The sequence below is a fragment of the Pseudomonas sp. FW305-96 genome, from assembly GCF_058783825.1.
This window is the reverse complement of record NZ_JBYSYW010000042.1, coordinates 1-42,001: the sequence shown is the minus strand read 5'-3', so window position 1 is coordinate 42,001 and position 42,001 is coordinate 1. Positions and strand designations below refer to the sequence as shown.

The 42,001-nt window shown below is 64.5% G+C and carries 38 protein-coding genes; 19 read left to right on the top strand and 19 right to left on the bottom strand.

Going from position 1 to position 42,001, the window contains the following annotated elements; all coding sequences use genetic code 11:
• Together AC3WL2_RS23615 and AC3WL2_RS23610 are read left to right on the top strand one after the other, a co-directional pair.
• The coding region (locus AC3WL2_RS23615) for a hypothetical protein (protein WP_218276047.1) at positions 1–190 on the top strand (190 nt) is incomplete at its 5' end.
• Positions 191–319: 129 nt separating this feature from the next.
• Positions 320–1,195: a formate/nitrite transporter family protein gene (locus AC3WL2_RS23610; protein ID WP_102684702.1), complete on the top strand. Its 876-nt coding sequence runs from the start codon at positions 320–322 to the stop codon at positions 1,193–1,195.
• Here AC3WL2_RS23610 and AC3WL2_RS23605 read toward each other — a convergent pair.
• On the bottom strand, positions 1,192–2,286 hold the full coding sequence (locus tag AC3WL2_RS23605) for an MBL fold metallo-hydrolase (RefSeq protein WP_102684701.1): 1,095 nt from the start codon (positions 2,284–2,286) through the stop codon (positions 1,192–1,194). The two genes, AC3WL2_RS23610 and AC3WL2_RS23605, sit on opposite strands and share 4 nt — an antisense overlap.
• Before the next feature lie 125 nt (positions 2,287–2,411).
• Between AC3WL2_RS23605 and AC3WL2_RS23600 the strand changes: the two genes are divergently transcribed.
• A complete protein-coding gene (locus AC3WL2_RS23600; protein ID WP_102684700.1) occupies positions 2,412–3,488 on the top strand; it encodes a diguanylate cyclase in 1,077 nt (358 codons plus the stop codon).
• A gap of 52 nt (positions 3,489–3,540) precedes the next feature.
• On the top strand, positions 3,541–6,123 hold the full coding sequence (locus AC3WL2_RS23595) for a bifunctional diguanylate cyclase/phosphodiesterase (protein WP_102684699.1): 2,583 nt from the start codon (positions 3,541–3,543) through the stop codon (positions 6,121–6,123).
• 17 nt (positions 6,124–6,140) lie between these two features.
• Here AC3WL2_RS23595 and AC3WL2_RS23590 read toward each other — a convergent pair whose 3' ends face one another.
• Positions 6,141–6,461, bottom strand: a complete 321-nt coding sequence (locus AC3WL2_RS23590; RefSeq protein ID WP_102684698.1) for a DUF2025 family protein — start codon at positions 6,459–6,461, stop codon at positions 6,141–6,143.
• Positions 6,462–6,644: 183 nt separating this feature from the next.
• On the opposite strand from AC3WL2_RS23590, the gene AC3WL2_RS23585 reads away from it, so the two are divergent.
• On the top strand, positions 6,645–7,859 hold the full coding sequence (locus AC3WL2_RS23585; RefSeq protein ID WP_102684697.1) for a GAF domain-containing sensor histidine kinase: 1,215 nt from the start codon (positions 6,645–6,647) through the stop codon (positions 7,857–7,859).
• Here the strand turns inward: AC3WL2_RS23585 and AC3WL2_RS23580 are convergent.
• On the bottom strand, positions 7,798–8,715 hold the full coding sequence (locus AC3WL2_RS23580) for a LysR family transcriptional regulator (protein ID WP_102684696.1): 918 nt from the start codon (positions 8,713–8,715) through the stop codon (positions 7,798–7,800). The genes AC3WL2_RS23585 and AC3WL2_RS23580 overlap by 62 nt on opposite strands.
• 113 nt (positions 8,716–8,828) lie before the next feature.
• Between AC3WL2_RS23580 and AC3WL2_RS23575 the strand changes: the two genes are divergently transcribed.
• Positions 8,829–9,587, top strand: coding sequence for an SDR family NAD(P)-dependent oxidoreductase (locus AC3WL2_RS23575; RefSeq protein WP_102684695.1), 759 nt, complete (start codon positions 8,829–8,831; stop codon positions 9,585–9,587).
• A gap of 21 nt (positions 9,588–9,608) precedes the next feature.
• Here AC3WL2_RS23575 and AC3WL2_RS23570 read toward each other — a convergent pair whose 3' ends face one another.
• Complete coding sequence (locus AC3WL2_RS23570; protein WP_102684694.1) at positions 9,609–10,388, bottom strand: LysR family transcriptional regulator; 780 nt, start codon at positions 10,386–10,388, stop codon at positions 9,609–9,611.
• Between the two features lie 101 nt (positions 10,389–10,489).
• Here AC3WL2_RS23570 and AC3WL2_RS23565 point away from each other — a divergent pair, with 101 nt between their 5' ends.
• Entirely contained in the window at positions 10,490–11,218 is a 729-nt protein-coding gene (locus AC3WL2_RS23565) for an SDR family oxidoreductase (RefSeq protein ID WP_102684693.1), read from the top strand.
• Between the two features lie 108 nt (positions 11,219–11,326).
• Here AC3WL2_RS23565 and AC3WL2_RS23560 read toward each other — a convergent pair whose 3' ends face one another.
• From AC3WL2_RS23560 to AC3WL2_RS23530, 7 genes are all read right to left on the bottom strand, one after another.
• A complete protein-coding gene (locus AC3WL2_RS23560) occupies positions 11,327–12,187 on the bottom strand; it encodes an efflux RND transporter periplasmic adaptor subunit (RefSeq protein WP_046854497.1) in 861 nt (286 codons plus the stop codon).
• Positions 12,188–12,198: 11 nt separating this feature from the next.
• Positions 12,199–12,405: a DUF1656 domain-containing protein gene (locus tag AC3WL2_RS23555; protein ID WP_102684692.1), complete on the bottom strand. Its 207-nt coding sequence runs from the start codon at positions 12,403–12,405 to the stop codon at positions 12,199–12,201.
• A complete protein-coding gene (locus AC3WL2_RS23550; RefSeq protein ID WP_102684691.1) occupies positions 12,392–14,380 on the bottom strand; it encodes an FUSC family protein in 1,989 nt (662 codons plus the stop codon). Before AC3WL2_RS23550 ends, AC3WL2_RS23555 begins: the two co-directional genes overlap by 14 nt.
• 184 nt (positions 14,381–14,564) lie before the next feature.
• The gene (ccoM, locus tag AC3WL2_RS23545; protein WP_023629476.1) at positions 14,565–14,681 is read right to left on the bottom strand and encodes a cytochrome c oxidase subunit CcoM; all 117 of its coding nucleotides are present in this window, start codon (positions 14,679–14,681) and stop codon (positions 14,565–14,567) included.
• A 135-nt stretch (positions 14,682–14,816) separates the two neighbouring features.
• Complete coding sequence (locus AC3WL2_RS23540; RefSeq protein WP_173862462.1) at positions 14,817–14,978, bottom strand: hypothetical protein; 162 nt, start codon at positions 14,976–14,978, stop codon at positions 14,817–14,819.
• A 59-nt stretch (positions 14,979–15,037) separates the two neighbouring features.
• Complete coding sequence (locus tag AC3WL2_RS23535) at positions 15,038–15,364, bottom strand: aspartate-semialdehyde dehydrogenase (protein ID WP_102684690.1); 327 nt, start codon at positions 15,362–15,364, stop codon at positions 15,038–15,040.
• A gap of 112 nt (positions 15,365–15,476) precedes the next feature.
• Entirely contained in the window at positions 15,477–16,169 is a 693-nt protein-coding gene (locus tag AC3WL2_RS23530) for a M949_RS01915 family surface polysaccharide biosynthesis protein (protein ID WP_102684689.1), read from the bottom strand.
• 124 nt (positions 16,170–16,293) lie between these two features.
• Here AC3WL2_RS23530 and rapA point away from each other — a divergent pair, with 124 nt between their 5' ends.
• Complete coding sequence (gene rapA, locus AC3WL2_RS23525) at positions 16,294–19,140, top strand: RNA polymerase-associated protein RapA (RefSeq protein WP_102684688.1); 2,847 nt, start codon at positions 16,294–16,296, stop codon at positions 19,138–19,140.
• 257 nt (positions 19,141–19,397) lie between these two features.
• Positions 19,398–21,662 (top strand): putative bifunctional diguanylate cyclase/phosphodiesterase, encoded by a 2,265-nt coding sequence (locus AC3WL2_RS23520; protein ID WP_102684687.1) that lies wholly within the window; start codon positions 19,398–19,400, stop codon positions 21,660–21,662.
• Here AC3WL2_RS23520 and AC3WL2_RS23515 read toward each other — a convergent pair.
• Positions 21,562–22,449, bottom strand: coding sequence for an NAD(P)-dependent oxidoreductase (locus AC3WL2_RS23515; protein WP_102684686.1), 888 nt, complete (start codon positions 22,447–22,449; stop codon positions 21,562–21,564). The two genes, AC3WL2_RS23520 and AC3WL2_RS23515, sit on opposite strands and share 101 nt — an antisense overlap.
• A gap of 295 nt (positions 22,450–22,744) precedes the next feature.
• On the opposite strand from AC3WL2_RS23515, the gene AC3WL2_RS23510 reads away from it, so the two are divergent.
• The gene (locus tag AC3WL2_RS23510) at positions 22,745–24,826 is read left to right on the top strand and encodes a hypothetical protein (RefSeq protein ID WP_371918144.1); all 2,082 of its coding nucleotides are present in this window, start codon (positions 22,745–22,747) and stop codon (positions 24,824–24,826) included.
• Positions 24,827–24,986: 160 nt separating this feature from the next.
• On the opposite strand, the gene AC3WL2_RS23505 is transcribed toward AC3WL2_RS23510, so the two are convergent.
• Positions 24,987–25,292, bottom strand: a complete 306-nt coding sequence (locus AC3WL2_RS23505; RefSeq protein WP_046854488.1) for a DUF2288 domain-containing protein — start codon at positions 25,290–25,292, stop codon at positions 24,987–24,989.
• A 359-nt stretch (positions 25,293–25,651) separates the two neighbouring features.
• Here AC3WL2_RS23505 and AC3WL2_RS23500 point away from each other — a divergent pair, with 359 nt between their 5' ends.
• The 7 genes from AC3WL2_RS23500 to AC3WL2_RS23470 all read left to right on the top strand — a co-directional run bounded on the left by AC3WL2_RS23500 (position 25,652) and on the right by AC3WL2_RS23470 (position 33,163).
• Positions 25,652–26,767, top strand: a complete 1,116-nt coding sequence (locus AC3WL2_RS23500; protein ID WP_102684684.1) for a branched-chain amino acid ABC transporter substrate-binding protein — start codon at positions 25,652–25,654, stop codon at positions 26,765–26,767.
• A gap of 237 nt (positions 26,768–27,004) precedes the next feature.
• Positions 27,005–27,928, top strand: coding sequence for a high-affinity branched-chain amino acid ABC transporter permease LivH (gene livH / locus AC3WL2_RS23495; protein WP_028692119.1), 924 nt, complete (start codon positions 27,005–27,007; stop codon positions 27,926–27,928).
• Positions 27,925–29,181 (top strand): high-affinity branched-chain amino acid ABC transporter permease LivM, encoded by a 1,257-nt coding sequence (locus tag AC3WL2_RS23490; RefSeq protein ID WP_102684683.1) that lies wholly within the window; start codon positions 27,925–27,927, stop codon positions 29,179–29,181. Before livH ends, AC3WL2_RS23490 begins: the two co-directional genes overlap by 4 nt.
• Positions 29,178–29,945, top strand: coding sequence for a high-affinity branched-chain amino acid ABC transporter ATP-binding protein LivG (livG, locus tag AC3WL2_RS23485; protein ID WP_023631159.1), 768 nt, complete (start codon positions 29,178–29,180; stop codon positions 29,943–29,945). Before AC3WL2_RS23490 ends, livG begins: the two co-directional genes overlap by 4 nt.
• Positions 29,946–30,647, top strand: coding sequence for an ABC transporter ATP-binding protein (locus tag AC3WL2_RS23480; RefSeq protein WP_102684682.1), 702 nt, complete (start codon positions 29,946–29,948; stop codon positions 30,645–30,647). It abuts the gene before it with no gap.
• A gap of 121 nt (positions 30,648–30,768) precedes the next feature.
• Positions 30,769–31,446, top strand: coding sequence for a COG3650 family protein (locus AC3WL2_RS23475; RefSeq protein WP_046854484.1), 678 nt, complete (start codon positions 30,769–30,771; stop codon positions 31,444–31,446).
• Positions 31,447–31,549: 103 nt separating this feature from the next.
• Positions 31,550–33,163: an NAD(P)/FAD-dependent oxidoreductase gene (locus tag AC3WL2_RS23470; RefSeq protein WP_102684681.1), complete on the top strand. Its 1,614-nt coding sequence runs from the start codon at positions 31,550–31,552 to the stop codon at positions 33,161–33,163.
• 75 nt (positions 33,164–33,238) lie between these two features.
• Here the strand turns inward: AC3WL2_RS23470 and AC3WL2_RS23465 are convergent, their stop codons facing one another.
• Entirely contained in the window at positions 33,239–33,703 is a 465-nt protein-coding gene (locus tag AC3WL2_RS23465) for an outer membrane lipoprotein (protein WP_023632818.1), read from the bottom strand.
• Between the two features lie 146 nt (positions 33,704–33,849).
• Here AC3WL2_RS23465 and AC3WL2_RS23460 point away from each other — a divergent pair, with 146 nt between their 5' ends.
• Positions 33,850–34,080 (top strand): hypothetical protein, encoded by a 231-nt coding sequence (locus AC3WL2_RS23460; protein WP_102684680.1) that lies wholly within the window; start codon positions 33,850–33,852, stop codon positions 34,078–34,080.
• Between the two features lie 30 nt (positions 34,081–34,110).
• Here AC3WL2_RS23460 and pdxH read toward each other — a convergent pair whose 3' ends face one another.
• The 5 genes from pdxH to dinG form a co-directional block, all read right to left on the bottom strand.
• Complete coding sequence (pdxH, locus tag AC3WL2_RS23455) at positions 34,111–34,758, bottom strand: pyridoxamine 5'-phosphate oxidase (RefSeq protein ID WP_102684679.1); 648 nt, start codon at positions 34,756–34,758, stop codon at positions 34,111–34,113.
• 18 nt (positions 34,759–34,776) lie between these two features.
• The gene (locus tag AC3WL2_RS23450) at positions 34,777–35,754 is read right to left on the bottom strand and encodes an OmpA family protein (RefSeq protein WP_102684678.1); all 978 of its coding nucleotides are present in this window, start codon (positions 35,752–35,754) and stop codon (positions 34,777–34,779) included.
• Positions 35,755–35,853: 99 nt separating this feature from the next.
• Positions 35,854–36,999, bottom strand: a complete 1,146-nt coding sequence (locus AC3WL2_RS23445; RefSeq protein WP_102684677.1) for a serine hydrolase domain-containing protein — start codon at positions 36,997–36,999, stop codon at positions 35,854–35,856.
• 97 nt (positions 37,000–37,096) lie between these two features.
• Positions 37,097–39,313, bottom strand: coding sequence for a beta-galactosidase (locus AC3WL2_RS23440; RefSeq protein WP_102684676.1), 2,217 nt, complete (start codon positions 39,311–39,313; stop codon positions 37,097–37,099).
• Positions 39,314–39,394: 81 nt separating this feature from the next.
• A complete protein-coding gene (dinG, locus tag AC3WL2_RS23435) occupies positions 39,395–41,539 on the bottom strand; it encodes an ATP-dependent DNA helicase DinG (RefSeq protein ID WP_102684675.1) in 2,145 nt (714 codons plus the stop codon).
• A gap of 98 nt (positions 41,540–41,637) precedes the next feature.
• Here dinG and AC3WL2_RS23430 point away from each other — a divergent pair.
• Positions 41,638–42,001, top strand: a 364-nt coding sequence (locus AC3WL2_RS23430; RefSeq protein ID WP_102690716.1) for a CopD family protein, incomplete at its 3' end; no start/stop codon positions are given.

Below are 42,001 nucleotides of genomic sequence, written 5' to 3'. Positions count from 1 at the left end.
GATTCAATTTGTTAAAGAGCGGTTGGCCAAGAGCTTTTCGTCTCAACCGAGGCGCGCATTCTACGCTTTCCTCATTTGCTGTCAAGCGTTTATTTTGAAGTTTTTCAGAAGTCGCTTTTTGCAAAACACCTTCTACCTCAACAACTTACCGCTTGCCTCGTGGCGTTCAACGCTGCGAGGAGGCGAATAATACGCGGTTTGATTTCAGAGTCAACACCTTGATCTGAAAAAACTTTCGATCACCATCCAGCGGCACGTCGGCAACTATTCGCCACGCTTGCCGCTCTGTAGAGAAACACGCAAGCGGAGCGGCTTTGCCATGAGCGATGCACAGAATGAGAAGACCCCGGGGCTGTCGGCGGACGAAGAGCAGGAAGTCAGCCACAACCAGCCGCCGCGGGCGGCAGTGTTGCACGAGATCATCCGCTACCAGGGTGACCAGGAACTGGAACGCACCCTCGCCGCCTTGTGGTGGTCGGCACTGGCGGCAGGCCTGACCATGGGCCTGTCATTGATGGCCATGGGGCTGTTCTATGCCCGCCTGCCGGAAGGCGACAGCGCCCAGGTGATCGCCAGCCTGGGCTACAGCGCGGGGTTCCTGGCAGTGATCCTCGCCCGCCAGCAACTGTTCACCGAGAACACCCTGACCGCCGTGCTACCGGTGATGACCGCGCCCACCCTGAGCAACCTCGGCCGGCTGTTGCGCCTGTGGAGCGTCGTGCTGCTCGGCAACCTGGCCGGTACGCTGCTGGTGGCCTGGGTGATGCTCGAACTGCCAATCTTCGACAGCAAGACCGACATCGCCTTCCTTGAGGTGGGCCGCAAGGTGATGACCAACGACATCAGCCAGATGTTCGCCAAAGGCATCGTCTCCGGATGGATGATCGCCACCATGGTCTGGATGATCCCCTCCATGGAGCACGCCAAGATCTGGATCATCCTGGTGATCACCTACCTGATGGCCCTGGGCGACTTCACCCACATTGTCGTGGGCTCGGTGGAAGTGTCGTACCTTGTCTGGGCCGGCGATGAAACCTGGCAGGCGTTCTGGCTGGACTTCGCACTACCCACCCTGGCGGGCAACATCATCGGCGGCAGCTTCATCTTTGCCCTGATCAGCCACGCCCAGGTTCGCAGCGACAGCGGCAAGCCCCCCTCGCAATTGCTCAAGGATGAAAAGCCGAAAAAGGACTAGCGCGCCGCAACCGCCCGCTCGGCTCCCCTGCCCCGCTGCGGCAATGGCCGTGGCCGCCACCAGTTCTGCCCGGGGTGTGGCGAGTCGAGGCTGACCCGCTCGCCCATCTGCGGCGTGCTCAATTGCACCTGGGCGGCGTTGGTCAGGGCCAGGATACGCTCGAAGGGCTCCTGCCAACCGTGGATGGACAGGTCGAAGGTGCCGTTATGAATCGGCAACAACCAGCGGCCTTGCAAGTCCAGATGCGCCTGCAGGGTCTGTTCCGGCTGCATGTGCACATTGGGCCAGGCAACATTATAGGCGCCAGTCTCCATCAGGGTCAGGTCGAACGGCCCATACTGCTCGCCGATTTCACGAAAACCGTCGAAATAGCCCGTATCGCCGCTGAAGAATAGCCGCAGCCCTTCGTCGATCATCACCCAGGACGCCCAGAGCCTGCGGTTGCTGTCGAACAGCCCGCGCCCGGAGAAGTGCTGGGCAGGCGTGGCGACGAAGCGCACGCCTTCGACTTCGGTTTCCTGCCACCAGTCCAGTTGCCGCACCTTGGCCGGCGGCACGCCCCACTCGACGAGCAGGTCCCCCACGCCCAACGGCGCGAGGAAATGCTCGGTGCGCGGTGCCAGCTGGCGGATGGCCTGCTCATCCAGATGGTCGAAATGGTCGTGGGAGAGAATCACCGCGGTCAGTGGCGGCAGGTCGCCCAGCGCCAGCGGCGGCGCATGGAAGCGCAACGGCCCGGCCCACTGCACCGGCGAGGCGCGCTCGGCGAACACCGGGTCGGTAATGAAGAAGCGCCCGCGCAACTTGAGCAGCACAGTGGAATGGCCGAGGCGCCACAAGCTGTGATCCGGTGCGTCAGCCACCTGCTGGCGCGTCATCGGCTGCAGGCTGAGCGCTGCGTCTGGCCGGGTCTTTGGTGGCTTGCGCAGCAGCAGGTACTTGACGCCGATGCGCAACTTCTTGAGCACACCGTCCTTGGGCAGTTCGACCTGGTTGTGAAAGCGCCCGTCCCGATACGGAGCCGGCTCGCCGGCGGGGGTAGCCATGGACACCATGAGCAACAGCACTCCGCAAAAGAGGAAAGCCTTCATATTACTCCACAGGGTCGGATCAACCGTGAAATGGCTTGTAAGGTCATTTTTCGCCGATGAACGATTGTTCAACAATATTCACATTACTTATGCGATAAACGGCGCTCCACAGAAGAACGACAACCATGATCGACAATCGCAGCGGCAAGGGGCTCTCTTTCGTCAGGCGCATCTACCTGCCGCGCATCATCGGCCTGGGAATCGGCCTGTTCAGCGTGATGGCTGCCATCGCCCCGCTGACCCCACCGCCCTGGGCCTGGGCCCTGCTGCTGTTCAATGGCCTGGTCTGGCCACACGTGGCCTACCAGTGGGCCCTGCGCTCGGCCTCCCCGTACCAGGCCGAGCAGCGCAACATCCTGCTGGATTCGCTGATGGGCGGTTTCTGGACCGCAGCTATCCACTTCAACCCGCTACCCAGCGTCACCATCCTGTCGATGATGACCATGAACAACGTCGCCGCCGGTGGCAAACGCGTGCTGCTGCGTGGCCTGTTGGCGCAGCTGTGCGGCATGCTCTTGGCCACCACGCTGCTCGGCACCGGCCTGCAGACACAGGCCACGCAGTTGCAGGTCCTCGCCTGCCTGCCGATGCTGACCCTCTACCCCCTGGCCCTGGGCTGGGTGTGCTACCAGTTGGCGATCAAGCTGACCGAACACAAGCGCCGCCTCAGCGCCCTGAGCCGTACCGACAGCCTCACCGGACTGCTCAACCATGGTTCGTGGAAAGACCTGCTGCTGCTCAAGTTCCAGATCTGCCAGCAGCAGCGGCTGCCAGCGGTCATCGCGCTGATCGACATCGACCACTTCAAGACCATCAATGATACCTACGGCCATGTGGTCGGCGACTGCGTGTTGCGCCAGCTCAGCCAGGAGCTCAAGCGCACCCTGCGCGAGGACGACCTGGCCGGGCGCTATGGCGGCGACGAGTTCTGCGTGATCCTCCCCGGCACCCACGAAGCCCAGGCCTGCCAGGCCATGGAGCGCCTGCGCGAACGCGTGGCCGCCTACCGCAACCCGCACTTGCCGGGCTTGCGCATCAGCCTGAGCATCGGCCTGGCGGACTTTCGACCCGACCTCGCCTCGCCCGAGCATTGGCTGGAACAGGCCGACAAGGCCCTGTATGCCGCCAAGCGCCAGGGTCGCGACCAGGTCAATTTCGCTCGCGGCGAGGCCGCCACGCTCAGGCTGGCCTATCCTGACTGAACCTTCGCCCAGGCCTCGGGCGCAAGACAGCAGTTGAAGGAGTCGCCCGTACATGGACAGGAACGTCGACCTTTCACCCTCCAGCCCCACCTCGCGCCTGCAGGTGCGCCGCCTGGTCGGCGGTTTCTGCGCGCTGTTCGGGCTCGCTTGCGTGTTCACCCTGGTGGCGCTGTTCAACATCGCCGCCACGCTGGACCGCCAGGCGCTGGAGCAAAGCACCTTCCAGGCCACCCAGGCGCTGGAGCAGCGGCTGGTGGCCTCGCGTCAGTTCCTCTCCAGCTACGCCGTCTGGGACGTCGCCTACGAACATCTGGTAGGCAAGGTCGACTGGCAGTGGGCGTATGACGAGAAGAACGTCGGTGAGTCGCTGTACAGCGCCAGCGGCTACGAAGGCGTGTTCGTGGTCGAGGATGGCCGCACCACCTACGCCCTGTTCAAGGGCAAACCCACCGATTCGCCGGCTAGCGCCCATATCGACAGCCCCCTGGCAGCGATCATCGCCGCCGCGCGCAGGGCGGCCCCGGCCCGCGAGCAGGTAACCCATTTCGTACGTTTCAACGGCTGGCCCGCAGTACTCAGCGCCGCGGCAGTACGCCCGGACAAGGAAGTGACCGAGGCTGATGTAAAACAGGCGCCGGTGATGGTGTTCGTCGACCAGCTGACCGAAGCCAAGCTCGCAGTGCTGGGCAAAGGCGCGGGTTTGACCGGCATGCGCCTGGAGAAAAACGCTGTTGCCCAGGCCGGGCAACCGCATATCGCCCTCGGCGAAACCGGTTATCACCTGGTCTGGAACACACCGTTGCCGGGCCGCCAACTGCTTCATGCCTTTCTGCCGCCGCTGCTGGCAGTACTGCTGGTACTTGGCCTGGTGCTGCTCTACCTGTTCCGCCACGCCCTGCGCAGTTCCCAGGCAATAGATGAAAGCCTGCTGCGATTGCAGCAGAGCAACCGCGCCCTGGAAGCCAGCGAGCAGCGCTTTCGCGCAGTGGCCGAAGCCGCCTCCGACTGGATCTGGGAAACAGACCGCCATCACCGCCTGACCTACCTGTCGCAGCGCTTCGTCAGCGTCACCGGCTATCGCATCGAGGAGTGGCTCGGCCAGCCGCTCAACCAGTTGCTGGCCTGCGACACCACGCCCCTGCTGCCGTGGCTCGACAGCCAGGCCGACGACAACCCGCAGCAACTGGCCAACCTGCGCTGCAACTACGATGACGCCAGCGGCCAGAACCGCTACTGCCGCGTCTCGGCGCGCTCGATCGTCTACGAGGGCAAGCTCGCCGGCTTTCGCGGCACCGCCAGCGACATCACCGACGAGGTCGCCGCCCATGCCCGCATCCAGCACTTGTCGATGCACGATGCCCTGACGGGCCTCGCCAACCGCAACAAACTGTCGCGCCACCTCGAGCAGGCGTTGTTGCGCGGCAGCGATTCACCACCGTTGACCCTGCTGCTGCTGGACCTGGACAGTTTCAAGCCCATCAACGATTCCCTCGGCCATCCGGCCGGCGACGCAGTACTGCAGGAGGTGGCCGGCCGTCTGCGCGACACCACCCGCGACAATGACCTGGTCGCTCGCCTGGGCGGCGACGAGTTCGTCCTGGTCTTGCACGGCCTGGACAACCGCAGTGAAATCGACCGTTTCTGCGCGCGCCTGCTCGACCTTTTGCAGCAGCCCATTGGCTTCGAGGAACACCAGTTGCACATCGGCGCCAGCATCGGCATCGCCCAGACCCGGGCCCAAGGCTACGACGCCGGCGAACTGATCCGTTGCGCCGACATTGCCCTATACCAGGCCAAGGCCGACGGCAAGAACACCTGGCGTTACTTCTCGCCGGAAATGAACCAGCAGATCCAGTACCGTCGCCAACTGGAAAACGACCTGCGCCGGGCGATCAAGCAGCACGAGTTCGTGCTGCACTACCAGCCACGCTATCGCCTGGACGACCTGCGCATCGTCTCGGTGGAAGCCCTGTTGCGCTGGGAGCATCCGCAAGAAGGGCTGATAGGGCCAGACACCTTCATCCCACTGGCCGAACAGAGCGACCTGATCGTCCCGCTGGGTCGCTGGGTACTCGAAGAAGCCTGCCGCAATGCCCGTGACTGGCCCGAAGAGTTGCTGGTCTCGGTCAACCTGTCGCCTGCGCAGTTCTCCCGCAGCGATGTGGTCGCCGATGTGCGCCAGGTGTTGCTGGACACCGGCTTCCCGGCCCAGCGCCTGGAGCTGGAAATCACCGAGAACGTGATGCTCAACGACATCGAAGGCGCCCTGGGCACCATGCTCGCGCTCAAGGAACTGGGCGTGCGCCTGAACATGGATGACTTCGGCACCGGCTACTCGTCACTGGGCTACCTGCGCACCTACCCCTTCGACAGCATCAAGATCGACAAGCGCTTCATCGCCGGGTTGAGCAGCCAGAGCGGCAACGACCGGGCCGTGGTCCAGGCGATCATCAACCTGGGCAAGGCCATGGGGCTGACGGTGACCGCAGAGGGCGTGGAGACCGAGCAGCAATTGAAGGCGCTGGACAAGGAGCAGTGCCACGAGGTGCAGGGCTACTACCTGAGCAAGCCCGTGGACCGGGCAGGGTTCGAGGCGCTGCTGGCGAACCGGGAAGTTCGCCAGGATGCGTCCTGAACGCGCTGCCACGGGATTCAGCGCAGGCTGCGCTCAGCCACGATTTCGGGCAGGTCGGTACGGTTGAGGTAGATGCGCAAGGGCTCGCCGATGTTCAAGCGATCGTCCACATGCTGCTCCAGCAGCAACGCCAGGCGCTCCCGGCACAGCGCCATGCGCGCATCTGCCTCGGGCCGCCAGACGAACTCGCTGCAGGGGGTGATGCTGTCGTCGGCCACGTCCATGCCGAACGCGTCCTCTGAAAACCGCACGATATGGGTGCCGCGCTTGCCGTGAAAGCCGACGAAGCCCTTGAGCTGGTCGGCGGCGATGCAGATGTCCTGGGATGTGATGGCCATGGCGTAACCTCGCAAAGAATTCGGAAGTGACGCACGCAGAGGGGGCGGTCGCCTCTGGCGGGCAACGCGCAAGTGCCAGCCTAACCCAAGTGCCAGACCGTTCGCCAAGGTTTTTCGCCCCTCGCGCCAAGGCCCGCTAGACTGGATTTTCGAGCCCCTTCGTTGTTATCGGATCCGCCCCTCATGACCCAGGCCGTCACCGCCGACATTGCCATCATTGGTCGCATCAACGCCGTGCCGGCCATCCTCCAGGTCATCTGCGAGACCACTGGCCTGCGCTTTGCCGCCGTGGCCCGGGTGACCGAGAGCAACTGGACGGCCTGCGCGGTGCTCGACACCCTGGGATTCGGCCTCGAGGTTGGCGGCGAACTCGAGGTCGCCACCACGCTGTGCCACGAAATCCGCAGCACACGCCGTACCATCGTGATCGACAAGGCCAGCGAGGACGAGCAGTACTGCCGTCACCACGCCCCGCGCCAGTACCGCTTCGAAAGCTACATTTCAGTTCCGGTGCTACGTACCGACGGCAGCTTCTTCGGTACCATCTGCGCCCTGGACGCCAAGCCAACGCCGCTCAAGGGCACGGCGATACAGCCAATGATGGAATCGTTCGCCCGCCTGCTGGCCATTCAGATCGAAAGCGAGGAAAACGCCCAGCGCACAGAACTCGCCCTGCACAAAGAGCGGGCCATGGCCGAGGTCCGCGAGCAGTTCATTGCCGTGCTCGGCCACGACCTGCGCAACCCGCTGTTCGCCATCACCGCCGGTGCCGAACTGCTCAGCCAGCGCCTGACGCACGACAAGCAACGGGCCATCGCCCTGCATATCCTCACCTGCGGCCAGCGGGCCACCGAGCTGGTGCGCGACATGCTGGATTTCGCCCGTGGCCGCCTTGGTGCCGGGATCCCCTTGAACCTGCAACCCTGCCACGATCTGCCGGACGCCCTCGGCCATGTGGCCTCCGAGCTGCAGCGTGTCCACCCGCAGCGGCGCATCATCCTCGACATTGGCCAGGTCGGCGGCCTGCTGTGTGACCGCGAGCGAATCATGCAACTGTTGTCCAACCTGATCGCCAATGCCCTCCTTCATGGCGACCCACAAGGCCCGGTGACCGTGCGCGCCAGCCTCAGCGACAGTACGTTCGACCTGAGCGTGCACAACCAGGGCACGCCGATCGCCCCGCAAACCCTGCCCTTGCTGTTCGAACCTTTCAGCCGGCCGATCTCTGGCGCGCCCCAGCCCGGCCTGGGCCTGGGGCTGTACATTGCCAAGCAGATCGCCCTCGCCCACGGCGGCCGCATGGAGGTGACCTCCAGTGCCGAGGGCGGCACCCTGTTCAGTTTTCGCCTACCGAAGGATCGACCTGGGACTCCAGGAGCACCGCCAACCAGTTCATGAACGCCTGGACCCGGCGCGGCACATGGCGCTGCCGCGCATACAACAGCGACACCGGCATGGCCCGCGCCTGCCAGGGCTCGAGCAGCGACACCAGTTCACCCGCGCGCAGGTGTTCATCGACACCTACCGCCGGCACCTGGATCAGGCCTAGCCCAGCCAGGCAGGCGGCGGAATAGGCCTCGGCGTTGTTCACCGTGACCACGCCGGCCATGGCCTGGAAGCGCAGTTCGCCGCCCTGCTCGTATTCAAACCCGGCACTGCGCGCGCCGAGGTTGCGCACGTAGTGGACCAGCCGGTGGCTATCCAGGTCCTCCAGGCGGCGCGGCACACCGTGGCGTTCGAGATAGGCGGGGCTGGCGCAATTGCGCATGCTCAGGCGCCCGACCGGGCGCGCCACCACGTCAAGGTCGCTGAGCGCGCCGATGCGCATCACGCAATCGAAGCCTTCGCGCAACAGGTCGACCTGGCGGTCGGTGCAGCTGATCTCTACATCCAGGCGCGGGAAACGCTCGAGAAAACGCGGCAGCGCCGGCACGATGACCCGCCGCGCCATCATGGTCGGCAGGTCGATGCGCAGACGCCCGGCCAGCTCGGCGTCGTCGGCGCTGAACAGGCTCTCGATCTCGTCCATGCCCGACAACAGGTCCTTGCTGCGCTCGTACAGCAAGGCGCCGTCCTGGGTCGTGCGCACCCGGCGCGTGGTGCGGTTGAGCAGGCGCGTGCCGAGCAGGTTTTCCAGCGCCCGCACCTGTTCGGAAACGGTCGAGCGCGGCAGGCCCAGGCTTTCGCCGGCCAGGGTGAAACTGCTCAGTTCGCTGACCCTGACAAAGGTACGCAGCAGCTCCAACTTGTTCATACGGCCCCTAATTGTCCAATTGGCGCGAACAGTATTTCCGGATCTCCTGGATTTAACAGCACCTGTCCGACCAATAACCTGTCAGCCACAGCCACCCACCAAAGGTAACCGACATGACTCGCAAGATCGCACTGATCACCGGCGCCAGCCGCGGCCTTGGCAGGAACACCGCCGAACACCTGGCCGCCCGTGGCATCGACATCATCGGCACCTACCATAGCAAGGCCGACGAAGCCCGCGCCGTGGCGGCCACGCTGGAGCAGGCCGGCGGGCGCGCCGCCATGTTGCAATTGGATGTCAGCGACAGCGCCAGCTTCGCAGGCTTCGCCGAACGCCTGGGCGACACGCTTGAACAGCAGTTCGGGCGCCATCAGCTGGACTTCCTTGTAAACAACGCCGGCATCGGCCTGAACGTGCCATTCAGCGAGACCAGCGAGGCGCAGTTCGACCAGTTGCTGAACATCCAGCTCAAAGGCCCGTTCTTCCTTACCCAGCGCCTTCTGCCGCTGCTGGCCGATGGCGGGCGCATCGTCAACATCTCCACCGGCCTGACCCGCTTCGCCCTGCCCGGCTATGCCGCCTATGCGGCCATGAAGGGCGCCATGGAAGTACTGACCCGCTACCAGGCCAAGGAGCTGGGCGCGCGCGGCATCCGTGTGAACATTCTCGCGCCGGGCGCCATCGAGACCGATTTCGGCGGGGGCGTGGTGCGTGACAACCAGCAGGTCAATGACTACATCGCCGGCAATACCGCGCTGGGCCGGGTCGGCCTGCCCGACGATATCGGCGCGGCCATCGCCTTGTTGCTGGAAGATGGCAATGGCTGGATCAACGGGCAGCGGCTGGAGGTGTCGGGGGGCATGTTCCTCTGAGGAGTACGCTGCGCAATGCGCTCAAGCTCGGTTCAAGGCCTGGTGCAGCGCAGCGACGGCAGGAAGTGACAAAGCCTCATGGGTGATGCACAGGCCGACCCGGCGCCGCAGTGCCAGGCCGCTGCCGGGCCGCCAGTAGACCCCGGGACAGCGCTCGGCCAGGGACTGTGGCAACCATGCCGCGCCCAGCCCGGCGGCGACCATGGCCAGCGCCAGTTGCAACGAACCGGCCTGGCCAACCTGCTCGCCTTCGCCGTACAACCCCATCAGGCGCTGGTGCGAAGGATGCTGCGGACAGGTGATCCAGCGCCCGTCCGGCTGGCTGCCGGTCGCCATTACCAGCACGAAGGCCTCCTCCCACAACGGCAGGAACAGTTCGTCCTCGCAGCGCTGGGCCTCGTCGGCCAGCCGCGCATCCCCGTCGCACCCCGCCAGCAAGGTCAATTGCAGGCCCGCAACCGCCTGGCTGGCCAGGCGCACGCAAGCCTCGACCTGGGCCGGCGCGATGTCCGCCTCGATGCCCAGGGCCAAAGGCACCCGCTCCTGCCCCTGGCGAAAGCGCAGGCGCAGCGCGTCGGCCTCGGCCACCATGCGGCAGGCCTGGGGATACAGCTCACGCGCCTGCTCGCTGACTTCGACCCCACGGGCCTGACGCAGGAACAGCTCGGCGCCCAGGTCGTCCTCCAACTGGCGGATGGTCACCGACAAGGTGGGTTGCGCCACGCACAGGCGCTGGGCGGCTACCGTGATGTTGCGCGCTTCGAAGACCGCGATAAATGCCTTGAGATGACGGATATCCATAGATAGAACCGATGCCAGCCAGAGAAATAAGCCGTTTTTCATGGCCGAAAGGGCTATCTAGAATCCTGGCCATCGAAAGCGATTATGCCTGGGAGGCAACCATGAACAAACCCCTGATCATCATCACCGGCGCCAGCTCCGGCATAGGCGCCGCCACCGCCCAACGCTTTTCCGCCGCGGGCCATCCGCTGTTGCTGGTCGCCCGCCGCCTGGATCGCCTGGAGGCGCTGGCGTTGCCCGATTGCCTGTGCCGCGCCGTGGACATCCGCGACCGCGCAGCACTGGTCGCCGCCGTGGCCGAGGCCGAAGCCGTGTACGGGCCCGCCGATGCCTTGGTGAACAATGCCGGGGTGATGCTGCTGGGGCAGATGCACGAACAGGACCCGGAACAATGGGAGCGCATGTTCGACATCAACGTCAAAGGCCTGCTCAACGGCGTGCACGCGTTGGTCGGCGGGATGGTCGAGCGGCGCCATGGCACCCTGATCAACGTCAGCTCGGTGGCCGGACGCAAGACCTTCCCCAACCATGTGGCCTACGTAGGCAGCAAGTTCGCCGTGCACGGATTGTCGGAGAACCTGCGCGAGGAGCTGGCGCCACACAATGTGCGAGTGGTGACCATCGCGCCGGGCGCAGTGGAGACCGAGCTGCTCGGGCATACCACCGACGCGGGCATCAAGCGCGACTACGAGGCCTGGAAGGCCAATGACATGGGCGGCGTGGTGCTGTCGGCGGAAGATGTCGCCGGGGCAATCGTCTGGGCCTACCAGCAGCCGCAGCAGGTGTGCATTCGCGAGATCGTGCTGGCGGCGACCGCCCAGCAGCCTTGAGGCTGAGTACCGGGGCGTGATGCGCCCCTTTCGCCGGCGAGCCGGCTCCCACACCGACCGCGCCGGCCTCAAGTCATGTGCAATCCCAGGGGGAGCTGGCCTGCCCCCTCAAGGCGCTTCGTGCACCTGCACGCTGGCCGTCATGCCGGCGCTCAGGGTCACGCCCTCCGGCACCTGGTCCAGGCGGATGCGCACGGGTATGCGCTGCGCCAGCCGCACCCAGTTGAACGTCGGCTCCACCTCTGGCAGCAACTGCCCATCCGGCGTCGAGTTGCGGTCGGTGATCCCCCGGCTGATGCTTTCTACCTGCCCTTGCATCGCGTCGCCGGCGCCCATGAGCCAGACCTTGACCGGGTCGCCGACGCGAATCCGCGGCAGCTTGGTTTCTTCGAAATACGCCTGGATATAGAAAGTGGCATCGTCCACCAGCGCCATCACCGACTGCCCGGTGTTGACGAAATTGCCCTCGGCCAGGCGCAGATTGGTGATATGCCCGCCCCGCGGGGCGCGTACTTCGCTGCGGGCCAGGTTGATCTTCGCCACTTGCAACTGAGCCTCGGCCTCGTGCAGTTCGCCACGGGCGACAGCGGCGTTGATCTGGGCGTTCTCGCGCAGTTCGGCACTGATCGCCTCCGGCCCCAGCGCGGTGCGCCGGGCGGCCTCGCGCTCGCGCAGGCGCAACTGCTGGGTACGCGTCTCGACCACGGCGGTGGCCTGGTCGAAGGCGGCCTGGAAGCGTTCGCGGTCGATGCTCATCAGCAGGTCGCCGGCCTTCACCTGCTGGTTGTCATGCACCTTCAACGCGCTGACCCAGCCCGACACGTCGGGGGCGATCACCACCACGTCGGCACGCACCCGGGCATCCCGGGTCCAAGGCGTGAGCATGTAGTACTGCCACAGTTGATAGCCAGCAAAAACAGCAAGGATCACCACACACAGGGTGACCAGGGTACGTACGACTGTACGCATGGACTTACTCCTTACAAAGGGCCTGACAGGCGCACCACCCCATACAGCACACAGACGAACAGCGCAGCGTCGAACAACGCCTCGTGCCAGATCCAGCGCCCCAGGGGGGTGGCCTGCACGATGAAACGCAACAGCCCGGTGAGCACCAGCGCCAGCAGCACATAGATCAGAAACGGGCTGAGCAGCACGCCGCCCAGTGCCCACTCACGCAACCCCATGGGTTTCCTCCTGCCAGCGGCACCACTTGCCCCAGCTCTTGCGCAATTGCAGCACCGCGCCGATGGCCAGGCGCAGCGGGTCACTGGGCGGCTGGCGGCGCAGGGCCTCGATGAACTGTTCACTGGCAGCGTCCAGGCGCTGGCCACGCCCCGGCGCCGGGCCGCTGGCAAGGACCGCCTGCAACTGCTGCAGGTACTGGCGCTCGGCATTGCCCAGCGGCGCCTTGGCCACGGCCAGGCACATGCGCAGGTGCACCAGTTCGTCACCGATATCCAGACCGTGCAGGCCGTCGTCCCAGCGCTTGCGCTCGGCCTCGGGCAATTCGCTGGCATGCCGCGCCAGTTGCATCAGGCGGTCGGCCATGCGCCCGCCAAACCAGCTGTCGGCGCCGCGCAGGTCGCGCCGGGTCAGGCGCACCAGATCGCCTTGCGTGGCGGCGCGCAAGCGCCGGCCAAGCCAGGCCGGGTGACGCAGCACCAGCAAGCGGAACGCCATTACCGCGGCGCCCACGCCCAGCAGCATGGCCTGGGCGCTGTTGAGCATGGTCGCCACATCGAAATGCATGGCATTGAGCGGCGCGACCAGGACGATGAAGTGCAGGCAATAGGACGTGGCGGTCGCCCCGGTACGCGGGTGGGCCATGCCCAGGGCGCCAAAGAACAACGGCACACCCATGCCCAGGCAGAGCATGGCGAAGCTGCTCCATTGCGGCAGCAGGATCTGCCCCACCAGAAACGCCACCGGGATGGCCAGGAGAATGCCGCGCAGGAAACTCAGGCCGATCTGCGCGCCATTCTCGCGGCTGGCGAACAGGCTGCAGACCACACAGGTGAGCACCAGGCCGCCTGGCGCCGATGGCCAGGCCGTGGCCAGCCAGAAACTGCTCATGGCCAGGAAGGCCAGGGCGCTGCGCGAACCGAACAGCAGGGCAAGGGACAAGTCGCGATGGGTTGCCAGGCTCTGCGTCGCCTGCCTCGGCGCCCGCCCCTGCTCGACGTCGTCGAGGGCCTGGGCGCAAGCCATCGTGTAGTCCAGCAGCAAGGTCAGGCGCGCCAGACAGTAATGCTCGGCGGGGCTGATCCGCTCGTCGTGGGCGGCGTCCCAGACACGCTGGCGCAACACCAGCAAGCTGGGCTGCTCGGGGCTGGCCAGGTGAGCGCGAACCTCGTCCAGCCATGGCGCCAGGTGCCTGGCTTCACCCTCGTCAAGCTGGCGCCACTGCCTGCGCACCGAGCGTGAGATGCGCAAAAGCACCATCAGTGTCTGGCTCAGGCCGCTGATCGCCCGGGCGCGCTGGCGGCCACGACTGCCTTCGAACCAGGCATGTTCGCGCTGGGCATCGATGGCGACGATGCGCCCGAGGCTGTCGAGCAGGCCGCCGCGTGCCTCGTCTTCGCCGCCAAGCATGGCGTTGGCCGCCTGCAGGCCGTTCTGCCAGGCCTGGCGGGCTTGGTCGGCCAGTTGCTGCTCCACGCGCATGGGCCAGAGCAGCGCGCTGGTGACGGTGGCGCAGACGATGCCCAGGCAGATCTCGGTGCAGCGCGCCACGGCCTGGTCGAAGACCTGCAGCGGGTGGTCGACCGCCGGCAGGGCGATGATCGCCACGGTGTAGCCGGCCAGCACGAACGCGTAGGCCCAGGCGCTGCGCAACTGGGTCGAGGCAGCGGTACACAGGGCCAGCCACAAGGCCAGGGTCAGCAGGAACAGCCATGGGGTCTGGGCGAACAGGCCGATGAACACCACCGACATGCAAGTGCCGACCAGGGTGCCGGCCAACCGCGCCAGGCCCTTCTGCACCACCATCCCCGACAACGGCTGGGCGACGATGAAGGCAGTCATCAGCGCCCACGCCGGTTGCTCCAGGCCCCAGCGCATCGCCAACCACAAAGCCAGGCCGCCACCAAGCAAGGTCTTGATGGCGAACTTGAGGGCGAGGCTGCTGGGGGCAAACAGGGCCTGGAAGGTGATGGGCACGAAACGGACCTTGGGCGCGCTGGGGTAATAGGAAGAAAGATAGACAACGGGAGGAAGGATAAAGCGGAAACGATTAATTAGCTAGCTAATCATCTAAGCAGTCGCAGGCAGATTTTCGCAGGCAAAAAAAAATGGGCGACCGAAGTCGCCCTAAATGCCTTGCGTGCTCGTGTATCGGGAAGGATCAGCGCTGGTTGCGCTTTTTCGAGTCCTTCCAGATGAAAATGCCCAGACCGGCGAAGAAGGCCAACATCAACCCGACTGTTACCACCCCGGCGATAACCACGTTGTCGAAGAACATGTCGGCTCCTCCCTTGATGTGCCGTCATCCGATGGGTGCAAGGTAACCAATGCGAGGAGGGGGAAAATTGACCGGAGTCAATGGCGCCCGGGGCCGGGCGCGGGAGGCGGGTGCAGGTTTGACCTGCATCAAGTTTCAGCGCTTCTTCGATTTGCCCTTGGGCTTTTTCTTCTTGCCCTGCCCCAGCGGCAAGGCCTGCTCGAAGGCCTGGCGCATGTCGTCCAGGCGCTTGTCATTGAGGTCGTGGATGCGTTTGGCGCGTTCGGCGCCGAAGTCGATCAGTTTGTCTTGGCTCATGGTGGGCTCGACGGACAGCAGAGGCCTTAATGATGAAGGCTTGCCTGGGCGCTGACTAGTCAGACTTCGATATCCACCAGCAGCCCCTGGCGCGTGCGCTCGCCCAGCGGCGCCACCGGCACGGTGTTGTCGGTATTGAGTTCCTCGCCGGGAACCGCCTCGTAACGATCGCCCTCAGCCTGCTTGCGCCTTTTTTGCTGGCGGCGTTGCTCGTCACGCAACAACAAGGCCTGCTCTTCGGGATCACGATGATTCTTCAGGTCGATGGTGCCATCGCTGGAGGTCGGCTGCGTGGGCACCACCGGTGGAATGGTCGGCGGCGGTTTGACCGGGTCGTGTTGCGAGGTCACGGGGGCGGCACTGAGCGGGATGATCGGCGGCAGCATGGGAGGTCTCCTGTAGCCTTGTTGTCGGCTGATGGCGCGCCGCCTTGAATGCCTGCGGTCGAAGGTGTGCGGCGTGTCACAACGCCGCATTGCGCTGGAGTATAGCGCGGGCCTACTCGACGTCTTCGTCCGGATCGTCGGGTGAAGGGCTCGACTCGCTCCATGGCCGCTTGTAGACCTGCTGCCAGACCGCATCCATATGTTCGCGCACCCCTGGCGGGGCGTTCTTCAACGAGGCGCTGTCTTCGCGCTCGCCGCCGAACGGGTCTTCACCGGGCGGGCTGATCAGCGACTGGCCGGTGATGGTGTAGATCGCCTGGCCTTCACGCATCTCGATGGCGATGTCGTGGGGGTCGATACCGCCACCGCAGAAGGCATGGCTGGCCACTGTCACTTCAGCGACACCGTCCTTGTTCAGGTCGCCGACATCACTGACATCGGTGTAGAAGTCGACGTCCAGGTCCAGGCCGGCGCAGGTGGTCTCCTGCTCGATCTGCCAGCGCGCCTTGAAGACATCGGCACTGGCGGCGCGGCCATACAGGGTGGCCTTGAGCACCACCTTGTCGACTTCCTCCTCGGTATCAGGGTCGGTGGCCTGGCCGTCGACCCGGCTCAGCACCAGCAGGCCCTCGCCCTCGCGGTCATGGAAATGCACGCTCTTGATCGGCGTCTGCACGCCGAGCACTTCCAGTTGCTCGACCGGGATCGGCGGCAGGATCTCGAAGCTTTTCTGTTCACAGGCGGCCAGCAGCGCCAGGCTGCCCAGGCCCAAGGTGACGTTCAACCAGCGGTGCTTGGCAAACATGTTGGCGCATGGCCCTCGTGACGGGTGTTCGTCGATGAACACGCTAGACTCACTGAGATTCTTTGGTCTGGCGCAGCCGATCCGGTAACATGGCCAGCTTTTTCACCGCGGGAGTTTTGGCAGTATGGCGCAGCAGTATCAACCGGGGCAACGCTGGATCAGCGACAGCGAGGCCGAGCTCGGTCTTGGGACCATCCTGGCGCAGGATGGCCGCCTGTTGACCGTGCTCTACCCGGCCACGGGCGACACGCGCCAGTACTCGCTACGCAATGCGCCGCTGACCCGCGTGCGCTTCTCGCCAGGCGATCTGATCACCCATTTCGAAGGCTGGAAGCTGACCGTGCAGGAGGTCGAGGACATCGACGGCCTGATGGTCTATCACGGCATCGACCCGCAGAACCAGCCACGCACGCTGCCCGAGACGCAGCTGTCCAACTTCATCCAGTTCCGCCTGGCCAGCGACCGCCTGTTCGCCGGGCAGATCGACCCGCTGTCGTGGTTCTCGCTGCGCTACAACACCCTGCAGCACACCAGCAAGCAGATGCTCTCCACGCTCTGGGGCCTGGGTGGCGTGCGCGCCCAACCCATCGCCCACCAGCTGCACATCGCCCGTGAAGTGGCCGACCGCATCGCTCCCCGCGTACTGCTGGCCGACGAAGTGGGCCTGGGCAAGACCATCGAGGCCGGCCTGGTCATCCATCGCCAGCTGCTGTCCGGTCGCGCCAGCCGCGTGCTGATCCTGGTACCGGAAAACCTCCAGCACCAGTGGCTGGTGGAAATGCGCCGGCGCTTCAACCTGCAGGTTGCGCTGTTCGACGCCGAGCGCTTCATCGAGAGTGACGCCAGCAACCCGTTCGAGGATGCCCAGCTGGCGCTGGTCGCGCTGGAGTGGCTGGTCGAGGACGAAAAGGCCCAGGACGCGCTGTTCGCCGCCGGCTGGGACCTGATGGTGGTCGACGAGGCCCACCACCTGGTCTGGCACGAAGAGCAGGTCAGCCCCGAATACGCGCTGGTCGAGCAGCTGGCCCAGGTGATTCCTGGCGTGCTGCTGCTCACCGCCACGCCTGAGCAGCTCGGCCAGGACAGCCACTTTGCCCGCCTGCGCCTGCTCGACCCCAACCGTTTCCACGACCTGGCTGCCTTCCGCGCCGAAAGCGAGCACTATCGCCCGGTGGCCGAAGCCGTACAGGAGCTGCTCGACGAGGGTCGCCTGTCGCCGAAAGCCCACGCCACCATCCAGGGCTTCCTCGGCGCCGAAGGCGAAGCGCTGCTGGCCGCGGTCAGCGACGGCGACAGCCAGGCCAGCGCGCGCCTGATCCGCGAACTGCTCGACCGCCACGGCACCGGCCGCGTGCTGTTCCGCAACACCCGGGCGGCAATCCAGGGCTTCCCCGAACGCCAGCTGCACCCCTACCCGCTGGCCAACCCCGAGGCCTACGCCGACCTGCCTTCGGGCGAGCGCGCCGAGCTGTACCCGGAAGTGGCCTTCCAGGCCCAGGGCGATAACAGTGACGAAGAGCGCTGGTGGCGTTTCGACCCACGGGTCGATTGGCTGGTCGACACCCTGAAGATGCTCAAGCGCACCAAGGTCCTGGTGATCTGCGCCCACGCCGAGACCGCCATGGACCTGGAAGACGCCCTGCGCGTGCGCTCCGGCATCCCGGCCTCGGTGTTCCACGAAGGCATGAGCATCCTCGAGCGTGACCGCGCCGCCGCCTACTTCGCCGACGAAGAGTTCGGCGCCCAGGTGCTGGTGTGTTCCGAGATCGGCAGCGAAGGCCGCAACTTCCAGTTCGCCCATCACCTGGTGATGTTCGACCTGCCGGCCCACCCGGACCTGCTCGAGCAACGCATCGGCCGCCTCGACCGGATCGGCCAGAAGCACACGATCCAACTGCACATCCCGTACCTGCAGGACAGCCCGCAGGAACGCCTGTTCCAGTGGTACCACGAAGGCCTCAACGCCTTCCTCAACACCTGCCCGACCGGCAACGCCCTGCAGCATCAGTTCGGCCCGCGCCTGCTGCAACTGCTGGCCGGTGGCGACGACAAGGGCTGGACCCAGCTGGTCGGCGAGGCCCGAGCCGAGCGCGAGCGCCTGGAGGCCGAGCTGCACACCGGTCGCGACCGCCTGCTGGAACTCAACTCCGGTGGCGCCGGCGAAGGCCAGGCGCTGGTCGAGGCGATCCTCGAGCAGGACGACCAGTTCGCCCTGCCGATCTACATGGAAACCCTGTTCGACGCCTTCGGTATCGACAGCGAGGACCACTCGGAAAACGCCCTGATCCTCAAGCCGAGCGAGAAGATGCTCGACGCCAGCTTCCCGCTGGGTGACGACGAAGGCGTGACCATCACCTACGACCGTGGCCAGGCGCTGTCGCGCGAGGACATGCAGTTCCTCACCTGGGAGCACCCGATGGTCCAGGGTGGCATGGACCTGGTGCTGTCCGGCTCGATGGGCAACACCGCCGTGGCGCTGATCAAGAACAAGGCGCTCAAGCCCGGCACCGTGCTGCTCGAACTGCTCTACGTCAGCGAAGTGGTGGCACCGCGCAGCCTGCAGCTGGGGCGCTACCTGCCACCGGCCGCGCTGCGCTGCCTGCTCGATACCAACGGCAACGACCTTGGCCCGCGGGTGGCCTTCGAAACCCTCAACGACCAGCTCGAAAGCGTGCCCAAGGCCAGCGCCAACAAGTTCGTCCAGGCCCAGCGCGACGTGCTGGCCAAGCGCATCGCCGCAGGCGAGGCCAAGGTCCTGCCAACCCACGACGAGCGCGTGGCCCAGGCCCGGCAACGCCTCACCGCCGAAGCCGACGAGGAGCTGGCGCGCCTGACTGCGTTGAAGGCCGTCAACCCGAGCGTGCGCGACAGCGAGATCGACGCCCTGCGCAAGCAGCGCGAAGAGGGTTTGGCGGCGCTGGAAAAAGCGGCACTGCGCCTCGAGGCGATCCGGGTGCTCGTCGCCGGTTGATCGCCATAGAGGCCATCGCGGGGCAAGCTCGCTCCCACAATTCCGGCTCGGGATTGGTGGGAGCGGGCTTGCCCCGCGCTCGTTTCGTCCTGCAAGCCATCCATTTAGACCATCTGGCTATTGCTTTCATATCCAAATGGTAGAAATCAAATTGCCATTAATCAGGAAGGCTTAGGTACAGGTTCCTATACTCCAGCAGGAACAGTCTCCATCCGTGCTTTTTGGGGACGAGTGAAGACTCGACGAAGAGGCCTGCAATGGAGTGGCTGGGACTGCAATTGTTCGCTGAGCTGCCGGCGACCGGACAGATCATCCTCGACTGCCGACACAACCCCTTCCTGGTGCTGCTTGCCTTCATCGTGGCGAGCGCCGCCTGTTTCGCCACTCTGGACATGAGCGAACGCCAGAGCCAATGCGAAGACCGCTTCGCCCGCCGACAATGGCGCGTGCTCGGTGCCTGCTGCCTGGCCGGGGGCATCTGGGCCATGCATTTCATCAGCATGCTGGCCTTCCAGGCGCCCCTGGAAATTCACTTCGATGCCCCACTGACCGGCCTGTCGCTGCTGGTGGCGCTGTTGGCCGCCTGGCTGGCGATGAACAGCCTCAACCGCAGCCAGATGCGCCTGCGCCATTACCTGCAGACCGCGCTGTTCATCGGCCTGGGCATCAGTGTCATGCACTACACCGGCATGGCCGCCCTGCAGACCAGCGCCCTGCAGTACTACCAGACCGGCCTGCTGCTTGCCTCCGTCGGCATCGCCGTGCTCGCCAGCCTGGTGGCGCTGCTGATGGCACGCTATTTCAACAAGGGCAGCGGCACCCTGCACCTGCTGCTCAAGTACGGCGCCAGCCTACTGATGGCCGCAGGTATCGTCCTGACCCATTTTACCGGCATGGCGGCGATGACCCTGGTGATCCCCAGCGAGACCGCGCTGCGCCTGCCTTCGGCCGACAACAGCCTGCAACTGGCGCTGACCATTGCCGTCATCACCCTGCTGATCAGCGCTGGCAGCATCAGCGCGGCGCTGGCCGACAAGAAGCTGCAGAGCAAGGAGCACGACCTGCGCCGCGTCAATGTACTGCTCAGCCAGCTCGACCAGGCCCGCGCCTCGCTGCAGCAGGCCGCCCACTACGACGCCCTGACCAACCTGGTCAACCGCCGCGGCTTCAACCAGGTCTTCGCCGAGCGCCTGGCCGAGCAGGCTGCCCATGACGGTATGCTGGCGGTGATGTTCCTCGACATCGACCACTTCAAGCGGATCAACGACAGCCTCGGGCATGCCGCCGGCGACGAGTTGCTCAAGGTGATCGCCGATCACATCAAGGCCGCCACCCGTGGCCAGGACCTGGTGGCCCGCTTCGGCGGCGACGAGTTCTGCATCGTCACCAGCCTCAACAGCCGTGACGAGGCACGCCACCTGGCCCAGCGCATCATGCAGCGCATGAAGGAGCCGATCGATCTGGCCGGCCGGCGCATGGTGATGACCACCAGCATCGGCATCAGCATCTTCCCCGACGACGGCCAGAGCACCGAGGAGTTGCTGAAGAACGCCGACCTGGCGCTTTACCAGTCCAAAGGCTGCGGGCGCAACAGCCTGAACTTCTTCAACAACGGCCTGAAGACCCGCGCCACCCTGGAGTTGCAACTGGAAGAAGAACTGCGCGTGGCGCTATTCGAAGAGCGTGGCCTGTGCGTGCACTACCAACCGATCTTCGACCTGCGCAGCGGCCAGGTGGCCAAGCTCGAGGCGCTGGTGCGCTGGCAACACCCACAGCATGGCCTGCTCAGCCCCGACCGTTTCATCTGTATTGCCGAAGCCAACGGCCTGATCGCCGAGCTGGACCTGTGGGTGCTTCGCCGGGCCTGTGAGGACCTGGCCCAGCTCAATCGTCATGGCTATGGCGATCTCAAGGTCACGGTGAACTGCTCGGCCCTCACCCTTGGCCGCGAGGAGCTGGCCACCGAGGTGGAAATGGCCTTGTTCCAGGCCGGCCTGGCGCCGCGCCAGCTGGAGCTGGAGGTCACCGAAAACGCCCTGATGGGTGACATCCACCACACCATCAGCCTGCTCAAGCGCATCCGTGCCCAAGGTGTGGCGCTGTCGATCGATGATTTCGGCACCGGCTATTCATCGCTGGCCTACCTCAAGCGCCTGCCGCTGGACGTGCTGAAGATCGACCGCTCGTTCATCCAGGACGTGCCCGGCAGCCAGAAAGACCGCGAGATCGTCCAGGCGATCATCATCATGGCCCATACCCTGCACCTGAAAGTGGTCACCGAGGGCGTCGAGACTGTCGAGCAGCACGAATTCCTCGCCAGCCACGGCTGCGACTATCTGCAGGGCTACCTGCTCAGCCGGCCGGTGCCACTGGCCGAGTTGCGGCCGATCCTCGAACGGCTCGACCGCCAGCCGGGCGAGCTCAGTCCTTGCTGCGATACAGCGCTACCAGGGTCGCCGGATCTTTTTGCAGATAACCCTGGCTACCGTGCAGGCGCATCAGTTGCGCGGCGAGGCCACTGAGCGGCGTCGCCGAGCCCTGCTCGCGGGAGAATTTCACCGCGCTGTCGAGGTCCTTGAGCAAGGTGCGCACGTGCCACTTGACCGGCTCGAAGCGGCTTTCGGCCATTTGCGGGGCGAGGATCTGCAAGGGTTTCGAGTCGGCAAACCCGCCGGCCAGCGCTTCGGCGATCAGCCGCGCATCGACCCCTGACTGCTCGGCCAGCGCCACCACCTCGGCAATCACCAGCGCGTTGCAGGCCACGATCATCTGGTTGCACGCCTTGGTCACCTGGCCGGCCCCCACCGCGCCCATGTGCGTCACCCTTTGGCCCAGGGTCAACAGCACCGGCCGCGCCCGCTGCAGATCGCTCGCCTCGCCCCCGACCATGATCGCCAGGGTGCCGGCCTCGGCCCCCGGCGTGCCGCCGGACACCGGGGCATCGAGCCAGGCCATGCCGCACAGGGCCGCCAGCTCCGCCGCCATCTCGCGGGTGGCGGTCGGCTCGAGGCTGGAGAAGTCCACCAGCAGCTGACCGCTGCGCCCGCCACGGGCGATGCCCTGCTCACCGAACACCACTTCGCGCACCACCGCCGTGTCGGCCAGGCACAGCAGCACCATGTCCGCCGCCTGGCACAGCTCGGCAGGGCTACCGGCCAGCTGGGCGCCGGCGGCAACCAGTTCGGCGCATTTGTCCGGGCTGCGGTTCCACACGGTCAGCGGATACCCCGCGGCCAGCAGCCGACGGCACATCGGCAGGCCCATCAGGCCGATCCCGGCAAACCCCAACGAAGGCAATGCAGTACTCATGAGCAACTCCAGATTAAAGAAGCGTGACAAACGGACGATGCAATGCGGGTGAGAAGGGAAAAACCTTAGAACGACTAAGGAAACCCCCTATCGCATAAGAAAAAGACGCACTGATAAAGTCGCGAAATTTCTCCGTGATGGCTAGATGATATGCATCACCGGGAAGCCAACCACTCCAGGCAAATGGCGCACTATGACCTCTACGATCACTTCTGCCAATGCGGCTCCCGAGCCCTCCCTCAGCACCACCTCGCTGACTGCCGGCAGTGCTCGAGACCTGCCCGCGGCGCGCAGCATGCCGGCGCAACAGTACCTGTACTTCACCGAACAGGACATCCAACGCATCCTCGACAACCTCGACGGCCTGCGCGATCTGGTGTTTCCGCCCAACCTGCATGTCGAGGACGAGGACCAGTTGCGTCTGGAGCAGCAGTTCCCGTCGGTGTGCCTGATCGGCCTGGGCCGCTGCGGCTCGAACATCGCCCTGGACGTGGCGGAACTGGTGTACAACGCCCGCACCTTCTTCCTCAATGAGTACAACAACGAGGACCGTTTCAAAGGCGAAGCGGGCTACAGCCCGGCGCGCTGGATCCGCCAGAACCTGCGCCTGGTACAGAACAAGGCGGCCAAGCCGGTGTTCCTGGTCGAGCCGCTGGTGATGCTAGGCGACCTGGACAAGGACATCGCCGGGCGCATCCGCTTCTCGCGCAAGGGCGAGCGCGGCGGCTTTTTGCGCGACTACAGCAAGATGAAGATCATGGACCTGTCCGAGGTGCATGCCGGTGGCGCCGGCAACGCGCCGATTCTCGGCCAGTACCTGGCCAAGATCATCCTCAACAAGGACACCCAGCGCTTCTCCAGCGCCGACTGGAAGCTGATCCACTCGTACCTGATCGACTCCTGCGGCATCAAGGCCAACCAGTCGCGCCTGTACTTCTACATCTTCAGCGCCGGCGGCGGCACCGGCTCGGGCATGGCCTCGGAATTCGGCCTGGCCCAGCAGTACTCGTACATGAACAAGACATTCGATACCAAACCGGCCGACGAGAACGACGGCAAGAGCGGGCATTCGTTCGTGTTCGAGCCGATCTTCACCAGCGGCATCTGCGTGCTGCCCAATGCGTCCGATCACCGCAGCGAAATGTCCGAGGCTCTGCACATCAACGCCGGGCGCCTGCTGTGCAAGTACCTGTCGGAGGAATGGGACTTCTCGTACAACTTCGACAATGAAGACAGCAGCGAAGCCAGCGTCATGGGCCGCATCCGCCCGTGGAACGCGATGATGCTGATCTCCAACGACATCATGCGCTACGCCGAGGAGAGCGACGACGGCACGATCCAGAACATCGACGTCAATGCCATGGAGAAGCACGCCAACCAGTACATCTCCCAGCAGATCTTCAACATCCTCACCGCCCAGGCGGTGACCACCGACTACGACCAGAACTACTTCCGCCGCGCCGGCATCGACATTGGCGAGACCATCCGCCTGGACGCCAACGACCTGTTCATGAGCCTGGCCGGCCCCGTGGCCATCGCCTATGCCGAGTCGGTGGTGCCGGAAGTGCCGCCGGCAGGGTCGGACAAGTTCAAGGTGTTCGAGCGCGAGCAGCCGCGCCTGGACATCGACGACCTGTTCTTCCGCTCCATCGACCTGCCGCACTTCAACAAGCAGACCCAGGCCATCGAAGGCATCAGCCTGCTGCCGATCGAGTCGCGTCGCTACCGCGCCGCGCTGGAGCAGTACCAGGCCTCGGGCTACGACGCCGCGGCGCTGCACGACCTGCATTTCTTCAAGAACTGCTCGTCGGTGGTGTCGATCGTGTCGCTGCCCAAGGATTACAAACTGTCGTATATGGACCTGAACCGGCTCAAGACCCACCTCAACAGCCTGTTCCCCAACACCACGCTCAAGCGCTATGCGCTGGTGATCGGCGCCTCGGCCAACCTGTCGCTGACCACCCTGATCGCCAAGAGCCCGTGCCTGTCGGACGATTTCCTCACGCTGATCGTGGCGTTCATCAAGCGTTGCTTCGCGCGCAACCCATACCGTTTCGACGACACCATGGACAATGCGATCCTCGAGTTCATCACCAGCGAGCACTTCGATGAAGACAGCATCGACGACCTGCTCAACGAGTTCGAGAACCCGGCGAAGATCCTCGACACCAACTGGTACGCGATCAAGCCGATGTACGAGAAGAAGTACCGCGAGCTGATCAACGACAAGAGCCGTTTCGTCTCGATCAACGACATCCGCCTGTCGCGCGAGTGCGTGAAGAAGGCGGTGAAGTACCTGCGCGAGATCTTCAGGCACCGCATCGGCAAGACCCGGGTGATTTCGCTGAACAGCCATACCGGGCGCGTGGATTACTGATCCAGTGGGGGCCGCAAAGCGGCCCCATTTACGCATCCCGTAAACTGTTACCGCCCCGCCGAATCACCCCGCCACTGTTACCAACTTCCACCTTACGTGAGCGTCAATGCGCACCATTGCGGAGCGTTTGCGCGTTTTCACGCACTAAAAAAGCCCGCGCTTATTCCGCTTTCTTCGCCTGGATCACGATGAACGGCGAAACCACCACCGCCCAGATCTCTGGATCGCGGGTTTGCAGGTCGAGCGCCTGCTCGGCAGAGACTGGCCCGACAGTGCCATCATTGCGCCACTTGGCGAAGATCTCGCCGCGATTCTCGGCCATCGCCTCGGCAACAGCGATCAGGTCGAGGCTGGGGTCGACCCAAATCAGGTCACCCTTGGCCCAGAAACGCTCCAGGGCTTTCCACTCGATGACGGCAGTCTCGCCGAGCAGTTTGGCATAGAGGGTGCTTACTTGATCAGTCATGGGTTTACCTGCGCAAAGATCGGCCAACAAAAAGGCCGGCATTTTTGCAGAAAAACCCGGTTTCAAATACGTAATTTGGTCGATCAGGCCCGAACTTGTGGGGGCGGGCCGGGAATACAGGCAAAGTGATGGCGCTTTTCTGTATCTTTATGTCGATCACGCGACACCCCTTGAGACAGACGCTTTTCGCCCGCTTTTCAAGCGCTCGGACAGCGCTCTACACTGTACCGGTACAGTTCCGGGACATGTTCCGGGGGAAGGTGGGCTTACGGCATTGGCGTAGCCAGGCCGCGAATCCCGCCCGGTCTGTAGCCCTGGCCTCAGGACTATAAGAATTACAACAGAATGAGTGGAGCACTATGATCAAGATTTCCAAGCTGTTTGCCGCGATGGTTCTGGCCGGAGTCGCCAGCCATTCGTTTGCCGCCGACACCATCAAGATCGGCATCGCCGGTCCCAAGACCGGGCCGGTGACCCAGTACGGCGACATGCAGTTCGTCGGCGCCAAACAGGCCATCAAGGACATCAACGCCAAGGGCGGCGTCGATGGCAAGATGCTCGAAGCCAAGGAATACGACGACGCGTGCGACCCTAAACAGGCCGTGGCCGTCGCCAACAAAGTGGTCAACGATGGCGTCAAGTACGTGATCGGCCACCTGTGCTCCAGCTCCACCCAGCCTGCGTCCGACATCTACGAAGACGAAGGTGTGATCATGATCACCCCTGCCGCCACCTCCCCGGAAATCACCGCCCGTGGCTACAAGCTGATCTTCCGCACCATCGGCCTGGACAGCGCTCAGGGCCCGGCCGCCGGCAATTACATCGCCGACCACGTCAAGCCGAAGGTCGTTGCGGTGCTGCACGACAAGCAGCAGTACGGCGAAGGCATCGCCACCGCGGTCAAGACCACCCTGGAAGGCAAAGGCACCAAGGTCGCCGTCTTCGAAGGCCTGAACGCCGGTGACAAGGACTTCTCCTCGATCATCCAGAAACTCAAGCAGAACAACGTCGACTTCGTCTACTACGGCGGCTACCACCCGGAGCTGGGCCTGATCCTGCGCCAGGCACAAGAGAAGGGCCTGAAAGCCAAGTTCATGGGCCCGGAAGGCGTGGGTAACGACTCCATCTCGCAGATCGCCCAGGGCGCCTCCGAAGGCCTGCTGGTTACCCTGCCGAAGTCGTTCGACGCCGACCCTGCGAACAAGGCCATCGTCGACGCCATCAAGGCCGACGGCAAAGACCCGAGCGGTCCGTTCGTATTCCCGGCCTACTCGGCTGTCCAACTGATCGCCGAAGGCATCAAGGCTGCCAAGTCCGAAGACACCGACAAGGTGGCCGCCGCCATTCACAAAGGCACCTTCAAGACCCCGACCGGCGACCTGTCGTATGACGACAAGGGCGACCTGAAAGACTTCAAGTTCGTGGTCTACGAATGGCACTTCGGCAAGCCGAAGACCGAAGTCTCCCCTCAGTAACTGCGTGACTAATAGCTGACCGAGAAGCCCACTGTGCGAGCAGTGGGCTTTGTTTTACGAGGTTCATGAACCTGATTCCCGTGATCCGGGAGCCGGTTCACCTGAAAATCTTAAAACCGTCACCCGCGGTTTCCTGGCCGTGCCCGCAAAAAGATCACGTGGCGAAGACCACGAGAACAAGGGGCCGGGGTCATCCCCCGCCAGAGAAATGCAAATCAGGTTTTTAGGAGCGCTGTAATGCCTGAGATCTACCATTTCCTACAACAACTGGTTAACGGATTGACCATCGGCAGTACCTACGCGCTGATCGCCATCGGTTACACGATGGTGTACGGCATCATCGGCATGATCAACTTCGCCCACGGCGAGGTGTACATGATCGGTTCCTACGTGGCCTTCATCGCCCTCGCCGGGCTGGCCATGATGGGCATCCACTCGTTGCCGATCCTGATGACCGTGGCCTTCGTCGCCACGATCTTCGTCACCAGTGCCTACGGCTACAGCATCGAACGGGTCGCCTACCGGCCGCTGCGCAACAGCAACCGGCTGATCCCGCTGATCTCCGCCATCGGCATGTCGATCTTCCTGCAGAACACCGTCCTGCTGTCACAGGACTCGAAAGACAAGTCCATCCCCAACCTGATCCCCGGCAGCTTCTCGTTCGGCCCGGGGGGCGCAGAGGAAGTGCTGGTCTCGTACATGCAGATCCTGGTGTTCGTGGTAACTCTCGTCGCCATGACCTGCCTCACCCTGTTCATCTCCCGTTCCCGCCTGGGGCGCGCCTGCCGCGCCTGCGCCGAGGACATCAAGATGGCCAACCTGCTGGGCATCAACACCAACAACATCATCGCCCTGACCTTCGTCATCGGTGCCGCGCTGGCGGCGGTGGCGGCCGTGCTGCTGAGCATGCAGTACGGGGTGATCAACCCCAACGCCGGTTTCCTGGTGGGCCTGAAGGCCTTCACCGCGGCGGTACTGGGCGGCATCGGCAGCATCCCGGGCGCCATGCTCGGCGGGCTGGTGCTGGGCGTGGCCGAAGCGTTCGGCGCCGACATCTTCGGCGACCAGTACAAGGACGTGGTGGCATTCGGTCTTTTGGTTCTTGTCCTGCTGTTCCGGCCGACCGGCATCCTGGGCCGCCCGGAGGTTGAAAAAGTATGAACAGAAATCTCAAACAGGCGTTCTTCAGCGCCTTGCTGGTCTGGGCCGTGGCCTTCCCGGTGCTGGGCCTGAAACTCAGCATCGATGGCATCAGCCTGGTGGTGCATAGCCAGGGTTCGTTCACCATCGGCATCATCGCCGCGTGCTCGGTGCTGATGTTCCTGCGCGTGCTGTTCGACAAGCAGTGGAGCTCGGTGATGGGCCGCCGCTCCGACCGCAAACTGGTACCGTCGTCGGTGAGCAACTTCCTGACCCTGCCGAAAACCCAGCGCTGGGTGATCATGGGCCTGATCGTCGTCGCCCTGATCTGGCCGTTCTTCGGCTCCCGCGGCGCGGTCGACATCGCCACGCTGATCCTGATCTACGTGTTGCTGGGCCTGGGCCTGAACATCGTGGTCGGCCTGGCGGGCCTGCTCGACCTGGGTTACGTCGGCTTCTACGCCGTCGGCGCCTACAGCTACGCCATGCTCTCCCACTACCTGGGCTGGAGCTTCTGGGTCTGCCTGCCGATCGCCGGCCTGATGGCCGCCACCTTCGGCTTCCTGCTCGGCTTCCCGGTGCTGCGCCTGCGCGGTGACTACCTGGCGATCGTGACCTTGGGCTTTGGCGAGATCATCCGCCTGTTCCTGCGTAACCTCACAGACTGGACCGGCGGCCCCAACGGCATCAGCAACATCCCCAAGCCGGAGTTCTTCGGCCTGACCTTCGAGCGCCGCGCCGCCGAGGGGATGCAGACCTTCCACGAGTTCTTCGGGCTGGAATACAACTCGATCAACAAGGTCATCTTCCTCTACCTGGTCGCCCTGCTGCTGGCCCTGCTGGCGCTGTTCGTGATCAACCGCCTGCTGCGCATGCCGATCGGCCGTGCCTGGGAAGCGCTGCGCGAAGACGAGATCGCCTGCCGCGCGCTGGGCCTGAACCCCACCGTGATCAAGCTCTCGGCGTTCACCCTGGGTGCCTGCTTCGCCGGTTTCGCCGGCAGCTTCTTCGCCGCCCGCCAGGGCCTGGTGACACCGGAGTCGTTCACCTTCATCGAGTCGGCGATCATCCTCGCCATCGTCGTGCTGGGGGGCATGGGTTCGCAGTTGGGCGTGATTCTCGCGGCCATCGTGATGATCCTGCTGCCGGAGATGATGCGTGAGTTCAGCGAATACCGGATGCTGATGTTCGGTGCGCTGATGGTGTTGATGATGATCTGGCGTCCGCAGGGCCTGCTGCCCATGCAACGTCCGCACATGGAGCTGCCTCGATGAGCCGCGAAATTCTGCAAGTCAGCGGCCTGAGCATGCGCTTTGGCGGCTTGTTGGCGGTCAACGGCGTGGCCCTGACCGTCAAGGAAAAACAAGTGGTGGCACTGATCGGCCCGAACGGCGCTGGCAAGACCACCGTGTTCAACTGCCTGACCGGCTTCTACAAGCCCAGCGGCGGCACCATCCTGCTCGACGGCCAGCCGATCCAGGGCCTGGCCGGCCATCAGATCGCCCGCAAGGGCGTGGTGCGAACCTTCCAGAACGTGCGCCTGTTCAAGGAAATGACCGCGCTGGAAAACCTGCTGATTGCCCAGCACCGCCACCTCAACACCAACTTCTTCGCCGGCCTGTTCAAGACCCCGAGCTTCCGCCGCAGCGAAAAAGAGGCCATGGAGCGCGCGCAGTACTGGCTGGAGAAGGTCAACCTGACCGAGTTTGCCAACCGTACCGCCGGCACCCTGGCCTACGGCCAGCAACGGCGCCTGGAAATCGCCCGCTGCATGATGACCCAACCGCGAATCATCATGCTCGACGAACCGGCCGCCGGCCTGAACCCCAAGGAGACCGAGGACCTCAAGGCCCTCATCGCCTACCTGCGCGAATCGCACAACGTGACCGTGCTGCTGATCGAGCACGACATGAAGCTGGTGATGAGCATTTCCGACCACATCGTGGTGATCAACCAGGGCACGCCCCTGGCCGACGGTACGCCGGAAGAGATTCGCGGCAACCCTGATGTGATCAAGGCCTACCTGGGGGAGGCGTAAATGCTGAAGTTCGAGAACGTTTCCACCTTCTACGGCAAGATCCAGGCGCTGCACAGCGTCAACGTCGAGATCAACCAGGGCGAGATCGTCACCCTGATCGGCGCCAACGGCGCCGGCAAGTCCACCTTGCTGATGACCCTGTGCGGCTCGCCCCAGGCGAGCAGCGGCAGCATCAAGTACCTGGGCGAGGAACTGGTCGGCCAGCCGTCCTCGCACATCATGCGCAAGAGCATCGCGGTGGTGCCGGAAGGCCGCCGTGTGTTCGCCCGCCTGACCGTCGAGGAAAACCTGGCCATGGGTGGCTTCTTCACCAACAAGGGCGACTACCAGGAGCAGTTGGACAAGGTCCTGCAGTTGTTTCCGCGCCTGAAGGAGCGTTACATCCAGCGTGGCGGCACCATGTCCGGTGGCGAGCAGCAGATGCTGGCCATCGGCCGGGCATTGATGAGCAAGCCCAAGCTGCTGTTGCTGGACGAACCATCGCTGGGCCTTGCGCCGATCATCATCCAGCAGATCTTCGACATCATCGAACAGCTGCGCCGCGATGGCGTGACCGTGTTCCTGGTGGAGCAGAACGCCAACCAGGCACTGAAGGTCGCCGATCGGGCGTATGTGCTGGAGAACGGCAAGGTGGTGATGCAGGGTACCGGTGAAGCATTGCTGACCGACCCGAAGGTACGCGATGCGTACCTCGGGGGTTGAATGATCAAAGGGCCTTCGGGCCCTTTTTTCTTGCGCCGCGATGAGGCCGTGCCTCTTGTAGAGGCCCGGCAGGCTCGGTAACGTGACCGGCACTTTTTGCCCGAACACCGGAGCCCGCCTGATGCGCCTCACCCCTTCCCTGCTGCTCACTGCCCTGCTGCCGCTGTTCGCAGGCTGCCAGATGCTGGCCGAAAAACCGGTCGACCCGAACCTGGGCACTACCCGCCTGCAAGGCGAACTGAGCGCGGCCGGCGGCCATCTGCTGTTCAAACCCTGTAACGAAAGCCGCCGCTTCATCGTCAACGACGCTGCTGGCACCGGCATCCTGCAAGAGGCCGCGACCCTGGCCGACGACGCCGGTGACAAGCTGTTCGCCGATGTCCGTGCGCGCATGGCCGGCAGCAAGCAGGCAGGCAGCGACGGCCAGCTCGACGTGACCCGCCTGTACCGCCTCGACACCTCCGAATACCGTGGCTGCGAAGACCCCAACTTCAAGCAGTTGACCCTCCGCGCCGGCGGCCACGAGCCGGACTGGGACATCAAGGCCAGCGGCAAGGGCATGGTGCTCAACCGCATCGGCCAGGAGCCGTTGCCATTGCCTTACCTGGAAGAAGCGCTGCCCGGCGGCGGCCTGAGCCTGTCCAGCGAGGCCAACGGCCAGCGTGTCGAACTGTGGGTCGCGCCACAGCGCTGCGTCGACGGCGCCACCGGCGCCATCCGCCACCTCAAGGCCGAGCTGCGCATCGACGGCAAGACCCTGCAAGGCTGCGCCTACTACGGCGGCGCCCGCGACCTCTGATCACCGGGTGCTTTTATCCTGCCAGTCGGGGCGGCTAACAGCTTATACTTGGCGGTTTGTGTAAAGCCGCCGGCCGCCCATGGCCGGGATACTGGACCCTGCCATGCTACGAATCACCGAACTGAAGCTGCCCCTGGACCACTCCGACGACGAGTTGCGCGCCGCCATCGTCCAGCGCCTGGGCATCAGCGATGAGCAACTGCTCGGCTTCACCCTGTTCAAGCGCAGCTACGATGCGCGCAAGAAGAACAGCGAGCTGCTGTTCATCTACACCATCGACCTTGAAACCAGCAACGAAGACGAACTGCTGCGCCGCTTCGAAGGCGACGCCAAGATCGGCGTGGCCCCGGACGTCAGCTACAAGTTCGTCGGCCAGGCCCCGGCCGAGCTGCCTGCGCGCCCGGTCGTGGTCGGCTTCGGCCCCTGCGGCATCTTCGCCGGGCTGCTGCTGGCGCAGATGGGCTTCAAGCCGATCGTGCTCGAGCGCGGTAAAGAGGTGCGCCAGCGTACCAAGGACACCTGGGGCCTGTGGCGCAAGAGCGTGCTCAACCCCGAATCCAACGTACAGTTCGGCGAAGGCGGCGCCGGCACCTTCTCCGACGGCAAGCTGTACAGCCAGATCAAGGACCCGAATCACCACGGTCGCAAGGTGCTGGAAGAGTTCGTCAAGGCCGGTGCGCCCGACGAGATCCTCTACATCAACAAGCCGCACATCGGTACCTTCCGCCTGACCAGCATGGTCGAGAAGATGCGCGAGGAAATCATCAGCCTGGGTGGCGAGGTGCGCTTCGAGCAGAAGGTCACCGACCTGCTGGTGGATGGCGAACAGCTCACGGGCGTGGTACTGCAGAGCGGTGAACAGCTGCACTCGCGCCATGTGGTGCTGGCCCTGGGGCACAGCGCCCGCGACACCTTCCGCATGCTCCACGCCAAGGGTGTGTTCATGGAGGCCAAGCCGTTCTCGGTCGGTTTCCGCATCGAGCACCCGCAGTCGCTGATCGACAAGGCGCGCCTGGGCAAGTACGCCGGCCACCCGAAACTCGGCGCCGCCGACTACAAGCTGGTGCACCACGCCAAGAACGGTCGTTCGGTCTACAGCTTCTGCATGTGCCCGGGTGGTACCGTGGTCGCCGCCACCAGCGAGCCTGGCCGCGTGGTTACCAATGGCATGAGCCAATACTCGCGCAATGAGCGCAACGCCAACTCCGGCATCGTCGTCGGTATCGACCCCGAGCGCGACTATCCAGGTGGCCCGCTGGCCGGTATCGAGCTGCAGGAGCGCCTGGAAGCCCATGCCTACGTGATGGGCGGCAGCAACTACCAGGCACCGGCGCAGCTGGTCGGTGACTTCGTCGCCGGGCGCCCGTCCACCGCGCTGGGCAGCGTCGAGCCGTCGTACAAACCGGGCGTGACCCTGGGCGACCTGGCACCGAGCCTGCCAGACTTCGCCATCGAGGCGATCCGTGAAGCGCTGCCGGCCTTCGACCGCCAGATCAAGGGCTACAACCTGCACGACGCGGTGCTCACCGGCATCGAAACCCGCACCTCATCGCCGCTGCGCATCACCCGTGACGCCAGCTTCCAGAGCCTCAACCTCAAGGGTCTGTTCCCGGCAGGTGAAGGCGCAGGCTACGCGGGCGGCATCCTGTCCGCCGGCGTCGACGGGATTCGCATCGCCGAAGCGGTGGCAAGGGATATCCTCGGGTTGAACGACTAACCCGATCGTCTTTCGCAGACAAAAAGAAACCCCGACACGGCCAAGCCGGTCGGGGTTTTCTTTTCAAGCGTGCTGTCAGTGAGTGACGCGGCTGGTGCCGTCGACAGTCATGATGCGTACACGCTCACCCACACGGAAGATCTCGTTCTGCTGCACTTGCTGCACGTAGGCACGCATGCTGCCGTCGTCTTCACGCACGGTGATTTCGACACCCTGGGTACGGGTCAGGCCTTCTTCAGCGGCGGAGCCCGCCAGGCCACCGGCCACGGCACCGATGACTGCGGCAACGATACTGCCACGGCCACCACCGACGGCACTGCCGGCGACACCACCGACAATGGCGCCAGCGCCGCCACCGATTGGCGTCTTGGTGCCTTCGATCTTCACCGGACGCAGGGATTCGATGGTACCCATGCGCACGGTCTGCACGCGGCGGGCCTCATCACGGGAGTAGCTGTCGCCGGTCAGCGACGATTGGCAGCCGCCCAGCAGCAGCGACACGGTGGTGAAGCTGGCCAGCAGCAAAGCGGATTTACGCATGGGACAATCTCCATAAGACAGGTGTCCATTAGACTCCGCGCCTTGACAAGTGTCACGGCGCAAACGTTATAAAATTGTTTTCATTCAGCTCAGGTACAGCCGTTGCTGGCTGATTTGCGGGCCTACAGATGAGACCAAGGATAGCCATGGATTACTTCATCGTCGTCGTCGTGACGGTCGCCGGGCTGTATTTTCACGGGTGGCTGTATGTGCGCATGCGCCGCTGGATGGACCGGGACCTGGCGCTGTCGCTGGCCGGGGAGGATCCGGCGAAGCAGGACTTCATGCTCAAGTTGCTGGAGCGGGCGCGGGTGGAGAAGGTGCGGCGCAAGGCGTTGGCGGCGTGGCTGGAACGGGAGGCGGCGGGGTATCGTTGATGATGGGGCCGCGTTGCGGCCCCATTCTTGTCAAGGCGCCAGACGCTCGCGCGCCCACTGGCCATTGACCAGACGATAGTTCAGGCGGTCATGCAAGCGGCTCGCCCGCCCCTGCCAGAACTCGATGCGCTCGGGCAGCAAGCGGTAACCGCCCCAATGCTCCGGGCAATGCGGCTGACTGTCGGAAAAGCGCGCCTCGGTGGCCTTGACCAGGCCTTCCAGCTCCTCGCGATCGGCAATCACCCGGCTCTGCGGTGACGCCCAGGCCCCCAGCCGGCTGCCCAGCGGGCGCACCTGGTAATAATCGTCCGACTCCTTGGCCGTGACCTTCTCCACCCGCCCCTCGATCCGCACCTGGCGCTCCAGCGCCGGCCAGAAGAAGGTCATCGCCGCATAAGGGTTGGCCGCAATGTGCTGGCCCTTGGCACTTTCATAGTTGGTGAAAAAGGTGAAACCGCGTGCGTCCAGCGCCTTGAGCAGCAACACCCGGCAATGCGGACGCCCCTCGGCATCAACGGTGGCCAGGGTCATGGCATTGGCTTCCACCGGTAGCTGCTCGGTCTTCACCGCATCGGCGAACCAGTGGTGGAACAGCGCGAACGGCTCCCCGGGGGCCTGGGCTTCGGCCAGGCCATCACGGGTGTAGTCGCGGCGCATATCGGCCAGGGATTGGGTCATGCTGCGTTTCCTTGACGATCAGTTGGTCTTCGCAGGGCTGTTGGCGGCGACTTTCTTGTCGGTGGCGGCCTTCTTCGCGGCTGGCTTGGCCGCAGCGGCTTTCTTCTTGGCGACGGTGCTGGCCTTGGCTGGCGCCTTGGCTTTGGTGGCAGGCTTTTTCGCAGCCGGCTTGGCGGCGGCCTTGACGACAGGCTTGGCGGCCGGGGCCTTGGCGTCCTGGGTGGCAACCATCGCCGCCGGAGCCGGCGACGGGGCAGCCTGCTGGTACTTGGCCAGCAGCGCGACCATGGTGTTCTGCGGGGTCAGCAGCAGCTCGACTCGGCGGTTCAAGGCACGGCCTTCAGCGCTGTCGTTGGCGGCACGCGGCATCACCGCGCCCATACCCTTGAGCATCAGGCGGTCGCGCTGCAGGCCGCTGAGACGGAAGATCGCCGACACCGAAGCGGCGCGCTCGAGGCTGAGTTTCTGGTTGGCGGCCATGGCGCCGCTGGTGTCGGCGTGGCCGAGGATCAGCACAGCGGTCTTGGTATCGGTCTCGATGACCTTGGCAACCTGGGTGATCGGGCCAAGGGTCGCGGGCAGCAGCATGTTCGGGCGATCAGGGTTGTAGGAGCTGTCGACCGGGATGGTCACCGCCAGCAAATCCTCGCGGCGCTCCAGCTCGAACTTGCTGCCCTTGATCGCTTCGCGGACCTTCGGCTCGTACTGGTCAAGCCAGGCCTGCGTGGCCTTATGGTCGATCTTCGGCACCGCCGCGACCTTGTCCTTCTTCTCATCGCTGCCAAACGGCCACCACCAGCGGCTGCCGCTTTCGGACTTGGCGTCGGCCTTGGCCACGTTCTCGACGACAGCCTCCTTCACTTCCTTGTCAGCGACCTTGTCCGAACCAAATGGCCACCAGTTCAGGCCACCGTCCTTTGCGGCGTCCGGGGAGTGGCTGGCACAACCGGTCATGGCCAGGCACAGGGCGAGTGCTAAGGTTTTATGTGAAGACATCAGCGATACACCATGAAATAGAAAGAAATTTTGCCCATACGCTTCAGGCGTTGGCATTGAGGATAGTCAAAGGGACGTGGCAATACCCGCGTTACCCGATCAAAGGCAACTGCCAAGCACCCGCACCAGATTCTGTGCGCGGGGGTCCATCAGCACGTAAGGGCCGAGGGTATTGGTGACGAAGCCGAAGGCCACGTCATGTTCGGGGTCGGCGAAACCGACAGAGCCGCCGGCGCCGGGGTGACCGAAGGCACGCGCGCCAAGGCCGAAGGTGGCGTTGGCCACCTCTGGCTGGTCAAGCATGCAACCCAGGCCGAAACGGGTCTGGGTGAGCAGGGTGCGGTCCTGACCGAGGCTGTGCTCGCGGGTCAGCTCGTCGAGCAGTTCGGACTCAAGCAGGCTGCCATCGAGCAGGCCGGCATAGAAGCCCGCCAGGCTGCGGGCATTGCCATGGCCATTGGCCGCCGGCTGCTGCATGCGCCGCCATTCAGGCTTGTTGGTGCTGGTGAGGATCGCCGGCGGGTTGGTGAAGGCCCGAGTGGACAAGGCCTCGGGCTCGCGCAGCGTCACCTGCAGCAGGCGCTGGGCGGCGGCATCGCCAGGGTTGCCCTTGCCGCGGGCGATATGCGCCACGCGGTGGAATTCTTCATCCGCCAGGCCCACGTGGAAGTCCAGGCCCAGCGGCTTGGCGGTGCGTGCGACGATGGAGTCGCCCGGACCACGGCCATCGGCACGGCGGATCAATTCGCCAATCAGCCAGCCGTAGGTGATCGCCGCGTACCCGTGCTCGCTGCCGGGCGTCCACCAGGGCGTTTCAGCGGCGAGGGCATCGACCATGGCCTGCCAGTCATACAGGGCTTCGGCCGGCAGCAGCTCGCGGATGGCCGGCAGGCCGGCACGGTGGCTGAGCAGTTGGCGCAGGGTGACCTGGTCCTTGCCGGCCTGGGCGAACTCCGGCCAGTAGCGCGCCACCGGCGCGTCGAGTGCGAGCTTGCCCTCGCCCACCAGTTGCAAGGCGGTGACGGCGGTAAAGGTCTTGGTGCAGGAGAACAGGTTGGCGATGGTGTCGCTGTGCCAGGCCTCGCGGCCATCCTTGTCGGCACTGCCGGCCCACAGGTCGACCACGGTTTCTCCGCCGACCTGGATGCACAACGCGGCACCACGTTCCTGGGGATCCTCGAACAACGCGGCGAAAGCATCGCGCACCGCCTCGAACTTCAGCTCATAGTGACCCTGGATCTGCACCCGACTACCTCTCTTTACTGCCTGGCTTGCAAAGGGGTGCATTGTTTCAGTAGTTGGGCGATTTGCCTACTGAAGATGGCTGGGTGGTTATCAGGAACTACGGCTTGTCCAACGCTGTGCGCAAATGCCCAAGGGCTTGCAGGTTGCTGCGGCGCACCGCCTCGATGAACCCCGCATAGGGCACATCGGTGACAGCGACCAGGCCAAGATGGCCGTTCTCACCATCGAGCAGGCGCCCGCTGGCGGGTTGATCGAGATACTGGAACCAGTGCGCACCGACGATCATCGGCTGGGCCATGGCCGCCTTGAGGAAGTTGGCATACGCCGGGCCACGGTCTTCCTCGCGGGCCACTTCCAGCGGCCCGGGCCAGAATGGGCCACGATCGCGCGAGCCGAACTGGAACTCCGAGACCAGCACCGGCTTGTCGAGCTCGGCCAACCGCGCAAAGTCGTAGCCGTCGTCAGGCTTCAAGGTATAGAAGTTGAAGCTCAGCACATCGCAGAACTCGGCGCAGGCCTTCACTGCCTCGGGGGTGCTGACCGCGTAGCGGCCACCGAGCAGCAGATGGTTGGGCGCATGCCATTTCAGCGCATCGGAAATGGTCTTGAAATAGGTTTCGGCAAACACCTGCTGGAAATACTGGTAGTCACGCTCGATTTCCGGATGCTCAGGATTAGGCAAAGGCGCCTCGAACCCCGGGTCTTCCATCAGCTCCCAGGCGGTCAGCTCAATACCCCAGGCCTTCGACAGCCCCTGCTGGTTGCGGTACTTGTCGCGCAGTTGCTTGAGGAAAGCGCGCTTGGCCGGCACATCGGTGGTCAGGCGCAAGGTGCCGTAGGCCAGGCCATAACGTGCCTTGGGGTCGTCCCCCGGCGCGGCCCAGGCCAGTTCGTTGTCGGCGAAGTAACCGATCAGCCAAGGATCGTCACGATGATCCCGCGCAGCAATGGCCACGGCACGCTCGGTGGCCATGGCGAAACGCGGGTCGAACGGGTCGGGCATGCGCCCCCACCAGTCCATGCCGGTGCTGATGCTGGCGTAGTCACCGACGATCGACAGCGGCAAGGTGTACGGCAAGCGCTTGGCTTGCCCGAGCGCCGCATCGCTCCAGTTGCCAAGGGTGTTGAAGCCCCAGGCCTGCAGGCGATCCAGGGTATGACCCTGCCAACGCTGGGCGTCCAGCACCGCCACCGGGCACGCCACCTCTCCCTGCGGGCAAGGCTTGCCATAGGTGCGCTGAAGATTGGCCGCGTAGAAGTCGAACCAGCGCCCCTGCTTGAAGCCACGGCCTTGGGACGACGCATTGCCGTCATCGTTGTTGCCTTCGCCATAGAAGGCACTCAGGGTGTCGCCTTCTCCCGGCAAGGCTTTGAACATGCCCTCACGGCCGGCGACATAGGTGCGCCCGCCATCGGCGGCGACGGCATTGACGCCGAGCGAATAGAACGGATGCCCTTCCGGCGTCACCAGGTACCAGCGTCCGTCGCGTTTCTCGGTACGGAAGAAACCCTTGGCGTCGAACGCAGGCCCCTCCAGCAGGCCGCCATAGGTGTCCAGTCTGAGCTTGTCGCGCTCGGCCAGCCAGCCCTTGAGCTGTGCCTGTTCACGGCTGTCGGCAGCCTTGAGCTGCTCGTCGTTGACGATTTTTTCCGGCCAGCGGCCACGGGTCGATTGCCCATAACCATCGATCAGCTCGGCGTAGGCGGCCTTGAACGCCTGATCGTCATCCTGCAGGCCGACCTTCTCGATCAACAGGCTCTGCGCCACCTTGGGGCCGGGGATGCTCAAGCTGACCGAAGTGACCTGCGCCAGGTCGGCTCCTCCTTCGCTGCTGGTCAGCAACAGGCGCTGGCCTTCGTAGATCCAAGGCATCGGCGGCCCGGCACGCATGCCCTGACTCAGTGCTGAACTGGCCTTGAGCGGAATCATCACGGTCTGCGCAGGCCCTGCCGGCAGGTCGATGCGGCTGGTGAGCGTGCGCCCGTCGCTGCTTTGCACCACCACATCGACGGTCAGCGCCCAGTCCATGCCACTCTGCAGGCGCAGAGTCAGCGCCTGGCCGGCAGACCAGTCCCACGCACCGCTCTGCGGCGCGAGGCGCAGTGTCGGCTGTGCCACCGGGTTGAACACCACTCGCCGCAACACCTCGCCTTCGGCTGTCTGCTCCGCGTTGTACTGCGGCAGGCTGGCGTCCTGGGTGACGACATTCACTACCGAGGCCGGGCGCACGAAGCTGAACAGGGTCTGCTGCCCGGCCAGCAAAGGCGCACTGAACAACACGGAGAACACAACAAGTAAGGCGCGGCGGATCATGAGGCGGTGGCTCTCCTTCGGAACCCGTCATGGGCTCGCAATCGAGTAATGGACAACGGGTTGTGCGTGTTGCTCCGGCAGTCAGCCGATTTCCCGTCGGAAAGGTGGCAGCGCATTGAGAATAGCCTTGCCATAGCGTTGCGTGACCAGACGGCGGTCGAGCAAGGTGATCACGCCACGGTCCTGCTCGGTACGCAGCAGCCGGCCACAGGCCTGGATCAGGCGCAGCGAGGCGTCGGGCACGGCGATTTCCATGAACGGATTGCCGCCACGGGCTTCGATCCATTCGGCCAGCGCGGCCTCTACCGGATCGTCCGGCACCGCGAAGGGGATCTTGGCGATCACCACATGCTCGCAATAGGCACCCGGCAGGTCGACACCCTCGGCGAAGCTGGCCAGGCCGAACAACACGCTGTGCTGGCCGTCGTCGACCCGCGCCTTGTGCTTGTTCAGGGTTTCCTGCTTGGACAGGTTGCCCTGGATCAGCACCAGCTTGCGCCAGTCGCGGTCCAGGCCGTCGAACACGTCCTGCATCTGCTTGCGCGAGGAGAACAGCACCAGCGCGCCGCGGGCGTCCTCGACGATGGCTGGCAGTTCACGGATGATAGCCGCGGTATGCGCCGTGGCGTCGCGCGGATCGGCGCCCAGGTCGGGCACGCGCAGCAGTCCGGCGTCGCCATGCACGAACGGGCTGGGCACCACGCACTGCACCGCGTCGCGTGGCAAGCCCGAACGCATGCGAAAGCGGTCGAACTTGCCCAACGCGGTGAGCGTCGCCGAGGTCACCAGGGCGCCATGGGCGACGTTCCACAGGCTCTTGCGCAGCATCTCGGCAGCCAGGATGGGGCTGGCGTTGACCTCGATATCGAACAGCGCGCCGCTTTCGGCAAGGGTCAGCCAACGGGCCATGGGTGGGTTGTCTTCGGGGTCTTCCGCGGTAAAGGCGGTCCACAGCTCCCAGTTGCCCTGGGCCCGGGTCACCAGGCTGCCGAACAGCGGGTACCACTCCTCGGCCTGGTGGCTGGCGATACCGATGTTGTTTTCGCCGTCCATGCCTTCCTTGAGCAGGTCGGCCAGGCGGGTGAACAGGTCGTTGAGACGAGCGAAGCCTTTCTTGAGCTCGATGCCTACTTCGCGGATCTGCTCCGGCACCACGCCGCCCTCGAAGCGATAGCGCGGGCGGTCGCGGCCTTCCATGTCCTCGCCGGCGCGGAAGTCCGCCACCTGCTCGCACAGGGTGAACATGAACTGCTGCTGGGTACGCACCTCGCGGGCCAGCTCCGGCACCTGCTCGATGTACTTGCCAAGGTCGCCCGGCAACGGATGCTGGGCCAGCAGCTTGGTCAGGTTCTTGGCAGTCTGCTCCAGCCAGTCGGCCGTGGAGCGTAGCCGCGAATAATGAGCAAAATGGCCAATGGCCTTGTCCGGCAAGTGGTGGCCTTCGTCGAACACGTACATTGTGTCGCGTGGATCGGGGAGCACGGCGCCACCGCCGAGCGCCAGGTCGGCCAGGACCATGTCGTGGTTGGTGACGATCACGTCGACCTTGCCCATGCCTTCACGGGCCTTGTAGAACACGCACTGCTGGAAGTTGGGGCAGTGCCGACCGGTGCATTGGCTGTGATCGGTGGTCAGGCGCGCCCAGTCCTGGTCCTCGACGGCCTCCGACCAGCTGTCGCGGTCGCCGTCCCAGCGGTTGCCGGCGAGCTTTTCGATCATGCTGTTGAACAGTTTCTGGCTACGCTCGTCGACCTCGATGCGAAAGCCCTCCTCCTCGAACAGCTGAGCGGTGGCCGACTGAGCGTGGCCTTCCTGCAACAGGACGTCCAGTTTGGACAGGCACAGGTAACGGCCACGGCCCTTGGCCAGGGCGAAGCTGAAGTTCAGCCCGCTGTTGCGCATCAGGTCGGGCAGGTCCTTGAAGACGATCTGCTCCTGCAGCGCCACGGTCGCGGTGGCGATCACCAGGCGCTTGCCGGCGGCCTTGGCGGCGGGGATCGCGGCCAGGCTGTAGGCGACGGTCTTGCCGGTACCGGTACCGGCCTCGACGGCAACCACCGCGGGCTCGCCGGCACGGCGGCCTTCATCGTCGCAGGCGATGTCGCCGAGCACCTTGGCCACTTCGGCGATCATCAGGCGCTGGCCGTAACGCGGCTTGAGGCTTTTGGCTTCGAGGAAACGCGAGTAGGCGCCCTGGATGGTGGCTTTGAGTTCGTTGCTGATCATGGTCTGCAGGCGCCCGGAGGGCTGGATATATTTTCAGTGTTTCGCATGGGCCGGCTATCATACCCCGCTATTGCCCTTTGTGCCGCATGGAGATCCGGATGCTTGCCTTTGCCCTGCCCTACACCTTGCATGTCCTGGCCGCCCTCGTCTGGGTCGGCGGGATGTTCTTCGCCTGGCTGGTGCTGCGGCCGGCCACGGTTGCAGCGCTGGAAGGGCCTGCGCGGCTGCGTTTGTGGGTGGAGGTTTTCCAGCGGTTCTTCAGATGGGTCTGGCTGGCGGTGGCGGTGTTGGCTGTCAGCGGGGTCGGGATGATTCACCTGCGGTTTGCCGGGTTCGAGACCGCGCCTCGTTATGTGCAGGTGATGATTGGCGGGGGGATTGTCATGTTTGCATTGTTCATGCGGGTTCAGGGGTTGTTGTTGCCTGAGTTGCGTGCGGCGGTGGAGGCAGGGGATTGGGCTT

Coding starts and splice junctions, on each gene's coding strand:
- AC3WL2_RS23610 (WP_102684702.1), top strand. CDS start 320: ATGAGCGATGCACAGAATGAGAAGACCCCGGGGCTGTCGGCGGACGAA.
- AC3WL2_RS23605 (WP_102684701.1), bottom strand. CDS start 2,286: ATGAAGGCTTTCCTCTTTTGCGGAGTGCTGTTGCTCATGGTGTCCATG.
- AC3WL2_RS23600 (WP_102684700.1), top strand. CDS start 2,412: ATGATCGACAATCGCAGCGGCAAGGGGCTCTCTTTCGTCAGGCGCATC.
- AC3WL2_RS23595 (WP_102684699.1), top strand. CDS start 3,541: ATGGACAGGAACGTCGACCTTTCACCCTCCAGCCCCACCTCGCGCCTG.
- AC3WL2_RS23590 (WP_102684698.1), bottom strand. CDS start 6,461: ATGGCCATCACATCCCAGGACATCTGCATCGCCGCCGACCAGCTCAAG.
- AC3WL2_RS23585 (WP_102684697.1), top strand. CDS start 6,645: ATGACCCAGGCCGTCACCGCCGACATTGCCATCATTGGTCGCATCAAC.
- AC3WL2_RS23580 (WP_102684696.1), bottom strand. CDS start 8,715: ATGAACAAGTTGGAGCTGCTGCGTACCTTTGTCAGGGTCAGCGAACTG.
- AC3WL2_RS23575 (WP_102684695.1), top strand. CDS start 8,829: ATGACTCGCAAGATCGCACTGATCACCGGCGCCAGCCGCGGCCTTGGC.
- AC3WL2_RS23570 (WP_102684694.1), bottom strand. CDS start 10,388: ATGGATATCCGTCATCTCAAGGCATTTATCGCGGTCTTCGAAGCGCGC.
- AC3WL2_RS23565 (WP_102684693.1), top strand. CDS start 10,490: ATGAACAAACCCCTGATCATCATCACCGGCGCCAGCTCCGGCATAGGC.
- AC3WL2_RS23560 (WP_046854497.1), bottom strand. CDS start 12,187: ATGCGTACAGTCGTACGTACCCTGGTCACCCTGTGTGTGGTGATCCTT.
- AC3WL2_RS23555 (WP_102684692.1), bottom strand. CDS start 12,405: ATGGGGTTGCGTGAGTGGGCACTGGGCGGCGTGCTGCTCAGCCCGTTT.
- ccoM (WP_023629476.1), bottom strand. CDS start 14,681: ATGTTCTTCGACAACGTGGTTATCGCCGGGGTGGTAACAGTCGGGTTG.
- AC3WL2_RS23540 (WP_173862462.1), bottom strand. CDS start 14,978: ATGAGCCAAGACAAACTGATCGACTTCGGCGCCGAACGCGCCAAACGC.
- AC3WL2_RS23535 (WP_102684690.1), bottom strand. CDS start 15,364: ATGCTGCCGCCGATCATCCCGCTCAGTGCCGCCCCCGTGACCTCGCAA.
- AC3WL2_RS23530 (WP_102684689.1), bottom strand. CDS start 16,169: ATGTTTGCCAAGCACCGCTGGTTGAACGTCACCTTGGGCCTGGGCAGC.
- rapA (WP_102684688.1), top strand. CDS start 16,294: ATGGCGCAGCAGTATCAACCGGGGCAACGCTGGATCAGCGACAGCGAG.
- AC3WL2_RS23520 (WP_102684687.1), top strand. CDS start 19,398: ATGGAGTGGCTGGGACTGCAATTGTTCGCTGAGCTGCCGGCGACCGGA.
- AC3WL2_RS23515 (WP_102684686.1), bottom strand. CDS start 22,449: ATGAGTACTGCATTGCCTTCGTTGGGGTTTGCCGGGATCGGCCTGATG.
- AC3WL2_RS23510 (WP_371918144.1), top strand. CDS start 22,745: ATGCCGGCGCAACAGTACCTGTACTTCACCGAACAGGACATCCAACGC.
- AC3WL2_RS23505 (WP_046854488.1), bottom strand. CDS start 25,292: ATGACTGATCAAGTAAGCACCCTCTATGCCAAACTGCTCGGCGAGACT.
- AC3WL2_RS23500 (WP_102684684.1), top strand. CDS start 25,652: ATGATCAAGATTTCCAAGCTGTTTGCCGCGATGGTTCTGGCCGGAGTC.
- livH (WP_028692119.1), top strand. CDS start 27,005: ATGCCTGAGATCTACCATTTCCTACAACAACTGGTTAACGGATTGACC.
- AC3WL2_RS23490 (WP_102684683.1), top strand. CDS start 27,925: ATGAACAGAAATCTCAAACAGGCGTTCTTCAGCGCCTTGCTGGTCTGG.
- livG (WP_023631159.1), top strand. CDS start 29,178: ATGAGCCGCGAAATTCTGCAAGTCAGCGGCCTGAGCATGCGCTTTGGC.
- AC3WL2_RS23480 (WP_102684682.1), top strand. CDS start 29,946: ATGCTGAAGTTCGAGAACGTTTCCACCTTCTACGGCAAGATCCAGGCG.
- AC3WL2_RS23475 (WP_046854484.1), top strand. CDS start 30,769: ATGCGCCTCACCCCTTCCCTGCTGCTCACTGCCCTGCTGCCGCTGTTC.
- AC3WL2_RS23470 (WP_102684681.1), top strand. CDS start 31,550: ATGCTACGAATCACCGAACTGAAGCTGCCCCTGGACCACTCCGACGAC.
- AC3WL2_RS23465 (WP_023632818.1), bottom strand. CDS start 33,703: ATGCGTAAATCCGCTTTGCTGCTGGCCAGCTTCACCACCGTGTCGCTG.
- AC3WL2_RS23460 (WP_102684680.1), top strand. CDS start 33,850: ATGGATTACTTCATCGTCGTCGTCGTGACGGTCGCCGGGCTGTATTTT.
- pdxH (WP_102684679.1), bottom strand. CDS start 34,758: ATGACCCAATCCCTGGCCGATATGCGCCGCGACTACACCCGTGATGGC.
- AC3WL2_RS23450 (WP_102684678.1), bottom strand. CDS start 35,754: ATGTCTTCACATAAAACCTTAGCACTCGCCCTGTGCCTGGCCATGACC.
- AC3WL2_RS23440 (WP_102684676.1), bottom strand. CDS start 39,313: ATGATCCGCCGCGCCTTACTTGTTGTGTTCTCCGTGTTGTTCAGTGCG.
- dinG (WP_102684675.1), bottom strand. CDS start 41,539: ATGATCAGCAACGAACTCAAAGCCACCATCCAGGGCGCCTACTCGCGT.